Source organism: Micromonospora sonneratiae (genome assembly GCF_042679305.1).
GTDB lineage: Bacteria > Actinomycetota > Actinomycetes > Mycobacteriales > Micromonosporaceae > Micromonospora_H > Micromonospora_H sonneratiae.
Map to the genome: position 1 here is coordinate 1 of NZ_JBHTMP010000014.1, position 54,849 is coordinate 54,849.

General features: G+C 69.0%; 59 protein-coding genes. 28 read left to right on the forward strand and 31 right to left on the reverse strand.

The annotated features are described in order from the left end of the window. Positions 1-469: 469 nt before the first annotated feature. Positions 470-1,183, reverse strand: a complete 714-nt coding sequence (locus ACFQ4H_RS11470) for an SDR family NAD(P)-dependent oxidoreductase (RefSeq protein ID WP_377569944.1) — start codon at positions 1,181-1,183, stop codon at positions 470-472. Between the two features lie 116 nt (positions 1,184-1,299). Between ACFQ4H_RS11470 and ACFQ4H_RS11475 the strand changes: the two genes are divergently transcribed. The 4 genes from ACFQ4H_RS11475 to ACFQ4H_RS11490 all read left to right on the forward strand — a co-directional run bounded on the left by ACFQ4H_RS11475 (position 1,300) and on the right by ACFQ4H_RS11490 (position 6,373). Next, positions 1,300-1,821, forward strand: coding sequence for a SigE family RNA polymerase sigma factor (locus ACFQ4H_RS11475; RefSeq protein WP_377569945.1), 522 nt, complete (start codon positions 1,300-1,302; stop codon positions 1,819-1,821). Further along, positions 1,818-3,245, forward strand: a complete 1,428-nt coding sequence (locus ACFQ4H_RS11480) for a TolB-like translocation protein (protein ID WP_377569947.1) — start codon at positions 1,818-1,820, stop codon at positions 3,243-3,245. The genes ACFQ4H_RS11475 and ACFQ4H_RS11480 overlap by 4 nt, the downstream gene beginning before the upstream one ends. Positions 3,246-3,330: 85 nt before the next feature. Beyond that, positions 3,331-5,124 carry a bifunctional metallophosphatase/5'-nucleotidase gene (locus ACFQ4H_RS11485; RefSeq protein WP_377569949.1) on the forward strand — a complete coding sequence of 598 codons (1,794 nt, stop codon included), beginning with the start codon at positions 3,331-3,333 and terminating at the stop codon, positions 5,122-5,124. Positions 5,125-5,626: 502 nt separating this feature from the next. Next, entirely contained in the window at positions 5,627-6,373 is a 747-nt protein-coding gene (locus tag ACFQ4H_RS11490) for a pentapeptide repeat-containing protein (RefSeq protein ID WP_377569951.1), read from the forward strand. Between the two features lie 303 nt (positions 6,374-6,676). On the opposite strand, the gene ACFQ4H_RS11495 is transcribed toward ACFQ4H_RS11490, so the two are convergent. Then, complete coding sequence (locus tag ACFQ4H_RS11495; protein ID WP_377569953.1) at positions 6,677-6,871, reverse strand: hypothetical protein; 195 nt, start codon at positions 6,869-6,871, stop codon at positions 6,677-6,679. Between the two features lie 111 nt (positions 6,872-6,982). On the opposite strand from ACFQ4H_RS11495, the gene ACFQ4H_RS11500 reads away from it, so the two are divergent. Together ACFQ4H_RS11500 and ACFQ4H_RS11505 are read left to right on the forward strand one after the other, a co-directional pair. Then, positions 6,983-7,594, forward strand: a complete 612-nt coding sequence (locus ACFQ4H_RS11500; RefSeq protein WP_377569954.1) for a histidine phosphatase family protein — start codon at positions 6,983-6,985, stop codon at positions 7,592-7,594. 263 nt (positions 7,595-7,857) lie between these two features. Next, entirely contained in the window at positions 7,858-8,889 is a 1,032-nt protein-coding gene (locus ACFQ4H_RS11505) for an NAD(P)-dependent alcohol dehydrogenase (protein WP_377569956.1), read from the forward strand. A gap of 7 nt (positions 8,890-8,896) precedes the next feature. Here the strand turns inward: ACFQ4H_RS11505 and ACFQ4H_RS11510 are convergent, their stop codons facing one another. Then, positions 8,897-10,012 carry a geranylgeranyl reductase family protein gene (locus tag ACFQ4H_RS11510; RefSeq protein ID WP_377569957.1) on the reverse strand — a complete coding sequence of 372 codons (1,116 nt, stop codon included), beginning with the start codon at positions 10,010-10,012 and terminating at the stop codon, positions 8,897-8,899. A 165-nt stretch (positions 10,013-10,177) separates the two neighbouring features. Here ACFQ4H_RS11510 and ACFQ4H_RS11515 point away from each other — a divergent pair, with 165 nt between their 5' ends. Beyond that, complete coding sequence (locus ACFQ4H_RS11515; RefSeq protein WP_377569958.1) at positions 10,178-10,414, forward strand: hypothetical protein; 237 nt, start codon at positions 10,178-10,180, stop codon at positions 10,412-10,414. Continuing rightward, complete coding sequence (locus ACFQ4H_RS11520; RefSeq protein WP_377570152.1) at positions 10,411-11,889, forward strand: MFS transporter; 1,479 nt, start codon at positions 10,411-10,413, stop codon at positions 11,887-11,889. Before ACFQ4H_RS11515 ends, ACFQ4H_RS11520 begins: the two co-directional genes overlap by 4 nt. A gap of 104 nt (positions 11,890-11,993) precedes the next feature. Here the strand turns inward: ACFQ4H_RS11520 and ACFQ4H_RS11525 are convergent, their stop codons facing one another. The 3 genes from ACFQ4H_RS11525 to ACFQ4H_RS11535 form a co-directional block, all read right to left on the reverse strand. After that, a complete protein-coding gene (locus ACFQ4H_RS11525) occupies positions 11,994-12,677 on the reverse strand; it encodes a tyrosine-protein phosphatase (protein ID WP_377569960.1) in 684 nt (227 codons plus the stop codon). A gap of 79 nt (positions 12,678-12,756) precedes the next feature. Beyond that, a complete protein-coding gene (locus ACFQ4H_RS11530) occupies positions 12,757-13,047 on the reverse strand; it encodes a hypothetical protein (RefSeq protein WP_377569962.1) in 291 nt (96 codons plus the stop codon). A 290-nt stretch (positions 13,048-13,337) separates the two neighbouring features. After that, entirely contained in the window at positions 13,338-14,108 is a 771-nt protein-coding gene (locus ACFQ4H_RS11535) for a hypothetical protein (protein ID WP_377569964.1), read from the reverse strand. Between the two features lie 346 nt (positions 14,109-14,454). On the opposite strand from ACFQ4H_RS11535, the gene gdhA reads away from it, so the two are divergent. After that, a complete protein-coding gene (gene gdhA / locus ACFQ4H_RS11540) occupies positions 14,455-15,795 on the forward strand; it encodes an NADP-specific glutamate dehydrogenase (protein WP_449289019.1) in 1,341 nt (446 codons plus the stop codon). A gap of 151 nt (positions 15,796-15,946) precedes the next feature. On the opposite strand, the gene ACFQ4H_RS11545 is transcribed toward gdhA, so the two are convergent. Beyond that, positions 15,947-16,387 (reverse strand): NUDIX domain-containing protein, encoded by a 441-nt coding sequence (locus ACFQ4H_RS11545; RefSeq protein WP_377569965.1) that lies wholly within the window; start codon positions 16,385-16,387, stop codon positions 15,947-15,949. Between the two features lie 63 nt (positions 16,388-16,450). Further along, a complete protein-coding gene (locus tag ACFQ4H_RS11550) occupies positions 16,451-17,002 on the reverse strand; it encodes a hypothetical protein (RefSeq protein WP_377569966.1) in 552 nt (183 codons plus the stop codon). A 206-nt stretch (positions 17,003-17,208) separates the two neighbouring features. Here ACFQ4H_RS11550 and ACFQ4H_RS11555 point away from each other — a divergent pair, with 206 nt between their 5' ends. From ACFQ4H_RS11555 to ACFQ4H_RS11570, 4 genes are read left to right on the forward strand one after another with little or no spacing between them, the layout of a single operon-like run. Continuing rightward, complete coding sequence (locus tag ACFQ4H_RS11555) at positions 17,209-17,682, forward strand: Asp23/Gls24 family envelope stress response protein (protein ID WP_377569968.1); 474 nt, start codon at positions 17,209-17,211, stop codon at positions 17,680-17,682. Then, positions 17,679-17,993: a hypothetical protein gene (locus tag ACFQ4H_RS11560; protein WP_377569969.1), complete on the forward strand. Its 315-nt coding sequence runs from the start codon at positions 17,679-17,681 to the stop codon at positions 17,991-17,993. Before ACFQ4H_RS11555 ends, ACFQ4H_RS11560 begins: the two co-directional genes overlap by 4 nt. A gap of 2 nt (positions 17,994-17,995) precedes the next feature. After that, positions 17,996-18,517, forward strand: a complete 522-nt coding sequence (locus ACFQ4H_RS11565; RefSeq protein ID WP_377569971.1) for a hypothetical protein — start codon at positions 17,996-17,998, stop codon at positions 18,515-18,517. Further along, the gene (locus ACFQ4H_RS11570) at positions 18,514-19,134 is read left to right on the forward strand and encodes a hypothetical protein (RefSeq protein ID WP_377569973.1); all 621 of its coding nucleotides are present in this window, start codon (positions 18,514-18,516) and stop codon (positions 19,132-19,134) included. Before ACFQ4H_RS11565 ends, ACFQ4H_RS11570 begins: the two co-directional genes overlap by 4 nt. 95 nt (positions 19,135-19,229) lie before the next feature. On the opposite strand, the gene ACFQ4H_RS11575 is transcribed toward ACFQ4H_RS11570, so the two are convergent. Both ACFQ4H_RS11575 and ACFQ4H_RS11580 read right to left on the reverse strand, forming a co-directional pair. Beyond that, positions 19,230-20,549, reverse strand: a complete 1,320-nt coding sequence (locus ACFQ4H_RS11575) for a hypothetical protein (RefSeq protein WP_377569974.1) — start codon at positions 20,547-20,549, stop codon at positions 19,230-19,232. A gap of 93 nt (positions 20,550-20,642) precedes the next feature. Next, a complete protein-coding gene (locus ACFQ4H_RS11580; protein WP_377569975.1) occupies positions 20,643-21,815 on the reverse strand; it encodes a sensor histidine kinase in 1,173 nt (390 codons plus the stop codon). A gap of 131 nt (positions 21,816-21,946) precedes the next feature. On the opposite strand from ACFQ4H_RS11580, the gene ACFQ4H_RS11585 reads away from it, so the two are divergent. The 5 genes from ACFQ4H_RS11585 to ACFQ4H_RS11605 all read left to right on the forward strand — a co-directional run bounded on the left by ACFQ4H_RS11585 (position 21,947) and on the right by ACFQ4H_RS11605 (position 26,199). Then, positions 21,947-22,846 (forward strand): ABC transporter ATP-binding protein, encoded by a 900-nt coding sequence (locus ACFQ4H_RS11585; protein ID WP_377569977.1) that lies wholly within the window; start codon positions 21,947-21,949, stop codon positions 22,844-22,846. Next, positions 22,843-23,628, forward strand: coding sequence for an ABC transporter permease (locus tag ACFQ4H_RS11590; protein WP_377569978.1), 786 nt, complete (start codon positions 22,843-22,845; stop codon positions 23,626-23,628). The genes ACFQ4H_RS11585 and ACFQ4H_RS11590 overlap by 4 nt, the downstream gene beginning before the upstream one ends. After that, positions 23,625-24,974, forward strand: a complete 1,350-nt coding sequence (locus ACFQ4H_RS11595) for a DUF418 domain-containing protein (protein WP_377569980.1) — start codon at positions 23,625-23,627, stop codon at positions 24,972-24,974. Before ACFQ4H_RS11590 ends, ACFQ4H_RS11595 begins: the two co-directional genes overlap by 4 nt. Then, the gene (locus ACFQ4H_RS11600; RefSeq protein WP_377569982.1) at positions 24,971-25,678 is read left to right on the forward strand and encodes a YqeB family protein; all 708 of its coding nucleotides are present in this window, start codon (positions 24,971-24,973) and stop codon (positions 25,676-25,678) included. Before ACFQ4H_RS11595 ends, ACFQ4H_RS11600 begins: the two co-directional genes overlap by 4 nt. Positions 25,679-25,830: 152 nt before the next feature. Then, on the forward strand, positions 25,831-26,199 hold the full coding sequence (locus tag ACFQ4H_RS11605; protein WP_377569984.1) for an FKBP-type peptidyl-prolyl cis-trans isomerase: 369 nt from the start codon (positions 25,831-25,833) through the stop codon (positions 26,197-26,199). Positions 26,200-26,289: 90 nt separating this feature from the next. On the opposite strand, the gene ACFQ4H_RS11610 is transcribed toward ACFQ4H_RS11605, so the two are convergent. The 5 genes from ACFQ4H_RS11610 to ACFQ4H_RS11630 form a co-directional block, all read right to left on the reverse strand. Continuing rightward, positions 26,290-26,730, reverse strand: coding sequence for an STAS domain-containing protein (locus ACFQ4H_RS11610; protein WP_377569986.1), 441 nt, complete (start codon positions 26,728-26,730; stop codon positions 26,290-26,292). A 266-nt stretch (positions 26,731-26,996) separates the two neighbouring features. After that, a complete protein-coding gene (locus ACFQ4H_RS11615) occupies positions 26,997-27,425 on the reverse strand; it encodes a DUF2267 domain-containing protein (RefSeq protein WP_377569987.1) in 429 nt (142 codons plus the stop codon). A 344-nt stretch (positions 27,426-27,769) separates the two neighbouring features. Next, entirely contained in the window at positions 27,770-28,168 is a 399-nt protein-coding gene (locus ACFQ4H_RS11620) for a TraR/DksA family transcriptional regulator (RefSeq protein WP_377569988.1), read from the reverse strand. Positions 28,169-28,343: 175 nt separating this feature from the next. Continuing rightward, complete coding sequence (locus tag ACFQ4H_RS11625; RefSeq protein WP_377569990.1) at positions 28,344-29,009, reverse strand: nucleoside/nucleotide kinase family protein; 666 nt, start codon at positions 29,007-29,009, stop codon at positions 28,344-28,346. Positions 29,010-29,031: 22 nt separating this feature from the next. Further along, complete coding sequence (locus ACFQ4H_RS11630) at positions 29,032-29,634, reverse strand: winged helix-turn-helix domain-containing protein (protein WP_377569992.1); 603 nt, start codon at positions 29,632-29,634, stop codon at positions 29,032-29,034. Between the two features lie 530 nt (positions 29,635-30,164). Here ACFQ4H_RS11630 and ACFQ4H_RS11635 point away from each other — a divergent pair. Continuing rightward, on the forward strand, positions 30,165-30,428 hold the full coding sequence (locus tag ACFQ4H_RS11635) for a YnfA family protein (protein WP_377569994.1): 264 nt from the start codon (positions 30,165-30,167) through the stop codon (positions 30,426-30,428). On the opposite strand, the gene ACFQ4H_RS11640 is transcribed toward ACFQ4H_RS11635, so the two are convergent. From ACFQ4H_RS11640 to ACFQ4H_RS11655, 4 genes are all read right to left on the reverse strand, one after another. After that, entirely contained in the window at positions 30,380-30,979 is a 600-nt protein-coding gene (locus ACFQ4H_RS11640; protein WP_377569996.1) for a winged helix-turn-helix domain-containing protein, read from the reverse strand. The genes ACFQ4H_RS11635 and ACFQ4H_RS11640 overlap by 49 nt on opposite strands. A 58-nt stretch (positions 30,980-31,037) precedes the next feature. Beyond that, positions 31,038-31,544: a rhodanese-like domain-containing protein gene (locus ACFQ4H_RS11645; RefSeq protein WP_377570156.1), complete on the reverse strand. Its 507-nt coding sequence runs from the start codon at positions 31,542-31,544 to the stop codon at positions 31,038-31,040. Between the two features lie 104 nt (positions 31,545-31,648). After that, positions 31,649-32,110, reverse strand: coding sequence for a cysteine dioxygenase (locus ACFQ4H_RS11650; protein WP_377569998.1), 462 nt, complete (start codon positions 32,108-32,110; stop codon positions 31,649-31,651). A 184-nt stretch (positions 32,111-32,294) separates the two neighbouring features. Further along, positions 32,295-32,852 carry a TetR/AcrR family transcriptional regulator gene (locus ACFQ4H_RS11655; RefSeq protein ID WP_377569999.1) on the reverse strand — a complete coding sequence of 186 codons (558 nt, stop codon included), beginning with the start codon at positions 32,850-32,852 and terminating at the stop codon, positions 32,295-32,297. Positions 32,853-32,909: 57 nt separating this feature from the next. On the opposite strand from ACFQ4H_RS11655, the gene ACFQ4H_RS11660 reads away from it, so the two are divergent. Further along, the gene (locus ACFQ4H_RS11660; RefSeq protein ID WP_377570001.1) at positions 32,910-33,881 is read left to right on the forward strand and encodes a DsbA family oxidoreductase; all 972 of its coding nucleotides are present in this window, start codon (positions 32,910-32,912) and stop codon (positions 33,879-33,881) included. 151 nt (positions 33,882-34,032) lie between these two features. Then, positions 34,033-34,575, forward strand: a complete 543-nt coding sequence (locus ACFQ4H_RS11665) for an MOSC domain-containing protein (RefSeq protein WP_377570002.1) — start codon at positions 34,033-34,035, stop codon at positions 34,573-34,575. 80 nt (positions 34,576-34,655) lie between these two features. Here the strand turns inward: ACFQ4H_RS11665 and ACFQ4H_RS11670 are convergent, their stop codons facing one another. Both ACFQ4H_RS11670 and ACFQ4H_RS11675 read right to left on the reverse strand, forming a co-directional pair. Beyond that, on the reverse strand, positions 34,656-35,048 hold the full coding sequence (locus ACFQ4H_RS11670) for a hypothetical protein (RefSeq protein WP_377570003.1): 393 nt from the start codon (positions 35,046-35,048) through the stop codon (positions 34,656-34,658). Positions 35,049-35,280: 232 nt separating this feature from the next. Further along, complete coding sequence (locus ACFQ4H_RS11675) at positions 35,281-35,772, reverse strand: hypothetical protein (RefSeq protein ID WP_377570005.1); 492 nt, start codon at positions 35,770-35,772, stop codon at positions 35,281-35,283. Between the two features lie 294 nt (positions 35,773-36,066). On the opposite strand from ACFQ4H_RS11675, the gene ACFQ4H_RS11680 reads away from it, so the two are divergent. Then, positions 36,067-36,264: a hypothetical protein gene (locus tag ACFQ4H_RS11680; RefSeq protein ID WP_377570007.1), complete on the forward strand. Its 198-nt coding sequence runs from the start codon at positions 36,067-36,069 to the stop codon at positions 36,262-36,264. Positions 36,265-36,410: 146 nt separating this feature from the next. Continuing rightward, positions 36,411-37,337 carry a DUF3500 domain-containing protein gene (locus ACFQ4H_RS11685; protein ID WP_377570158.1) on the forward strand — a complete coding sequence of 309 codons (927 nt, stop codon included), beginning with the start codon at positions 36,411-36,413 and terminating at the stop codon, positions 37,335-37,337. 20 nt (positions 37,338-37,357) lie between these two features. Here the strand turns inward: ACFQ4H_RS11685 and ACFQ4H_RS11690 are convergent, their stop codons facing one another. The 5 genes from ACFQ4H_RS11690 to ACFQ4H_RS11710 form a co-directional block, all read right to left on the reverse strand. After that, positions 37,358-37,864 (reverse strand): DUF2231 domain-containing protein, encoded by a 507-nt coding sequence (locus tag ACFQ4H_RS11690; protein ID WP_377570008.1) that lies wholly within the window; start codon positions 37,862-37,864, stop codon positions 37,358-37,360. A gap of 99 nt (positions 37,865-37,963) precedes the next feature. Then, positions 37,964-38,704: a GAF and ANTAR domain-containing protein gene (locus ACFQ4H_RS11695; RefSeq protein WP_377570010.1), complete on the reverse strand. Its 741-nt coding sequence runs from the start codon at positions 38,702-38,704 to the stop codon at positions 37,964-37,966. Between the two features lie 188 nt (positions 38,705-38,892). Further along, positions 38,893-41,187, reverse strand: coding sequence for an accessory Sec system translocase SecA2 (secA2, locus tag ACFQ4H_RS11700; protein WP_377570011.1), 2,295 nt, complete (start codon positions 41,185-41,187; stop codon positions 38,893-38,895). An 87-nt stretch (positions 41,188-41,274) separates the two neighbouring features. After that, complete coding sequence (locus ACFQ4H_RS11705) at positions 41,275-42,369, reverse strand: zinc-binding dehydrogenase (protein WP_377570013.1); 1,095 nt, start codon at positions 42,367-42,369, stop codon at positions 41,275-41,277. Continuing rightward, positions 42,362-43,396: a Gfo/Idh/MocA family protein gene (locus tag ACFQ4H_RS11710; protein WP_377570015.1), complete on the reverse strand. Its 1,035-nt coding sequence runs from the start codon at positions 43,394-43,396 to the stop codon at positions 42,362-42,364. Before ACFQ4H_RS11710 ends, ACFQ4H_RS11705 begins: the two co-directional genes overlap by 8 nt. Before the next feature lie 359 nt (positions 43,397-43,755). Between ACFQ4H_RS11710 and ACFQ4H_RS11715 the strand changes: the two genes are divergently transcribed. The 4 genes from ACFQ4H_RS11715 to ctaD all read left to right on the forward strand — a co-directional run bounded on the left by ACFQ4H_RS11715 (position 43,756) and on the right by ctaD (position 48,830). Then, positions 43,756-44,739, forward strand: a complete 984-nt coding sequence (locus ACFQ4H_RS11715) for a glucosyl-3-phosphoglycerate synthase (RefSeq protein WP_377570160.1) — start codon at positions 43,756-43,758, stop codon at positions 44,737-44,739. Positions 44,740-44,850: 111 nt separating this feature from the next. Continuing rightward, complete coding sequence (locus tag ACFQ4H_RS11720) at positions 44,851-46,047, forward strand: glycosyltransferase (RefSeq protein ID WP_377570017.1); 1,197 nt, start codon at positions 44,851-44,853, stop codon at positions 46,045-46,047. A gap of 73 nt (positions 46,048-46,120) precedes the next feature. Beyond that, complete coding sequence (locus ACFQ4H_RS11725; protein WP_377570161.1) at positions 46,121-46,558, forward strand: DUF4383 domain-containing protein; 438 nt, start codon at positions 46,121-46,123, stop codon at positions 46,556-46,558. Positions 46,559-46,814: 256 nt separating this feature from the next. Continuing rightward, positions 46,815-48,830, forward strand: coding sequence for an aa3-type cytochrome oxidase subunit I (gene ctaD, locus ACFQ4H_RS11730; RefSeq protein ID WP_377570019.1), 2,016 nt, complete (start codon positions 46,815-46,817; stop codon positions 48,828-48,830). A gap of 131 nt (positions 48,831-48,961) precedes the next feature. Here the strand turns inward: ctaD and ACFQ4H_RS11735 are convergent, their stop codons facing one another. From ACFQ4H_RS11735 to ACFQ4H_RS11745, 3 genes are all read right to left on the reverse strand, one after another. Further along, a complete protein-coding gene (locus ACFQ4H_RS11735) occupies positions 48,962-50,092 on the reverse strand; it encodes a SigB/SigF/SigG family RNA polymerase sigma factor (protein WP_377570021.1) in 1,131 nt (376 codons plus the stop codon). A 242-nt stretch (positions 50,093-50,334) separates the two neighbouring features. Next, positions 50,335-51,741 carry a hypothetical protein gene (locus ACFQ4H_RS11740; protein ID WP_377570162.1) on the reverse strand — a complete coding sequence of 469 codons (1,407 nt, stop codon included), beginning with the start codon at positions 51,739-51,741 and terminating at the stop codon, positions 50,335-50,337. A 338-nt stretch (positions 51,742-52,079) separates the two neighbouring features. After that, on the reverse strand, positions 52,080-53,207 hold the full coding sequence (locus ACFQ4H_RS11745; RefSeq protein WP_377570023.1) for a baeRF2 domain-containing protein: 1,128 nt from the start codon (positions 53,205-53,207) through the stop codon (positions 52,080-52,082). A gap of 265 nt (positions 53,208-53,472) precedes the next feature. Here ACFQ4H_RS11745 and ACFQ4H_RS11750 point away from each other — a divergent pair, with 265 nt between their 5' ends. Next, on the forward strand, positions 53,473-54,021 hold the full coding sequence (locus ACFQ4H_RS11750) for a hypothetical protein (RefSeq protein WP_377570025.1): 549 nt from the start codon (positions 53,473-53,475) through the stop codon (positions 54,019-54,021). Positions 54,022-54,063: 42 nt separating this feature from the next. Here ACFQ4H_RS11750 and ACFQ4H_RS11755 read toward each other — a convergent pair whose 3' ends face one another. Both ACFQ4H_RS11755 and ACFQ4H_RS11760 read right to left on the reverse strand, forming a co-directional pair. Then, positions 54,064-54,405, reverse strand: coding sequence for a DUF3817 domain-containing protein (locus ACFQ4H_RS11755; RefSeq protein ID WP_377570026.1), 342 nt, complete (start codon positions 54,403-54,405; stop codon positions 54,064-54,066). A gap of 83 nt (positions 54,406-54,488) precedes the next feature. Then, positions 54,489-54,809: a hypothetical protein gene (locus ACFQ4H_RS11760; protein WP_377570028.1), complete on the reverse strand. Its 321-nt coding sequence runs from the start codon at positions 54,807-54,809 to the stop codon at positions 54,489-54,491. Between the last annotated feature and the right edge of the window lie 40 nt (positions 54,810-54,849).

A 54,849-nucleotide genomic window follows, 5' to 3' on the forward strand; every position in this document is an offset into this window, starting at 1 on the left:
ACCGGCTTAGCCTCCAGCGACGTCACCGCCTGGTCGGCCAGGGCCGGACCCGCGAACACACCACCGGTGAAAGCCAGACCAGCAGCAGCAAGCACACCCTTACGAAGAATCGTGTTCATGACAAAGCTCCAATACAGGGGGGATAGAACGCCTCCCACAGGGGGAAAGGAGAGACGCGGAAGCAACCCGCACACATCAGCGCGCGCCGCTCACCAGAAGAAAGGGGGGAAAGAAAAGGAACGCCACACGCAACCCCCGGACCAGGGGTGCGGGCGTAGACAAGATGTAACGACCAGCCGGCCGCCAACATTCCAGCCACCCGAAGATCATCACCACCGGGCCAGCCGAAGAGGCCACGCTACTCAGCCGTACGCGATATACAACGCCCCCACCCCCGCCAACATTCCGCCGAGAGCGGCCGAACAGCCAGTCGATCATGCCTCGGAAACCACCCAAACACGACCAGATCTCAGCCCGACTCCCGAAGCCCGGGGGTACGAAGTCCGGGCAGATATCTGAACGCGAATGCGAAACTCGTGTGCTCGTTTCCGAAACGCGTCCGCACGGTGCCGGGATGAAACGACGTGGACATGATCTCCGGCCACTGCTGGGCCGCCGCCACGGAGAACAGCATGATGGCCTGCTTGGCGGTGCAGTAGGCGAACAAGGGCCGATAGGGTTTGCCCACTCCCGACAGATTGTCCGGGTCCAGCCTGCCCTGCGGGTAGCCGTTCGACGCGGTGTTGATGATGCGCCCACCGGCGAGCAGTCCGCGCAGTTCGTGGCTCAACAGGAACGGGGCGAGCAGATTGGTCTGCACCGTCATCTCGTGGCCGTCCACCGAGAGCCGATGCGCCTTCACTGTTCCACCGGCGTTGTTGGCCAGCACGTCGAGACGCGGGTAGGTGCCCCGGATCTTCTCCGCGAGACTTCGGACGTCATCGAGGACACCGAAATCGCACCGGTAGGCGTCCACCGGTGCCGTGGCTACGGCGCGGACACGCTCGGTCGCGGCGGTGAGGCGGGCTTCGTCCCGGCCAACGATGGCGAGGGTCCAGCCACGCCGGGCAAGTCCCTCGGCGGCGGCCAGCCCGATTCCGGAACTGGCGCCGGTCACCAAGGCAATACGTTGATCATTCACGGTCACGCGGGGAAGGCTAAGGGCGTGATCCTGATCCGCCACTCAGCCGACCAGGCATACATCCCACCGGCCGATCGACTCGGATGTGACCCAGGTCTCTGCCGGACACACCCAACCCTCGACCATCGCGTCGGCGTATGAACGGGCGGAGGTGCCAGATGGCGGACGAGCAGTACCCGGGTCTTCGAGAGTTCATAGCAGCTCGAGGCCAGGCACTCTCCCGGGCCGCCTACCTGTTGACCGGGGATCACGGTCTGGCGGAAGACCTGGTCCAGTCGGCAATGATGCGGGTGCTCCGACACTGGAAGAAGATGGGTGACACCGGCCCCGAGGCGTACGTCCGGCGAATCATCTATCACCTGTATCTCTCGCGGCGACGTCGGCGTCGAGTCCCGGAACTGCTGACCGCCCGCGTTCCCGAACTGGCGACGACCGACCCGTACCTGGCCTCGACGCTACGGATCAGCCTCGATCGGGCGCTGACTGCACTCTCACCGAGACAGCGGGCGGTGCTGGTGCTGCGGTACTACGAGGACCTCACCGAAGCCGACGCGGCGGCGGTGCTCAACTGCAGTGTCGGGGCGGTCAAACGGTACGCACACGAAGGGCTCGCCCGCCTGCGTCAGGTCGCACCACACCTGGTGGACTTCGCACCCGTTGTCGAGAAGGTGGGCAGATGACCCGCAGGCTGATGGACGCGATGCAGGAGACCGTGACCGACGTGCCGGCGTACGTCTCCTATGAGGGTCTGCTCTCCAGAACTCGCCAGCAGCGCCGACACAGAACGCGGGCCGCGATCGTGACGGTCCTGGCACTCGTACTCGGAATCGTCCTCATGCCCCAGATTCCCGCCTCGTACAGTGCGCTCGACATGGCAGGGCCGGTCAGTGCGCCACCAGTGTCACTGTCGTTGCCCAACCGGCTGGGCAAGCCGCAGTGGGGCAGTTGGTCCGTGCAACGCCGGCCGATAGCCGCCGCTCCGCTCATCTTCACCTCCGAGGCGTGGTGGTACGAACCGGTAAGCACGGGCTCGGTGGCGGTGGTCGAGGCCGACACCGACGAATACCGCGTGATATCAACCGGCTGGGGTAGCGAAGCCGGAAGGGATGCGGTGATCTCGTCGGACGGCACCCGGCTGGCGTTGCCCAACCAGATCGTGGACCTGCCCACGGGACGTGAGTCGGCGCTGCCGAAGCTCGACGGCATCTCGGTGGTCAATCCGGCCGCCTGGTCCCCACAGGACAACGTCCTGGCGGTCATCCAGCACGACGGCAGATATGTGGACCAACCTGACGGCGGGGAGGTGTATCGGCAGACCCGAGCGCTCCTGGGGCTGGTCGAATTGAGCTCCGGACGCTTCGCCAGCATCGCGGAACTGGAGGCGGACACCCAGGTCAACGGCTGGACGGTCGCCTTCGCTCCCGATGGGCGCACCCTGGCGTATCAGAGCGGAAACCGGATCGTGGTCACGACGTTGGCCGGTGAGGTTCGCAGTGAATTCACCGTTCCCGCCGACACCCGGATCGCGGGCAAGGGCGCGTGGACACTGGACGGCAGTGGCCTGACCCTGGTCACCCAACGCCGTTGCTGCGACGGGGACGAATATCCGTCGCGATGGCGGCTACAGGTGGTCGACCCGGCCACCGGTGCCGAGCGCGACGGGCCGCGCCTGCCGGAGCAGAACGGGCTGGTCGCACTCCGACTGTTGAGCTGGACCCCCGACGGCGCGGCGGTGGTGGCGCGTTACCACCCCTGGCCGGGTAGGAAGGCCGTCGGCCTCGGCACCTACGACGACATCATGGCGGCGGTAGCCCGCCAGACCGACCTCACCGCGCTCAGCCCGGTCGGCGAGCCACGGGTACTGCTCACCGGTGGTGAAGCCGTGGTGCAGGGCATCGACGTCGCCGACCGGGCGATCACCGGTGGCCGTACCCATCCCGGGAGGCTGCCGCCGGGCGGAATCGGGCCGGAGTACCGGATGTACATCAAGCTCACGTTGCAGTGGGCGGCTCCGGTGGTCGCCGGTGCACTGATCCTGGCCGTGTGGTTCGTACGCAGGTCACGTCGCCGCAGGATGGTGCGGACGCAGCGACGCATGTCATGATCGGCTCCGCTGGTCACGGGCACCGGACGCTATCGTGCGTGCGGCGCCCACCAGGCGCATTCCGACCCTTCATGGAAGGCTCGCAATGACCTCTCGTTCCGGCCGGTCGCGGCGCCAACTGCTGACCGCCGCCGCAGCCGCCACTGTGGCGGCACCGCTGGTCACCGCCGCTCCGGCCCAAGCCGCAAGACCGGCGAAGCCAAAGACGTACGACCTCACCATCCTGGGTACGTCCGACACCCACGGCAACGTGTACAACTGGGACTACTACCGGGACGCCGAGTACGACGACAGCGCACACAACGACGTCGGTGTGGCGAAGCTGGCCGCTCTGGTCAACCGGATCCGGGCCGAGCGGCGGGGCAGGGCGACCCTGGTGCTCGACGCCGGGGACACCATCCAGGGCACTCCCCTGGCGACGTACTACGCCAAACAGGAGCCGATCACCGCGACCGGTGAGAAGCATCCGATGGCCCGGGCGATGAACATTCTCCACTACGATGCGATCACCCTCGGAAACCACGAGTTCAACTACGGACTCCCGCTACTGGACCTGTGGATCCGTCAGCTCGGCTTCCCCGCACTCGCCGCCAACGCGGTCAACGAGCGCACCGGCAGGCCCGCCTTCCAGCCGTACGTCATCAAGAAGGTCTCCCTCGGCTTCGCCGCACCGACGCTGCGGGTCGGCATCCTCGGCCTGACCAACCCCGGCGTGGCCATCTGGGACAAGGGCATCGTCGAAGGCAGGCTGCGCTTCGAGGACATGGTGGCGACCGCCGCGAAATGGGTACCGATCATGCGGGCCCGAGGTGCCGACATCGTGCTGATCTCGGCACACGGTGGGGACAGCGGCAGGTCCAGCTACGGCCCGGAACTGCCGAACGAGAACCCGACGGCGCTCATCGCGCAGCAGGTGCCCGGCATCGACGCCATCCTCTTCGGGCACGCCCACAACGAGGTGGTGGAGAAGTTCGTCGTCAACGAGACGACCGGTGAACGGGTGCTGCTGACCGAGCCGTCGAAGTGGGGCCAGCGGCTGAGCCGGATGGACTTCACGCTCAGCCGGGAGCGCGGACGCTGGCGGATCACCGACAAGCGGGCCACGATGCTGAACACCAACACGGTGGTCGAGGACCCCAAGGTGCTGGCTGCCGTACGGGCACAGCACGCCAAGACGATCGCCTACGTCAACCAGGTCGTCGCCACCTCGGCGGTCGAACTGTCGGCGGCGGAGTCACGCTACAGGGACACCCCGATCCTGGACTACATCAACCAGGTGCAGACCGACACGGTCACCGCTGCCCTGGCCGGTACCTCGTACGCGGCTCTCCCGGTGCTGTCGATCGCCGCGCCGTTCAGCCGTACGGCGGTGTTCCCGGCCGGCGACGTGAAGATCCGGGACGTGGCCGGCCTCTACGTCTACGACAACACCCTGGAGGCGGTCGTCCTCAGCGGCGCCGAGGTGCGGGCGTACCTGGAGCACTCCGCGAAGTACTTCCGGACGTTCGGTCCGGGTGCCCCGGTCGACCCGGCATCGATCAACGACCCGAGCGTGCCGGACTACAACTACGACACCTTCTCCGGCCTGGACTACGAGATCGACATCAGCCGCCCGGACGGCCAACGCATCACGAGGCTGACCCACCCGGGTACGGGCAACCCGGTCGCTGACGGCGACCAGTTCGTGGTCGCGGTGAACAACTACCGACGCAGCGGCGGCGGTAACTTCCCCGGCATCGTGAAGCCCCAGATCTACAACGAGCAGAAGGAGATCCGCCAGCTGCTCATCGACTGGGCACAGGCCAAGGGGGTCATCGACCCGGCCGACTTCTATCAGCCCAACTGGCGGCTGGTCCGCGAAGGCGTACCCGTCTTCTAGCACCCGTGCCGCAGCTCGGTGTCGGCATGCGGCGGCATGATCTGACCGGTACGGAATGGGATCGGCCGGCGCTGCTGTCGCCGGCCGATCCGCCGAGCGCCCGACGGTGGCTGGATCACCGCATGGTGATCAGCAGCCGCAGAACAACCGGCATACCCTGCCAAAGCGGCATTTCTCAGCCCAAAGCAGCGATATACCGGCCGGTTTCCGTCGTGAGTGTCGCCGGCCCGGAAGACCCCAGGATCGTCCGACGTCAGCTGTCGGACACAATGGGCCTCATCCCCGAGCACGGTTGCCGCAGTGCTCCGCCACTTCCAGGAGATCACCCACGTTGTCCCGCAAGCGCGAAGTCCCGTCCCGCAGACGCGAAGTTCCGGCCCGCAGGCGGGAGGTTCCGGCCCACAGGCGGGAGGTTCCGACCTCCGAGCGCGAGGTTCCGGTCCGCAACGAGCGCCACCTCGATCTGCGAGCTGACTGCGCCAACTGCTTCGGACTGTGCTGTGTGGCCCTGCCCTTCGCCGCATCGGTCGACTTCGCGATCGACAAGGACGCCGGGAAACCGTGCAGGAACCTCCAGACCGACTTCCGATGCGGCATCCACGCACAACTACGGGAGAAGGGCTTCCCCGGCTGCACCGTGTTCGACTGTATGGGAGCCGGGCAGAAGATCTCCCAGGTCACCTTCGGCGGACAGGACTGGCGGCAGACACCGGACGCCGCCAGGCAGATGTTCGACGTGTTTCCGATCATGCGGCAGCTCCACGAACTGCTCTGGTATCTGACCGAGGCACTGACGTTGCCACCCGCGCGCCCGATCCACCGGGACCTTCGCCGAGCACTCGACGAAACCGAGCGGCTCACGCGTAGCAGTCCCGAGAAGCTGGCGGAGCTGGACATGGTCGGGGTGCGTCACGGCGTCAACGGGCTGCTGGTGCAGACCAGCGACCTGGTTCGGGCCACGGTGCCCGGCCGGAAGAAGAACCACCGGGGAGCCGACCTCGTCGGGGCCAGGCTCACCGGCGCAAACCTACGGGGTGCCAACCTACGTGGGGCGTACCTCATCGCGGCAGACCTGAAGAACGCCGATCTTCGGACGGCGGATCTCATCGGCGCGGACCTCCGCAACGCCGATCTGAGCGGTGCAGACCTCACCGGCAGCTTCTTCCTCACCCAGTCGCAACTGAACTCGGCGCGAGGAGACTCGACCACCAGGCTGTCGGCCGACCTCACCCGTCCCGGGCACTGGTGACCCGACGGGTCACATCTGCGGATCCGACCCTGCATCCGCTCGGATCCGGCCCCTACGAGCGTGCGGATCCGGCCCCTGGGAGGTCAACCCGGGAGTCGTCGTCCCCCGTCCGAACACCACGACGACTCCCGGACCAACAATCGAGGGCCGGCGACAGGATCGACGGACCTGCGTGCAGTACCTGTTCGATACTGCCGGTCGGACCCGGGATGCGCGCTATGGCCAGCACCACAATCGGGGGTGTAGCTAACCCCACCCCGACCGCCTGCCCGGCGGTCGGGGCCACCTGCCGGTCTCGCGGTGTCAGCCACCGGCACCGAGTCGCAGTATCCACTCGTCGTCGTTGCCGGCCGGTTCGGGCCGGTCGCGTGCGGCGTCGGTCTCGGTCAGCTCCAACCGGTCCTCCGGACGCACCCGGCCGGGCAACTCACCGAACCTGGCGTAGCGCAGGAATGCGAGTTCCTCGTCCGAGAATCGCTCCCGGCGCTCTCCGTTCATGACGACCTCCCCGTCCAACTGTTCGTCCTACAGCAATCATCGACCACGAATGCCCGGCTGACAGTTTTCCCGCAACGGACACAACACTCGGGCCACACCTAGGATCGTCAGATGGCGCAACGACTGCTCTATCTCGTACGGCACGGAGAATCGGAGGACGCGCACACCGAGTCGGTCGATGCCGGGCTCTCCGAGATCGGCCGGCAGCAGGCCAGGTGCCTGGGTGGACGGCTGCGCGACGTGCCGTTCACGGCCATCCACCACAGCCCGGTACGACGGGCCGCGCAGACCGCACAGTTGCTGGCCGGGGAGCTTCCCGGCGTACCGGTCCACGAATCGGAACTTGTCGGCGACTACGTTCCGGCGATACCCCAACCAGGTGTACTGCATCCGGCGTATGCCGACTGGTTCGACACCCTGCCCGTGGCCGAGCTCGCCCGGGGTGCCGAACTGGCCGCAGCGGCCATCGACCGTTTCACCGCCGCCCCGGAGACCGACGAGCGCGAGCTGGTCGTCACCCACAACTTCCTGATCGGCTGGTTGGTCCGGCACTGTCTCGACGCGCCCGACTGGCGCTGGATCGGCCTCAACCACTACAACTGCGGGTTGACCGTCATCGCCTACCGCAGCGACCGTCCCAGCTCCCTGCTCAGCTACAACGACGTCGGCCACCTGCCCTCCGCCCTTCGCGGCACCGGCATGCCGGCGCACCTGCGGATCTGACCGCAGCGGCGACGGCTGCCCCGTCCCCCGAGGCGCCCCCACACCGGGAGCCGGCGAGTTCGACGGTAGGGGGACCCGTATGCCGTACGGGAACGCGTATGCCGTCCGTCGGCGACGTACCGGCGACTCGGCGGCGGCACAACGGCATCATCAGGGTCGTCACGGGTAATAGGGGTTCTTCGCGCCGCCCGACATCCGAGGCCAAACGGCGTCCCGGACACCGCGCGGCGGTTACCACGGACGAACCTGCGTTGGAGGATCCGATGCGCGCAGCCCGCCTGACCGCACCTGGAATGCTGGAACTGGTCGACATCCCGGTCCCCACGGCGGGCCCTGGTGAGGTGCTGCTGGCCGTCGGAGCTGTCGGCGCCTGCCACTCCGACCTGCACATCCTCGACGCTCCCGCCGGTGGGTTCCCGATCCCGACGACGCTCGGCCACGAGATCGCCGGCCGGGTCGAGAAGCTCGGCCCGGGGGTCACCGGCTGGGCACCCGGCGAGCCGGCCGCCGTCTACGGCATCATCGGCTGCGGCCACTGCCGAGCCTGTCTCCGGGGCCTGGAGAACCAGTGTCGGACCGTGCCGGTCGGTGGGGTCGGCCTCAGCCGGGACGGCGGACTCGCCGACTACGTCGTGGTACCCGCATCCCGGCTGCTGAAGATCGGAGACCTGGAGGTGACCCAGGCCGCGCCGCTCACCGACGCCGGCCTGACGCCGTACCACGCCATCGAACTCACTCGACCGGCGCTGCGCCCCGGCACCTGCTGCGTCGTCATCGGCATCGGTGGACTCGGCCACATGGCGGTGCAGATCCTCGCCGCCACCACCGCGGTCACCATCATCGCCGTCGACACCAGCGACGAAGCGTTGGCGTTGGCCACCCGGACCGGCGCCCACCACACCGTACGCGCCGATCAGAACGCGGTCGACGAGATCCGTAGGCTCGTCGGCCCGAGGCCGGGCGGGGCGGATGTCGTGCTGGACTTCGTCGGGGTGGACCCGACGTTGGAGATCAGCCGCTCGGTGATCTCCGCAGGGGGCCACCTGATGCTGGTCGGCCTGGGTGGGGGCACGCTGACCATGCAACCGGGTGCGGGGGTCGTCCCGGTTCCGCTGGAGGTCAGCGTGCGGATCCCGTTCTGGGGCACCCGGGCCGAACTCAAGGAGGTCATCGCGCTGGCCCAGCGGGGCCTCATCCAGGCCGAGGTGCAGACCTTCCCGCTGACGGATGTCGTCGAGGCGTACGACAAGCTGCGTCGCGGTGAGATCCACGGCCGGGCGGTACTGGTGCCCTGATCCGCCGTCAGCTCAGCATGGCCAGCGCCGCCTGGACCGGCCGTCGGGCCAGGGCCCGCTCGAACGACGCCTCTCCGGCGCAGAACTTCGCGAACATCCGCCATCCGGGCGGGGTGGCCAGCAGGGTGTGGAAGACCTCGGGACGTCGGGAGAAGGCCGCCAGCAGTTGCCGACCGGCCCGCATCTCCGGGACCAGTTGCGCCTGCACGGCCTGCACGTAGCCGTCGAGATCGCCACTGGCCGCCGCCGCCCCGGCCAGCGCGCCGGACCGTAGCGCGTAGCTGATGCCCTCCCGGGTCCAGGGTTCGAGCAGGCCGGCAGCGTCCCCGGCGACCAGGATCCGCCCCTGCCGCAGCGGTGAGTCGTCACTGCGGCAGCGGGTGAGGTGCCCCGAGTCGTGCGTGGGTGTGAGTTCCGCGAGGCCGAGCCGCTCGACGAAGTCCCGCAGGTAGCGCCGGGTCCGTTCGCCCTCCCCCCGGCCGGCGATGACGCCCACGGTGAGCTGGTCCCCCTTGGGGAACACCCAGGCGTACGACCCCGGGATCGGCCCCCAGTCGATCAACAACCGCCCCCGCCACCGGGCCTGGACCGGCTCCGGGACCGGCAGTTCGACCTCCAGGCCGAGGTCCACCTGGTCGTACTCCACGCCCGCCTGGCGGGCGGTGACACCGGAGGAACCGTCGGCACCGACCGCGACCCGGGCCGTCACGTGGGTGCCGTCGGCCAGCCGGATGCGTACGCCGTCGGCGTCCTGGTCGATGGCGCGCACCGCGGTCCGCTGTCGGATCTCGGCCCCGGCCCGTACGGCTGCCTGCCGCAGCCGATCATCGAACTCGGGCCTACGCACCATGGCCAGCAGTGGCGCGGAACGGTGCCGCCGGGTGAACTCACGTCGGCCGTCCCGGGTGAACGTCACCTGGTCGACCCGGTCGTGGACCGGCACGTCGATCCGGCCGTCCACCGCTGCCAGGGATGTACCGATCAGACCGCCCCCGCACGTCTTGTAACGCGGGTGTTCGGCCTTCTCCAGTACGAGGGTGCGGGCTCCGGCCCCGGCTGCGGCATACGCGGCCGACAACCCGGCTGGCCCGCCTCCAACTACAGCGACGTCCCATTCAGTCACGGGAGCAGCCTAAGCGACCACTCCCATAGTTGATCAGTGAGAGCACGCTGACAACCGACGACCACTCGTTTTGGGACACGACCTACGGCATCATCTCCGTAACAGTGGGTAACCGCCGCCGCGTCGCAGTGTGTCCGACAGCGTTGTCGGTACTAGGAGGTTGTCATGCAACAGATCCAGCTTTCCGAGATCGAGCAGCGGGTGTACGTCGCGGTCACCACGCTGGAGGCACGTGGGCAGGTGCCCTACCCGGCCGCGATCGCCCAGGAGGCGGGCCTGCCGGAGGACGAACTTGTCACCCCACTGCACGAACTCGGTCTGAAGAACCTCGTGCATCGTGAAGACTCACCGCTGGCCGGCTTGGACTTCGGCCCGCGCTGGTGTGCTAGGCAGCCCGCATAGCCGGGCGGGAGCCGCAGAACGGCTCGACGGATCCGAAGGCCGCCCGGCGGCGATGGCAGGCGCTGGCGGTCGGGCTGGTCGCTGCCTTCATGACCCTGCTCGACGTGAGCATCGTCAACGTCGCCGTACCGTCGATGGAAGCGGCGCTGCGGGCGAGCCCCGCCGAGTTGCAGTGGGTGTTGTCCGGCTACGCGCTGACCTTCGGCCTGATGCTGGTACCCGCCGGACGCTTCGGCGACGCCCGGGGACGGCGTACGGTCTTCGTCGTCGGGCTCGCCCTGTTCACCCTGACCAGCGCCGCTGCCGGACTGGCCCGCTCCCCCACCTGGCTGATCATCGCCCGGTTGCTCCAGGGTGCCGCCGCCGGAGTGGTGAACCCGCAGGTGGTCGGCCTGATCCAGCAACTCTTCCACGGGCCTGAGCGAGGTCGTCCGTTCGGCCTCCTCGGTGCCACGATCGGCATCTCCACGGCGATCGGGCCGCTGCTGGGTGGCACCCTGATCCACCTCGAGGGCACCCAGGAGGGGTGGCGCTGGGTCTTCTACGTCAACGTCCCGGTAGGGATCGCCGCCATCTTCTTCGCCTGGCGGCTCATCCCGGCCATGCCACACGGACGACCGCGGCGACAGAGCCTCGATCCAATCGGTGTGGTCCTGCTCGGCACCGGTGTCGTGCTCCTGCTGCTTCCGCTGGTACAGGGTCAGCAGTGGCGCAGTCCGCTGGCCTGGTTGCTGGTCCCCGCCGGGTTGGTGGTGTTGGCCGGCTTCCTGTTCTGGGAACGACGATACAGCCGACACCGCGAACCGCTGTTCGATCTGGCACTGTTCCGCCGACGGTCCTACAGCCTCGGCTCACTCATCGCCCTGCTCTACTTTGCCGGGTTCACCGCCATCTTCTTCATCTTCACCCTCTATCTACAGAACGGCCTGGGCTACAGCGCACTCCTGGCCGGCCTGGCGATCACCCCGTTCGCGCTCGGCTCCGCGGCATCCTCCGCCATCGGCGGCCGGATCGTCGACCGGTTCGGCCGACCGCTGGTCGCCACCGGCCTGGCCATGGTCATCGCCGGGCTCGTGGCCACCGTGATCACCCTGCACTTCGTTCCCGGGCGTGGTGCTCCGCTGGCGCTCGCCGGTCCGCTGCTCCTGGCCGGCCTGGGCAGCGGGCTGGTCATCACCCCGAACCAGGCGCTGGCCCTTTCCGAGGTGCCGGTCGCCCAGGGCGGCAGCGCGGCCGGGATGTTGCAGACCGGGCAGCGTATCGGCTCTGCCGCCGGTATCGCCGGAGTAGGGGCGGTCTTCTTCGCCTCGCTGAACGCCACCGGGAACGGGTGGTCTCGCGCCTTCCGTGACGCGCTGCTGGTCGCCATCGGCTTCGTACTGGCGGCATTCGTCGCCGCGTTGATCGACAGCCGGGCCGGTCGGAAGGACAACCCGCCGGGTGGGAACCTTCCCTCTCGTGCCCCGACCAGCTAGTACTCCGGACACGGGCGCTCACGTTGTCGGGTGACGCGCCGTACGCGCCGGTCGGTCGGCACCGCCCGCCTACCGGATGGCCACTCTCCCATCGGGCTGAGCGGTCAGGACAGCAGGGCTCGCAACGCGGCCAGCTCGGACTCCGTCGCCCCGTGGGCCAGGAGATAGGCGGAGATGGAGCCGTGGTGGCTGCGGATCCACCCAATGGCACCCAGGAGATGCCCGGCGGCGACCGGGCGGGTGCCGTGGGCCGTCGCCGATGCCGCCACCGAAGCGGTCAGCCCCAACTCCGTGTTCGAGCGGAGGAAGTCAGCGGTGATCTCGGCCTCGGAGCCGCCCAGCAGCGACTGGAGGACGGCGACGACGACCCCGGTGCGGTCCTTGCCCGAGGCGCAGTGGACCAGCACCGGCGCACCGTCGGTGGCAAGAAGACGGCGGGCGACCACGACCACCGACCGACCGGCGTACTCGGCCATGAGCGGATACAGCTCATCCTGGTCGTTCGGCCATCGTTGCTCGATGAACACCGGGGCGTGTACGTGCTCGACACCCTCGCCGGGGCGGATGTCCGGCCGGTCGGCCGCTTCCGGAACACTGCGCAGGTCCACGACCGTACGCACACCCAGGCGTCGCAGCGACTGCGCCCCCTCCGGCAGCAGCTCATGCAGGGCACCGGATCGGTACAGCACGCCGTGGCGCAGAGACCCGACACCACCCGCATCCCGAAAGTTCCGTACGCCGGCAACGCCGTCGAGTGCCAGCCCTGCGCCAACCTCGTTCTGGGTCATGCCGGCCAGGCTAGGGATCCGCCCACCCACCACCGGCACACCCCCGGTACCGGTGTCGAGCAGGTCACGCACGGAGCTGTCAGCGCCACGCATCACGGGTCGTCAGCGATCGGCGGAACCGCTGCAGCACCGGGGTGGGATAGGCCGCCCGCAGCTCGGCCAGCACCCAGCACATCCGCTGCACCGCTCCGGCCGGATGATCGCCGTACTCCTGGGCGACCCGAGCCGCGCAGCCGCGCACGCCGTACCGGCGCAGTGTCGCGCCCACGGCCGCCCGTACCTGCGCCGGGGAGGGGACATCGGAACGTTGCAGCATCGAGGCGAACAACGCCTCGGCACGTACGGCATTGGTGTTCTCGGTCCGCACCATCGTGTTCCTCACCTTCGTCCGTCGGGTTGCGACCCGACGCGAAGTGGCCCTGATGTTCTGTGTGACCTGCATGCCTTTGGTACGCAGCGCGCCCCGGGCAGGTTCATCGAGCCGCAGAAACGGCACGTCCCGGTCGGCGGAACGGTGTGGTCGGCACCGGCCTGGACCCGCTGCGGTCGGCACCCCGGGGGGGTAGGGACACGTCGGCCGGGCCACCACGACAGTGGTGGCCCGGCCGGTACGTCGTCGCCACTGCGACCGTGACCGGTCTGCTCGGACAACGGGTCAGGTCACCTGGTCCAGGTGTCCCGGACGATGTCCGCAGCCTGCTCCTCCCACTGGGCGTAGGCGAACGGGTACGCGGACACCTGCACCGTCTGGGCGGCGTCGGTCAGGGCCATGTCCTGCCAACCGGGCACCCGGCGCAGCCCCTCGTAGAACGCGGTGGCCGAGTACTTCGGGTTGGTGATCTGCTCCACCGTGCCCCAACCCGTCGACGGTCGCTGCTGGAACAGCCCCTGCGAGTCGTGGTCGTTGAGCGCTCCCAGGTGTCCGTAGTTGTTCAGCTTGGACTCCTGGAGCGAGGTCGCCACTCCGATCACCGCCGCCCGTTCCGGCAGGCCCATCTCCCTGGCGGTGGTCACGATCGTCTTCGCGTTGTCCAACTGCTCCTGGGACAGCGGCGTACGCGACTGCATGCCCTGGGTGCCGTGTGGGATCAGTTCTTCCCTGCTCGGCGTCTCCGTCGCCTGGTCGGCTCGGGCAGCCTCGCTGTCCGCCCCGGCCGCTTCGCTGCTCGGGGTGCCCGCGCCGGGGTCAGCGCCGGCGGGACGGTCCTCGGACCGGTCGACGCCGGCACGTTGATCGTTACCGACGGCGAGGTTCAGCGCGGAGGCTGCGTCCTGGTTGACGCCGGATGGGACCGGGTTGATCGGCGACGGGTCGAGGAGTGGGCTGGCGGCGAGGCCGCCGAGCAGCGCCACGCCAGCGACGGCCAGCACGGCCCTGCGGGACTTCGTCTGCGTTATGGCCGGGAGCATACGGCTGAAGGTGTCCTTCACTGTGGTCTGCCTTCCGGTCGGGGAGATCGGTGGTCCTCGGGGGGTGAGGGCCTCCGGTGATGCCCGGCAGGAGCGAGCCACCGACTGGATGCCGGTAACGCGCCAGGCATTCAGAAAATGGAACGGGCCGGGCTCTTCCGACATTCCAGATTTGCTGGGTTGCCTGGTTCACCTCCCGAGGCGGCACACGACGGGCGACCATGGTCCGTGAAGCCGGCACAGGCCGCGAAACCGGCCAGTGAACCAGCCGCCGCACCTATCGACGTACCACCCTCGGATACGGATGCCCAGGTCGGATAGGGCAGGATGGCTGACTCACGCCTCAGAGCGGCCTGAAGGAGCAGCCATGATGAACGAGACCCTGGAGACGGTGTTTGCCCATGTGATCGGGCGCAACCCGGGCGAACAGGAGTTCCATCAGGCGGTGCGTGAGGTGCTGGACAGCATCGGACCGGCGCTGGTCCGACACCCGGAGTACGCCGAGGCGAAGATCATCGAGCGGATCTGCGAGCCGGAACGGCAGATCATCTTCCGGGTGCCGTGGGAGGACGATCGCGGCGAGGTCCAGATCAACCGGGGCTTCCGGGTGGAGTTCAACAGCGCGCTCGGCCCGTACAAGGGCGGCCTACGCTTCCACCCCTCGGTCTACCTGGGCATCGTCAAGTTCCTCGGCTTCGAGCAGATCTTCAAGAACGCACTCACCGGAATGCCGATCGGCGGCGGCAAGGGCGGGTCGGACTTCGACCCGAAGGGCCGTAGCGATCGGGAGGTGATGCGCTTCTGCCAGAGCTTCATGATCGAGCTGTACCGGCACATCGGCGAGTACACCGACGTGCCGGCCGGCGACATCGGCGTGGGCGGACGGGAGATCGGCTACCTGTTCGGGCAGTACAAGCGAATCACCAACCGGTACGAGTCCGGCGTCCTGACCGGCAAGGGCCTGGGCTACGGCGGCGCCCAGGTGCGCCGCGAGGCCACCGGCTACGGCACCGTCTTCTTCGCGGAGGAGATGCTGCGGGTCGACGGGGACAGCCTGGACGGCAAGCGGGTGGTCGTCTCCGGCTCCGGCAACGTCGCGATCTACGCCATCGAGAAGGCCCAGCAGTTGGGCGGCAACGTGGTGGCCTGCTCCGACTCCTCCGGCTACCTGGTGGACGAGAAGGGCATCGATCTCGAACTGCTCAAGCAGCTGAAAGAGGTACGGCGCAGCCGGATCAGCGACTACGCACAGGTCCGACCGCATGCCCGGTTCGTGCTCGGCCGTAACGTCTGGGAGGTCCCCGGCCAGATCGCCCTGCCGTGCGCCACCCAGAACGAGATCTCCGCCGAGGACGCCACGGCGATGGTGGCGAACGGTTGCACCGTGGTGGTGGAGGGCGCGAACATGCCGACCACCCCGGACGCCGTACGGATCTTCACACAGGCCGGTGTGCGTTTCGCCCCGGGAAAGGCGGCCAACGCCGGCGGTGTCGCGGCCAGTGCGCTGGAGATGCAGCAGAACGCCACCCGCGACTCCTGGACGTTCGACTACTCGGAGCAGCGCCTGCAACAGATCATGCAGGACATCCACGCCCGGTGCTTCGCCACCGCCGAGGAGTACGGCATGCCGGGCAACTACGTGGCCGGCGCCAACATCGACGGCTTCCGCCGGGTCGCCGACGCGATGCTGGCCCACGGCCTCATCTAGTACGGCGTCCTCCTACCTTCACAGGTTGCCGGTGGGGTCGGGGATCCCCGTCCGGCGGAACGGGTCCGTCTCACCATCGTGTGGTGGGGCGGGCCACCGCCGGCCATCAGGTCCGCGACTGCGCCGGTGGCGCGGTGGCCCCGGAGCACCCCTACTGGCCGGTCCGCTCCCGCGCGATCATCCCGAGGCTGTCGACCGCCACGGGGGAAAGTTCCGATTGCACCAGGTCCGACAGGGGCATCCAGGCGACGGCACGGGTGGAGTCGTCGGTCCCGGTAACCACGAGCGGGCCGGGCCTGAGATCTACGACGTAGAAGAGTCCCGTCAGGTGCCAGTCCACTCCGAGTCGGTGAGCGGTATACGTCCGCGCGTCCACCAGCCGGGCCGCAAGAAGTCCACTGCCGGTCTCCTCGTACAGCTCACGTGCCAGCGCCGCCGGTGGCTGCTCGCCCGGATCGATTCCTCCGCCGGGCAGATGCCACAGCCCCGGCGCGAACACCGGTGAGGCATCCGAGAGCTGAGTCAGTAGCAACTGCTCCTCCACGACTGCGATCGCGTACGCAGAGACGCGTGACCGCACCTGGCGTCCCACTTGCCACCCTCCGGAACTCGATTTCCACGGCTCCCACGGAGCTCGTGCGGAACACCGTATCGATCATGCGCCACCAGGGTCCGGGTCGACGAACGGTATCGGCAGCACGACTCGGGACGCGACGCCGGCCCCCTCGACGGAGTGCGCTGGCGGCGGCCGGTCGTTGACCGGCATCCGGCTGTGGAGACGCCCGCCCGCCCCGCCACCACGTCGGGTCACCGTGATCGTCACCAGGTGGACCGGTGGTGGCGGGGTGGCGAAACGTCCCGTACCCCAACGCACCCAGATCGGGACCCGGCCGGCACCCGCCTCCGCCACCAGCTTGTCCACGGTACGACGCCGATCGGTGTGGTCGATCTCAACGACGACGGGCGGGCCAACCGGCCTCGCACAGGCAACGTCGAGCACCGAGTACTGCCCCGAGAGCGGCGGCGGCAGCGGCACCACGCTGGCGGCCCGCCGATAGACCCGCCAGCCTTCGCCACCCGCCCACTCGACGACCGACTCGATGATCCGCGCTGTCACCTCATCGGTAGTGAGGTCCACGAAGTGCAGCCGGTCGAGCCAACGAGCGAGTGACGCGGCTAACCGCTCGCCGTCTTCCGCGACGTCCATGGGGCGCAGGGTAGCGCCTCCGTCCGGACACCCGTACGCCTCCGTCCGGACACCAGTGCAGCGTGCAGCCCTGGATGCCCCTACCCGAGCGACCCTCGGATCAGATGTGACCCAGATCACATGCTCGGGCAGGATGGGCAGGTTCAAGAGCGGGCTTCCCGGTGTAAGCACCTCCGGCCAGGCAGCGATCCGCGAGGAGCACGTAGTTGACCGACACGACGATCCGTTACGACGGCCGGGCCGGGCTGCGACCGCAGCTCGAAGCGCCCCCCGCCGGCTCGCCCCCATACCGTGCCCAACTGACCAGCGACGTGGGCAGGACCCGGATCTCCGAAGCCGTGGTCTCCAAGATCGCAGGACTGGCCGCCCGGGAGATCCCCGGCGTGTACGCCATGGGTGCCGCAGCCATGCGCGGAACGCAGACCCACGGCCCGGTGACCGGCGATGCCCACGGGGCCCGGCGGGGCGTCTCGGTCGAGGTGGGCGAGCGTGAGGCCGCCATCGACCTGGACATCGTGACCTGGTACGGCCAGAGCGTGGTGGACGTGTGCGACGCGGTACGACGCAACGTCATCGACCGGATCGAGGCGACGACCGGGCTCAAGGTCGTCGAGGTCAACATCACCGTCGACGACGTCCACGTCGAGGGCGACGACGAACTGGAGCTACAGGGGCCATGACCGGACACGAATCGATCGCGCGGGCCGTACGCGATGCGGTTCTCGCCGTACCCGGCGTGGTCCGGCTGACGCCTGGCGCCCCGATGGAGGTCTCCACCCAGTTCCCCGGCGGAAAGGTCGTCGGCGTCCGCCTCGGTGACCCGGTAGAGGTACACGTCGCGGTGGACCGGGCACCGGTCGTGCCGGTCGCCGAACGCATCCGGACGGCGGTACGCGAGGTGCTCGACCGGGCGGGTGAGAACCGGCCGGTCGAGGTCGTCGTCGACGACATCGAGCCGGTGGCGCTCACCACCATCACGCGACGGAGGTGACCATGCGGTTGGCCAATCGACTGGCGTCGCTACTGTTGGCCGTCGTACTGCTGGCCGGTGGCCTGCTGATCGTGGTGGAGACCGGTCTCGCGGCGTTCGGCCTGCCCGCCCTGCTGATCGATCGGGACGGCTGGTACGCCGCGCTGTCCACCACCCGGCTCGATGATCCCGTCACCCGGACCGTCGCGGGTACGGTGACCCTGCTCGGCGTGCTGATCCTGCTGGCCGAGCTACGTCGGTGGACCCCCGAGCGGCTGGGCGTCCAACTCGCCAACTGTCATCTCCACCGCCGCTCGATGGAGCGGAGGCTGGCCGGTGCCGCTGGTGCGGTGGCGGGCGTGGCATCCGCCACGGCCCGGATCCGGCGACGGGGCCGGGTCTGGCGGCCCCGGATCCGGGTGGTGGCCGACCCGTCCGTGCGGCCCGCCGTCGAGCGGGCCGTCCGCCGCGAACTCGACCGGCTGGCCGTACCGCCGGCTCAACCACTCGGCGTGCGCGTGGTCCGGAATCGGCGGGCCCGGTGACCCACGCCGACCTACGGGTGCTGTGGACCGTCATCGGACTGCTGCTGGTCGCCGTCGGGGCCTTCGGCGTCGTCGCCGGTCTCGGTCACGTCGGCGGCGTCGACCCCGAGGCTCCGCTGCTCTGGTCCGGCCTTCTCGGCCTCTGGCACGACACCGCGCCGACCGGCCTCGTCGTGCTCCTCGCCCTCGGGCTGCTGCTGGCCCTGCTCGGCCTCCGGCTGCTCAACCGACAACTGCGCCCCCGGCCCGAACCACTCATGGGCGAACTGCCCCTGCCCGACTCGATGGCTGTGGTCTCGGGCACCGACGGTGCGGCGCTGGACGCGATGGACCTGCCCGGTCGCACGACCGTACGGGGAGCGGTGCTGACCCGCGGTCTCGAACGTGATCTCACCCGCGATCCGGCGGTACGGGAGGCATCCGTCGTACTCGCCGGTGAGGTGACACGGCCCGAACTCCTGATCCGGCTGTACCTCGGGCCGCATGCCCGCCTGGACACCGTGCACGAGCATGTCGGATCGGCGGTGGCCCGGTTCTCGGCCACCACCGGGCTGTGCCCGCGCTACCTGGACGTCACCGCCCGGGTAGCGCCGACAGGTTTCAGCCGGGTGCGGTAGGACGGTCCCGGTCGACCCCGTGCCGGGCGTACACGTTGATCCTCGACGCCCGGCATCCACCCGGCGGTCGGCCGGAGCGAGGTGACAGGACCCTGTCAGTCCCAGTCGGCCTGCGGCACCGCCACCACGACCCGGTTCCCGAGATACTCGGTCTGGGTCCACAGGTAGTCGGCCACCCCCTCGGTGGGGTCGTGCCAGTAGGACAGGTCCTCCGGCCCGAAGGCCCAGGTGTACGCGGCGGTACGTCCGGTCTTGCTGTTCCAGTGCCGCAGCGTGCCGTAGTGGTCCGCCACCGTGCCGCCCCGGCAGCCGTTGCTGCTGGCGAACCAGTAGATCCCGTCGTACGCGGCGACCCCCTGCATCTGCTGGTAGCCGGTGTTGTACGCGGCCACCGCAGTGACGGTGCGCCCGTCCGCGCCGGTCTGCAACCGCGAATCGGCCCCGAACGGGAACCGCACCAGCCGGGACTTGGTGGCGGCGGTGGTCGAGTCGGCCGCGTACTCCGCGACGACCAGCGCCTTGGCCGCAGCGGCCGGGCCGCGATCGACCGTACCGAAGGAGAACCGCAGACCGCCGGTCTTCGAGGAGACCCTGCCCACCTGCGGCATCACGTAGGCGTAGTTGAACGCCTGGTAGGTACCGTTGGCCTGCCGGCCCACGGCGGTGGCCGAGTCGGTCGCCACCGAGTAGATCCGGGAGAAGTCGAAGACCCGTAGCCCACCACTGGTGTCCATGACGTAGAGGTACTGGCCGTACCAGGCGATGCCTCCGGCGTGCAGGGATTCCCCGCCGCCGGTCAGCAACGGCCGGTAGTTGGCCTTCCCGGCACTGTCGACGTACGGCTCGACCAGCAGCAGGTGCCGGTAGGTGTTGGCGAAGTCGGCATCCCAGTCGACCAGCGAGATCCGTACGCCCTTGACCGGTAGCCGGGACGACAGCGGGACCTCCGGATCGCGGGGGCAGCGGCCGTCCGGGGAGGTCACTCCGACGCCCTTGTGGTACCAGGCGGACGCGACCAGTTGGTGGCCGTCGAAGTGCCCGTTGGCGGCTGACTCACGACTGGTGGCGAGTCCCTGCGGATACCACTCCGGGGTGTCGTCGTCGCCGGTCTGCCAGCAGAACCCGATCGTGTCGGCACCGGAACGGTTCTTGAGCGGTTGCCAGACGGGCTGGTTGCACAGTGCGCCACGGGTCCGGTTCGCGGCCGCCATCACCTGGGAGACGCTGCGCTTCTGCCCGGTCAACGCGGTGTCCAACTGGGCCAGGGCGTTGTTGTAGAGACTGAAGTCCTGATCGAGGGTGAAGTTCGCCGGGTTGAGCGTCGCCGGCGCGGCCGACGCAGGTGTCGAGACCAGAGCGGTGGACGCCGCCACCGTCAGCGCGGTGAGGCACGCCAATGTAAATCTCTTTCTCATCAGCGCAGATTAATGCAGGAAAGCTTCACAGTGAAGTCCTTGAATGTCGATGAACGTGAACCTTGCCGCTGCCGGGCCGGCGTGGCTTCCCGCTCAGGCCGGCCAGGGCAGCCAGGCCCGGAGCCGGAAGTCCCCGACGGCGGTACGGCCATGTTCGAGCCGGCCGCCGACGAGAGTGGCCCGCTCGGTGAGACCCACCAGCCCGAAACCGGCACCGGGGATCGCCCCGGTGGCGCGGATCGGCCAGGGGTTGCGCACCTCCACGGTCAATCCGACACCAACGGCACCGGTCACCGTCACCACCACCGCCGCACCCCGCGCATGCTTCCGAACGTTGGTGAGCCCCTCCTGCACGATCCGGTAGGCGGTACGGCCCACCGCCGCCGGAACCGCGACCAGATCGGTCCCACCGGCATCGAGCCGTACCCGCATCCCCGCTCTACGGGACTCGGCGACCAACTCGGGAACGTCCGCCAGGGTGGGCTGCGACCGGTCCGGCGGCCCCTCGGCCGGCTCCTCCCGTAGCACACCGATGACCTCGTGCAGCTCCCGCAGCGCCTGGTCCGCGCTGTCGCGAATGACCACGGCAGCCCGGTCGATCTCCGCCGACGGGATACCCGGTCGCAGCTGCAACGCCCTGGCCTGCCGGCCGAGCAACGAGATCCGGTGGGTCAGGACGTCGTGCATCTCCCGGGCGATGCGGGTACGTTCCATCCGGCGTGCCTGCGCGACCCGCAGCCGCTGCTCGGACTCGGCCCGCTGTGCCCGGTCCCGCAGCGAGACCACCAACTGGCGTCGGGTACGCACGAACAGCCCCCAGGCCAGCACCGCCACGGTGAACAACGCACTGACCAGCATCTCGACCCAGAAGAAGTCCTCCTGCCATTCGGGACGCACGACCGGGAACAGCAAGCCGGTCGCCCACTGCACCACAGCCACCGGCACCGCCACCGCCAGCCGCCCCCGTACGGTGACCGTGAACAACGAGATGACCAACGGGCCGAAACAGGTCACCGAGAAGACGGCGAGAGGGGACAGTGCCAGTGCCACCGCGTTCGGCCAGCGCCGCCGTAGCCACAGCGCCAGACAGCTCAGCCCGCCGAGGGCCACGTCCGCGATGAGCACCGGACCGGGCACCGGCCGCTCGATGCTCAACCAGGTCAGCCACCCGGCGACGAGCAGCGCCAGGCCGAAGCAGGCGAAGTCGACGAACCAGTCGACGCGGGTACGGCGGGCCACGGCCGATTGCACAGAGGTCGTACCCACCACCGGATCGTACGTTCCGGTCCGCTACGGGGACATCCGACCAAAGTCGATGCCCGAGGGTGACCTTGGTCAGGCCCGCCTCGACCTCGGACCGTCGCGCCCGCTCCCCCGTGCCCGGCAGGCTGAGTTGCATGATCAGTGTGGAACACCTGACCAAGCGGTACGGCCGGCACAACGCCGTCGACGACGTATCGTTCCGCTGCGAGCCCGGAACGGTGACCGGCTTCCTCGGCCCCAACGGCGCCGGCAAGTCGACGACGATGCGGATGATCTGTGGGCTCACCCCGCCCACGGCCGGTACGGCCACCGTCGACGACCGGCCCTACCGACAGTTGGCCAATCCGGGCCGGGAGGTCGGAGTGCTGCTCGACGCCTCAGCGCAGCACCCCGGCCGTACCGGGCGGGAGACGTTGACCCTGTCGGCCCGGTTGATGGGCGTCTCTCCGACCCGGGTCGACGAACTGCTCGACCTGGTCGGTCTCGACGCCGCCGCGACCCGACGACGGTTCGGCGGCTACTCGCTAGGTATGCGTCAGCGCCTGGGGCTGGCCCACGCGCTGCTCGGTGACCCGCACGTCCTCATCCTCGACGAGCCGGCCAACGGCCTCGACCCCGAGGGCATCTTCTGGATGCGCGGGGTCCTGCGTGACTTCGCCGACCGGGGCGGTACCGTGCTGCTCTCCTCCCACCTGCTGCGCGAGGTGGAGGCGGTGGCCGACCACTTCGTGGTGATCGGCGGTGGCCGGATCGTCGGGGCGGGTCCCAGGGAGGACCTGCTCGGTAGCAGTGGAACCCGGGTACGCACCCTCGATCCGCAGCGGCTGACGGCCGCGCTACTGGCCGCCGATGTCGCCGTCAGCCGTACCACCGACGGGGCACTGACCGTACCGGCCGACGCCGAGACGGTGGGCAGGGTCGCCGCGGCGGCCGGCATCGTCCTGCTCGAACTGCGCCCGGTGACCGACGGCGGCCTCGAACGGCTCTTCCTCAGCCTCACCGCCAGCGGATCCGGGCAGGAGACCAGCAGATGACGACCGCCATCGGGTACGCCCCGACCACATCGACCGCTGCCGCCACCGGCCCGTCACTCGGCCGGCTGACCGGTGTCGAGTTACGCAAGATGGCCGACACCCGGTCCGGGCGCTGGCTGCTGGCGGTGACCGCCCTGATCTCCGCCGCACTGGTGACGATCATGCTGTTCGTCGCCGAGCCTCGGGACCTGACCCTTGCCGGACTGTTCGAGCCGACGTTGCTACCGTCCGGCGTACTGCTACCGGTGCTGGGCATCCTGGCGGTGACCAGCGAGTGGACCCAGCGCACCGCACTGACGACGTTCGTGCTCGTGCCGGATCGGCGGCGGATCGCGGCCGCCAAACTGGTCGCCGCCGTGCTGCTGGCCGCCGGCTCGATCGGTGCGGGCCTCGGGTTCGCCGCACTGGGCAACATCGTCGGCATGGTGGCGGCCGACGGGGCCGGAAACTGGCGGCTCAACTGGGCCATGCTCGGCGCTGCCCTGCTCGTGCAGACCATCAACGTGGTGATGGGCGTCGCCTTCGGCATGCTGCTGATGAACTCGGCCACGGCCATCGTGCTCTACTTCCTGCTGCCCACGGTGTGGGGCGTGCTCGGCGAGATGATCCGCGCGTTGGCGACCCCGGCCGGCTGGCTGGACCTCACCGTCACCACCACTGCCCTGATCGAGAACGAGATGACCAGCGAGGGTTGGGCGAAACTCGGCGTATCGGTGGCGGTGTGGGTGCTGCTGCCATTGACCGCCGGCCTGGTCCGGCTGCTGCGCCGGGAGGTCGTGTGACCAGCCGCCCCGAACCCGACGTTGCCCGGACCGGGCGGCTGGCCCGGGGTGGCGTACGACCCGACGAGCGGGCCCTCGCCCCGGATCTCGCCCGTGGCTGCATGCTGCTGTTGATCGTGCTGTCCAACACCGCCTTCCACCTCTGGGCCGCTCGACACGGCGCGTCCGGGTGGCATCCGGTCGACGGGTCGCCGCTGGACCGCGCCGTGCAGTTCCTGATGATCACCATGCTCGACCTTCGCGTCTATCCGCTGTTCGCGTTCCTCTTCGGCTACGGGATGATGCAGCTCTTCCTACGTCAGACCGCGGCCGGGACCACCGACCGGACGGCCGCCCGGCTGGTGCGTCGACGCGGCCTGTGGCTGATCGTCTTCGGGTTCGCCCACGCCGCGCTGCTGATGGCCGGTGACATCATCGGCTCCTACGGGCTGATGAGCCTGGTCCTGGGGTGGCTGTTCATCCGACGCGGCAACCGGACGTTGCTGGTCTGGGCTTCGATCGCGGTGGCGGTGCTGGTCGTTGCGACCGTTCCCGCGATTCACGCACTGCTCACCGGCGGCCTCGGCGAACTCGGCGAGGCCGGCACCGAGCCGTCCACGGTGTTCTACGCAGCCGGCGAAGCGGACCTGTTCGCCGCCGTCGGCACGCGGCTGGCGACCTGGTCGTTCGTAACCCTCGGCGGTGGTCTGCTCTCGGCCCCCGGGTACGCCATGATGCTGCTGGCGTTCCTGGCCGCACGACGGCGGGTCCTGGAGGAACCCGGCAAGCACCTGCGGCTGCTGAGGTGGACCGCGGTCATCGGCGTGACAGTCGGCTGGCTCGGCGGGCTGCCGGCGGCACTGGCCCACATCGGCGTGTGGCAGGTCCCCCCGGCCGCCGTCTCGGAGACCGGGGCGCTGCGACTGATCCAGGATGGCACCGGGATCGGCGGCGGACTCGGCTACGTGGCGCTGTTCGCCCTGATCGCGTACCGGCTGTCCGGACGGACCCGCCAGGCACGCGCGGTGGTCGCGGTAGCCGCCGTGGGTAGGCGTTCGCTCTCCAGCTACCTGACCCATTCACTGATCTTCTCGCCGTTGCTGGCGGCCTGGGGCCTCGGCCTGGGCGCAAGCCTGGGAAGTACGACGATGGCCATGTTCGGGGTGGCTGTCTGGTTGGTGACCGTCGTCGGTGCCTACGTTCTCGACCGGACCGGGCGGTCCGGGCCGGCAGAAGCGCTCCTACGCCGGCTGGTGTATGGCCGGGTCGGGCGCGGACCAGCCGATCCGCCTTCGCTCACCCCGGTGGGCAGCCGACCGGGGGTCCCCCGTACCGGAGTTCTCACAGAGGAGAAAAGCAACTCATGAGATCGGACACGACAGCGGGCAGCAGCGAAACCACGGTTACCGATCCGCTCTGGGTACACGGTCTCATGTGGCTCGGCTTCCCACTACTGGGCGCACTGGCCGGGTGGTTGCTCAAGATCTCGGCGCACTGGATCGTGTCGCTGCCATGGGCACCGCTACAGGGCCCCTTCAAGCTCATCGCCTCGATCCCTGAACCGCAGGCAGCCATCGGAGCAGTCGTCGTCGGAGCCCTCGCCGGCCTGGTCTTCGCCTTCCTCGGCGCTGCCGAGAGCCTCACCGTCACCGTCGCCACCAGCCGGGTGATCCTCAAGCGGGGTAGCGGTGCTCCCCGGCAGATCGCCCGTGGACAGGTCGACGGCGTCTTTCTCGACGGCAGGCAACTCGTCCTACTCGGCCGAGGCGGGCAGGAACTGGCCCGGGAGAAATCAGACCTGGCCGGTACCCGGCTCACCGACGCCTTCCGACGACACAGCTATCCCTGGCTGACCGACGGCGACCCGTACCGGGACGAGTACCGACGCTGGGTGCCGGACATCCCGGACCTTCCCACGGGTGCCGACGCGCTGTTCAAGGCCCGGGAGCGTGCGTTACGCAAGGGCGACCACACCGACCAGGCGGAGCTACGCGACGAGCTGGCCAAGCTCGGAATCGTGGTACGGGACGAGGACAAGCGCCAGTACTGGCGGCGCAGCGGTCAGCGCTGACCGACCGACGGGCTGTCCGCCCCGAGGGCGTGCCGACCGCCCGATCGTCCCGGCTGCCCGACCCGGAGGCCTGCCCGGCATCAGCGAACGACGATGCGAAAGGATGAACCAGGCATCGATCGCCCAATTCACTGCGTAACGAGGACATGGTCATGGAAAAGCCCACAGTAGAGCTGGTCGAAGGGCCACCACCGGCAGAACTCGTCATCGAGGACATCGTCGTCGGCGACGGTCCCGAGGCCGAGGCCGGCCAGCTTGTCACCGTGCACTACGTCGGGGTGTCCTTCCACACCGGCAAGGAGTTCGACTCCTCGTGGAACCGGGGCGAGCCGTTCAACTTCGGGCTCGGCGGCGGGCAGGTGATCGAGGGCTGGGATCGCGGCGTGGCCGGGATGCGGGTCGGTGGTCGGCGCAAGCTCACCATCCCACCGCAGCTGGCGTACGGAAACCGGGGTGCCGGCAACCTGATCAAGCCAGGAGAGACTCTCGTGTTCGTCGTCGACCTGCTCGGCGTGCGGTAGGTGGTTCCCCGGTGGGGTCGGTGAGGGCCCGAACCGCCCGTTCCCCGGCCCCACCGTCCACGGCTCCGGAATCCACAGACCCGGGTGTGGTCAGAGCGTCGACCTGACCCGCAACCGACTGTCCAGGATCACCGAGGCCGACGTACGCGCCATCGGCACGGCGAACGGCCAGGACGGTCGGGTCGATTCGTCGAGCGATGCCATGTCGGTCCCGACGATCGGAATCACCCGGTTCACACGGGTTGCCCGCAGGGTGCGACGGACGATCGCGTTCGGATTGCACAGGACAAGTTGACCGCCCGCCGCTCGACGGCGCAGATGGACCGCGACGAGCGCGCGAACCCCGGCAGCGGAGAGAAGTTCCACCTCCGCCAGGTCCACCCGCAGCGTCACCGGAGAGGCCGGCTGCGCCCAGAGCACAGCGCGGAACTCGTCCGCGTTGGCGATGTCGATCTCCCCGGCCACTCGGACATCGATCGACTGGTCGCTGACCCGGACCTCCATGCGAAAGTCGTCGCTGCTTTCCCCCACACCACGAGCCTAGGCTCGACCACCCACCGCCACGACCTGCCAGCGGCTGAGATTCCCCCACACCAATGGTCGACCTCGGCTCGACCGGGCTCCACCCAGAGGATGAGAGTTACCTAGGGGAAGTCACCCCGAGAGACCCCGAGGCATCACCGGTACGGCGGTCCCGAACACACGGCTGGCGGGAAGGGATGACCGTTCGACACGGGCGCCCCTCCCCGCCGACTGCCGCCCGGTCCGCCTGCCGGGCATCGCTTCTCCGGCAGGGGTCACGGGATGATCGTACTCAGGTCCTTCGGCACGTTGGATCTGATGTCGTCCCACTCGCCCTCGGTGATGTGCCGGCGCAACGCATTCAACACGGTGCGCACCAGGTTCTCCACACCGCCCTCCACCTCCAGCGGGAACCCCTGTCGGACCTCGAAGAGGAACTCTTCCCGATTGAGCTTGATGGGCACCAGGCTGGGATCCCAACCCTCGAAGTAGATCCCCCGGATCAGGACCGGCAGTTGGGCGGCGAACTCCACGCTCTCCTGCACCGGCAGGCGGTCCCGCAGCAGATGCAGCACCGTACGCATCGCCGCGTACGACTGGTGCCGGCGGTCCTTCGACCACCCGTACGCCTGCTCGATGTCCTTGAGGATGAGGTTGGTCTTGTCCAGCGACGTCTCGAAGACGCTAGCCGGGGTACTAGCCATGGTCACACCCCCGTCCGGACGTCTCCACCCTTCGATCGTCACGAGCCGGCGGCCCCTCGGCACCCCGGTTCGGCATGACCTGTGCTGGGCTGACCGCCCTCGTTCGGACGATGCAGGTGCGTGGGCGGGACCGGTGCCCCCGCTCGGCGGCGGCCACCATGCCCTGCCCGCTCCGCTCTCGTACGTCCGGAAATGGCATTTCGGATTCCCCCCGTCCCCGGTGTCGCTGTTGATCCTGGCCGCGACTCCACGACCACATGTGATGTTCGCCGGGGTCAGGGTGACCCGCCCTCACCCGACGAAGGTGAAATCAGCTGTCGCCCGTAGCCACACAGGCCGGGCGGTCACGCGGCACGACGCTCACGGGACTGCTGGCACGACACACACGAGGTGGCCGACGGGAAGATCTGCAGTCGCTCGACCGGGATCGGATCGCCACATCCCTCGCACCATCCGTAGCTGCCCTCGGCCAGCCGGGTCAGGGCATGCTCGAACTGTGCCCGCCGTTCGAGGATCGTACGCAGCAGAGACTGCGCGGTGTCGCGCTCCGCGGTCTTGGTGCCGCTGTCGGCCTGGTCGTCGCCTGCGGTATCGCCCACCTCGACCAAGCGCAGCACCTGACTCTGCGCCACCGCTTCGTCGTACTCCACGGTCAGCTCGTCATAGCGCAACTGCAGGGAGAGGCGGATCTGGGCGGTCTCCACGTGCGAACGCCCAGTGCTGATCACGTCGTTGCCGAGCATGCGCTTCCTGCCTTCCGGGATGACCGATGGACGATTGCCGAAGGGAAACGTCCATCGGAGGTTCGCCTACGCCCGGGCGTCTGCCCGAGTCCGCTTGTGACCCGGGCGACTACCCACGCGAGCCCCCGGCCAAACGTCGGACGAGCGGGGACGAACACGTACCACCCTCACCGGCTCAGGCATCCCGGTCATGGAAGTCGTCGCCCGCTCCGGCTCGATCCTCGACGAGTGCGGGGCGTCGGGGGTCGTCCACCCGGATCACCACGTCGGCGAAGGACGCCGGCACGACCTCCCGGGCATAGCGGGCGAACGCCGGCAGGGTCCACTGTTCGTCCGCTGCGGTACGCCGGGCCAGCGCCGCGGCCGACAGCACGAGGTGGATCGTCAGGTCGAAGGGAAGACCGCCGCCGAGCAGCAGCGGCCCACTGACGAGAACCACCCCGCCGGGTGGCAGGGGTACGTACTCGGCCCGGCTGGCCCGGTCGATTCGGGCGTTCCACAGCGAGGGAAGGATTCGCCCTGTTCCGTTGGGGCTCGCTGGATCGAGCACCTCCCGGCGGAGCCCGTTCTCGTCCAGCCAGCCGGCGTAGAAGGCCTCGGGGTTGGTACGCCCGTGCTCCAGGCGCAGCGATGCCGGGCGGAGGAAGTCCGCCGAGCGCACCCGCAACGTCGGACGGCCACGTACCCGTAACGGATCTACGAGGGCATCGGCCAGTTGGTCGGGTGCTGCCGCTGCGGCTCCGTCGACCGCCACCCGCAACCGACGACCGGCGCCCTCGGCGGCTATCCGGTCGGCAAGTTCGGCCAGGAGCAGTTCCGGGGTGATCGGACGGATCTTCACTCGTCCATGGTGCACCCGGTGGTCAGCCAGCGCGGTCGACGGTGACCCTGGCCTCGTCGGAGAGCCGGTAGCCCACTCCGTAGACGGTGGTCACCAGCGGAACGCCGGCACCGACCTTGCCTCTCAGGCGGCGTACGTGGACGTCCACGGTTCGTACGCCGGCATGGTCGTAGCCCCACACGGCAGTGAGTAGTTGGAGCCGGGTGAAGACCCGGCGTGGATGCACGACCAGATGCAGTAGGAGATCGAACTCCAGTCGGGTCAACGGCAGCGGTTCACCACCGCGTAGCACCGTCCGGGATGCGGCCAGGATGTGCAGCCGGGGAGCGATGGCCGGGACGGTTGGCTGAGCCGGTTGTCCAACCGGTTCGAGAGGCCGGTCGAGAGGGCACGATCCGCTGCTGACCGCACCCTCGCCGCGCTCGAGCAACTCCCTGGCCGCGTCGAGCAGTCGCCGCTCCGGGGGCGTGAGGTTCTCCTCACCGGCCAGTGGTATGGACAGGGTCACCGTCAACGACGGTGCGGTAGGACTACTCGAACGTCGCAGCAGGCCCGACGGCCGACTGGGTGCCGCGGGCTGGGTCGGGTGCCATCCGGCGCGCGACGAGGCGGGGCTGACCGACATGGTCCTCCTTGGACTTGCTGGCTTGACCTACTGGTCCGACTCTTTTCGCCCGACCATGGCAGACATCGCGTAATTGATGTTTCCGCGCTATCCCGCAAGGGTCAAGGGGAAAATGCTTGCGTAAATGTGACATTTGACAAACACATTGGAAGCAAACTCTGGCACTAAGCAGATGTTCATTCGGCCGACAACCGCCGTTGCCAACAGCGCCAACAGCCAACTCCCTCCCTCGCAGGGATCAAAGTCAACTCGGGCCGTACATTTGATCAACACTCACCGTAAGAGGCTGACCGACACTTAATTGGTCAATCTCAACAATTGGGCCAAATAGGACAGAGCTTCGTGGGCGATCCCGGCGCACCGACTCGAGGGCATTATTCGTGGCGAATCAGCATCCGATCGGGACATCGATTCGTCGCAATAAACTCTACTCCCGCACCAGCCACACTCGCATTCCGGGGCCATCGACACGGCATCCGGCCGGCCGTGGATAGGCCGGTAACGCGATATCTCGCAAAGACCACAGCAGATTGCATCCGCCGAACATCGGCCGCATCCTGGCGGCCCACGGCGACATCTTCGTCGTCGGGTCGCTGCTGTGGGACGCAGTCGTCCCATTCCGCCCCGACCGCTGGGGTCTCATCGGCGCCGGCATCTGCCTGACCGGGGCCGGAATCATCAAGTACGCCCCACGCAGCGGGCGACCACTGCATGGGGCGCAGAGGGGGGCAGGGCCGGCGGGCGGCTACCCGTGCCGGTCGATGGTCACCGGCGCGTCGTCGGCCAGCCGGTAGCCGACCCCGTAGACGGTGGTGACCAGCGCGACGTCCTCCCCCATCTTGGCCCGCAGTCGGCGGATGTGGACGTCCACCGTACGGGCGACGGCGTGCTCGTAGCCCCACACGTTGCTCAGCAGTTGCAGCCGGGTGAAGACCCGGCGCGGATGCCCGGCCAGGAAGTGCAGCAGGTCGAACTCCAGCCGGGTCAACGGCACCGGCTGGCCACCGCGAAGCACCACCCGCGACGCGGACAGGATCTGGATGCTGTCCGCATCGTCCGCTGTGGAATCGTCGGTGGGGACCGTCACCACCGGCTGCCCAACCAGCGTCGGTTGGCTGGGGACGCCCGACCCAACGACCGTTCCGTCACCATGATCGGCCAACTCCTGGAGCAACTCGAACAGGCGGGACGTCAGTTGGTTCGGAGTGTCCGCCCCCAGCGCCACGTCGAAGGTGACGGTCAGGACAGGAGGCGAGTCGGGCAGCGTCGCACGACCACGGATCCGGGCCGACCGGGCTACTCCACTCAGTGGGTGTTTGCGCGGGTAGATGGCACTGACCGACATTGGGGGACCTCCTCGTGGATAGGTTTGGCTGCCGTCCCACGCGAGGGTGGGCGCGGGATCAGGGAATTGGTTGCCTGAGCGACGTCGACGGCGGGACAGTCAGGTGCGCGTAGATGTCGGTCGGCCCGAAGGCCGGCAGCCCGGCGGCCCGCCAGGCAACGAAGCCGCCGACGATGTCGGTGGCCAGGTGCAGGCCCAGGTCCTGTAGGGCCGCTGCGGCCAGCGACGACGTGTAGCCTTCCTGGCAGAAGACGATGACCGGCAGGTCGTACCGATCGGCGACCGGCAGCCGTGCTTCGCAACGGGGATCGAAACGCCACTCCAGGACGTTCCGTTCGATCAACAGGGCGCCGGGGATCGAACCGCTGGCGGCACGTTGCGCGGCCGGACGGATGTCGACCAGCAGCGCTCCGCGACGATGAGCCAGGTGGCCCGCTTCAGGATCAAGGCGGTGCAGGCGACGCCGGGCATCGGCGAGGATCTCGTCGATACTCCGGGCACCGGTGGGCGGTTGCTGGCTCCGACAGCCCTGCGTGGGCGACGACTCGTTCTCTGACTTCACCATCTCGTCCTTCCGTTTCCTGGCCGCCTGACTGGACAGATGCCGGTGGGGCCGCTGCTGGTGGGCCAGGCCCGTCGGTACGGGTTCCTGGGCGACGCCGCAGTAGTTCACCAGGCGACGCCTGCCTCAGCCACCTCGACGGCCCGCAGCGTCCCATCAACGAGGTGGTAGTTGGTCATCCGGGTCAGCTTGGGCCGGTAGACGTGCACGCTGGTCGCGGCCCGGTCGCCACGGTTGCTCACCCGGTGCACGTAGTTGGCACCGAACCGACGTCCACCGCCGATGTCCAGCCGGGCCGGACGCAGGCGGCCACCGGAGACCGTCTCCTCGGTGAGCGTCCCGGCGACCACCACGAACGCTCCGGATGAACCACCGTGGTCATGCAGGTCGGTCCCCTGCCCGGGCAGCCAGGTCAACAGCCAAACCTCGTGCTCGACGGAGGCGGCGAGGCGGGCGTACCACCGGTCGACCGGGTCGAACCGGGCCGACACGGGCCAGGTCTCGGGGTGCGTCGCCCAGTGGCGGGCCACAGCCAGAAGATCCGCATTCCCCGACAACTGAGAGATCATCGTCTATCCTCGCAAATCCACCGGTTCCCTCGCGCCGCCAGCGTAGCCTATAAATCCTATCGGCTTGATAGGTTATCCCGGATGGCGAGATGCCCATGGCCTCTGCGCATCACACCCCGCATCGCACGTCGTATCGCGCCCCGCAGGAGGTCGCACGGGCACCGGGCACGGGCGCCGATGCGACTCAGCGTCGGAACAGTCGCCAGGTCGCGCCGGCCAGCTCCGCGACCGACGGACCATCGGGCCGGGCGATCCAGCCCGCGATGACTCCGACCAGGGCACCGGCGAGGTAGCAGGCATGCAGGTCCGGCGGCACGTCCCCGTACCCGGACGGTCGGTTGCCGGCGGCAAAGCGTGCTTCGAGCTCCTCGGCCAGCCGGCTCCTCATCCGAGCGGCGAACCGGGCGCTGCCCTGGGGACCCAGCATCCTGCGGTAGAGCGTCGCGTTCACCGCCACGTGTTCAAAGAGGTCGACCAACTGTTCCGGCGCCCGATCCGGCGGGGCATCCAGCGGACAGAGGCCAGCCGCCCTGGCCACCTGGGCCACCGCCTCCTCCATCGCATCGGTCACCAGTTCGTCCTGGTCCCGGTAGTGGGCATAGATGGTGGCCCGGTTGACCGACGCCCGCCGGGCGACCGCCGCCATCGTGATGTCGTTGAGGTCGTGGTCGGCCGCCAGCTCAAGCACCGCCGAACGGAGACTGGCCCGGGTACGGCGGGCACGCGGATCTTCGGGGTTCACCGGTGAACTATACAACAGCTGTCGCTTAAACAACGGATGTCGTGTAGCGTCGTCCTCATGCAACTCGAAATCTGGGCAGACGTCGTCTGCGGTTGGGCCTACATCGGCAAGCGCCGTCTGGAGAAGGCACTCACCGAACGAGGTGGCGAGCCGGTCGAGGTGATCTGGCGTCCTTACCGGATCGACCCGACCGCGCCCGCCGCGGCCGTACCGCTCGAGGAAATGCTGCGTGACCCGATCGCCGACGCGTCGCTCCGGCAGTGCGCCCCGGGCCTGTCGCCCAGCGAGAACCTGACCCGGATCTCCCAGATCGCGGCCGACGAAGGGCTCGGTCCCCGCTGGGGTGCGGCGTGGCGGGCGAACAGCCACGACGCCCACCGGCTGCTGGCCCTGGCCCACGAATCAGGTGGGGCGGTGCTGCAGGACGCGGTCGCGGAGCAGGTGATGAAGGCCCACTTCATCGAGGCGCTGGACATCAGCGACCGCACGGTCCTGGCCCGGGTGGCGGAGGCGGCCGGCTTCCCCGCCGGACCCGCGTTGTTGGCCGGATCCGCAGGTGACAGCCAGGTCCGCGAGCTCATGTTGATCGGCCGGGCGAGCGGGGTGCGAACCTCTCCGACGTTCGCCGTCGGCGGCCGGCTGCTGGCCGGCGCGCAATCGCCAGAGGTCATCCGGGAGTTCCTCGACGCCGGGGACGCCGAGCCCACCCTGCCCGAGGAGGTACGGCGGCTCCGGCAAGCCGACGCGCTCCTCGACCTCGGCGATCCGCTCGGCACCCTCACCCTGCTGGAACCGCTGCTGGCTACCTACGGCGACGACCCCAACGTTCAACTGGTGGCCGCCCGCGCGTACTTTGCCTCGGCGCAACTCGGTCGAGCGGAACGGCTGCTACGGCTCCTCGTCGACCGGGCACCCGGTGACGCCTATGCAAGGCATCTACTGGGCCGCACCCTGCAACGTCAGGGCCGGGGCACGGAGGCCGTACCTCACCTGCGACTCACGGCCGCGATGGCACCCGATCACGGCTGAGCCGGGTCGGCCCGGCGCCCCGCCCCGGCCCGACCCGACCGGTTTCCCACCGGCTTCGTCACCTCCCCCCATCGGATCTGCGTCACCGCTGCCGTCCAACTGGCCTGACTAGACTGCGCGGGCGGCAACTCCGACGAGAGGATCGTGATTGATGAAGCCGGTGGTGACGGCAGTGAGCCGGAGTGCGTCCCACACCTTCAGCAAGCCCAACCAGGATGGCATCCGACTACTCGCCGGGCTCGGGGTCGAGGGCGACGCCCACCTCGGCAAGACCGTCAAGCATCGGTCCCGGGTCGCCCGGGACCCCAGCCAGCCCAACCTCCGGCAGGTACACCTGATCCACAGCGAGCTACACGACGAACTCCGTACGGCCGGCTTCCCGGTCTCCCCCGGCGATCTCGGCGAGAACATCACCACCAGGGGTGTCGACCTGCTGGCTCTGCCCACGGGCAGCCGGCTGCACGTCGGCGACACGGCAGTGGTCGAGGTGACCGGGCTACGCAACCCGTGTCTGCAGATCGACCGTTTCCAGTCCGGGCTGATGGCTGCGGTGCTCGACCGTGACGACGACGGTCACCTGGTCCGCAAGGCCGGGGTGATGGGGGTGGTCCTGGTCGACGGCGAGGTGCGCCCGGGCGACCCGATCCGGGTCGAGTTGCCACCGCCCCCGCATCACCGACTCGCCCCGGTCTGAGCCACCGGTACGGCCGGCTCGGCGGTGCGACGATCGGGTTCGCCGGTCGCAGTTGATCGGACATGGCCGGTCGCGACTGGTCAGGTGCGCCTGTCGCGCCGCTGCCTGATGGCAACGAGAAGGACGCCGCCGGCAAGGAGGAGCATCAGACCGAGCGCCGGCAGCCAGCCCGGCAGCGGCTCGCTTCCCGTGACAGGTAGGTTGCCGCCGGACGGGCTCGGGTCACCGGTCGACGCGGTCGGACTGGGTGGAGGGTCGGTCGTCGGCACCGGCAGCACCTCGAATGTGACATTGGCCGGTGGTATCGATGGCCGTACGGTGGCCTGGAGCAACGTGGGTGCATCCGGCCGGGCCGCTGATGCGGGCAACGGGCCGCCCACCGACAGAGCCGCGCCCAGGACCAGGCTCAGCACGATCGTCCGGTGGCCGCCCCGGCGACCACCCACCCGTCCCCTTCTGCCCTGCATGATCATCGAAGCCTCCATCTCGGGCAACACGCACGACCGCTCCGGCGGATCTGCCTGGCGTACCGAATTCAGCGCGGATCTTCGCGCGACATCCCTCGTCCGGGCCGGCGTCGCAACGGAAACGTGAAAGTCACTTTAGGCGACTTTCACTACTAAACCCGGTACTCCGCTCAAATCCCTTCTGCGAACTACATGTGGCCCCGGCTCACGACGAGCCGGGGCCACGGAAGCGCTCCGGTCAGCGGGCCCAGGTACGGAACGTGTAGGTGTTGTCGTTCCAGGTGTCCCCGACGTAGCTCGAGTCACCGGCCGTCCCGTAGCGGGTGGTTCCCCAGTACGTCGAGATCGTCGACCAGAAGCAGGTCGGGAAGACCCGGTACGAGCTGAGGTTGTGGGACCAGTAGTCACCGGTACTGAAGGTGTAGCCCTCCTTGTCGCAGGTCCCGTAGTAGCCGTACACGTCCTGGTTGTACCCGCCGAAGTCGGCGTCCGTGTAGTACCGGGCGAGAGCGACGGCGCCACTGGCCCGGATCTCGGTGGCGTCGCAGACCTGCTTGACCGGAATGGTCCGGGTCAGATCGTCCGGCTGCTGCATCATCAGCACGCAGCCGGCTGCGGGGCGGGCGGTGCCGGGCGTGACGGGTGCCGCGCCCGCCGGAACCGCGGTGGCCGCAGTGATGAGGACCCCACCGAGAAGGGCCAACGTGGCGCGGCCAATGCGCTTGAACATGGTCATGTGTTCCCCCCGAGGGAATTCTCGTACCGGTGTGCGGAGTGCCGCCGCCATGCACCACAACCGACGGTGATGGTGACTGCTCAGCGGAAGGCTCGGGTACCGACGCTAGGGTGAGCCGCTGCCACATCGCTGTCATTGTGCTGTCACCACAACCCGGCCGGGTCACCACGACGGTTGTCTGCCTGGTCGAGCCGGTCGGGCGTCCGGCGGGGCAGTCGACAGCGCCCCGCGCAGAACGGCCCACCACGGATCCGTTTGACCGTCGGTAGGGTGGGTAGCCCGCCGGCCATGACGACGTCGAAGGCACCTGACGCCATGCTTCTCGGCGGTCCCCGGGACGGCGATCTGTTCACCGCCGAGGACGCCGCGATCATACAGCTGGAGATCGATGGACTGATCCAGCGCTACCTGCGGACCACCCGACACGAGGATCATGACGGCCAGTCCATGGTCATCTTCGTGTACGACGGCGCCAGTGCCCCGTGACCGCTGCGGGCCCTCCGGGCATGACGCCCCCTCCCCTGTCGCGATGCTGCCGGGAATCCAGGAACATCCACGTTCATGCCGTTCAGAGGGTGTCTGATCGCCTTCGATAGCCTGGGTGGGTGAACGACTCCTCCGTACCGGCGCTCATGCGAACCGCGGCCACAGCGCTGCTGGACTCGCTGGACGGCCCAGCGCTCGCGTTGGCCGCGCATCCCTTCTCCGACGACGCCGGACGTCGATGGATCGAGTACCGTCCCCGCCCCCGACCCGGCGTCTGCATCGCGGACCTCGACCGCACCGCCCGCAAGGCCGCTCATCGGCTGCTGGCCACCGCACTGAGCCCACACGCCTACGCCCAGGCCATGGCAGTCATCGCCCTGGAGGAGGTGCTGGACCGGAAGGAGGGCTGGCGACGGGGGCGGCACAGCGACGACTACTGGATCGCGGTCTACGGCGATCCCCGACGCGACGACTGCTGGTCCTGGCGGTTCGAGGGACATCATCTTTCGGTCACCATGACGTTGGTCGACGACCAGGTCCTTCCGACACCGGTGTTCCTCGGCGCCAATCCGGCGCGGGTGAGCTACGCCGGCCGTACGGTTTCCCGGCCACTCGCGCCGGAGGAGGACCTCGCCCGGGCACTGCTGAACTCGCTGGAACCGAGCGGACGCGGCGCCGCGATCGTGTCGGACCAGGCGCCTGCCGACATCCGCAGTGCCACCGCGCCCTGCTTCAGTGACCGGATCGAGCCGGCCGGGGTCCGCAGGGCGAACCTCGGTCTGACCGCCCGCTCTCTGCTCGATCAACTCGTCGTGCTCTACCTCGACCGGCTACCCGAGGAACTGGCCGCTCGGGAGGCGACCCGGATCGCCACGGGCGACCTGTACTTCGCATGGGAGGGGCCGACCGGGCCGGCGCAGCGCCACTACTACCGGATCCAGGGTGACGACCTCCTGATCGAGTACGACAACACCAGCGATGACGGCAACCACGCACACACCGTGTTGCGTCGCCCGTACAGCGACTTCGGCGACGACGTACTCGCCACGCATCGAGCCCAGTCACATCCCTGACGCGAGGCTCCGCACCGGAGTCAACGGCGGGGCGGTCGCCCGAAGCCCTCGGGCACGGTGCCGGAGGCCGACTCGAGGGCGTCGAAGGTCGCCGCCTCACCCGGGTTCCGGTCGAACTGTCGCACCAGGGTGACCCCCAACCAGACACCGACCGCGCCGATCAGCAGGCCGATCATCTCAGCCACCAGGAGACCACCGGTGACACCCGGCTCGGAACCACCGGTGCGGGCCAGGCAGACGAACACGAACAGCACCGCCATCACGGCGTTGAGCAGGTTGAACGCTATGACGGTCCGCCGGGTCCGGTTGGCCGGCACGTCCCACAGGTCGACCATTCCGGCGGTCACCGTCAACACCGAGGAAATCAGGGCGGCGACCACCGTCCAGTAGCCGACCTCCCCCAGGATGCCCGGACCACCGAGCACGTCGGTCAGGTCGAACACCGTGGCACAGACGTACAGGCCGAAGGGACAGGTCACCAGGATCGGCTGAATGGGGTGCCCCTGGACCCGAAGACGGCTTTCCATGGCAGCGACCTCCCCAGTACACCCATCGACCATTGTCCAGGTTCGGGCCTACCAGGGAAAGCGTCACGACGACGGTGAACGGTCTCGCCGAGGCGCTGCTCAGGGGTTGCGGGGCCGGGCAACCGACGCCACGAGGCGCTCGGCCACCTCGCGCAGCGGGATCGACAGGGCCGCCGAGGCGGTCCGCAGTACCTGCAACGCCTCCGGTGCCGGGCAGCCACGCTGGGTCATGATCACCCCGATCGCCTGGCCGATCAGCTCTCCGTTGACGAGCGTGCCGTCGAGCTCACCGACCAGGGCAGCCTGTCGGGCCCGGTCCCGTACCGCCGCCAGCAGCAGCCCAGCGTGCTCGGCCAGCAGCATCGCGGTAAGCTGCCGGTCCCCGACCAGGGTGTCCGGATCCCGGGCGTACAGGTTGATCGACCCGATGACATGGTCGTCGATGTCGACCGGCGCGGAGAGCACCCCGTGCACGCCGAGCGCCAGGGCCCGCCGGGTCCATGGCTGCCACCGGGCCTCGGTACGCAGATCCGTGGAGAGGATCAACTCCCGGCGGCGGATCGCGGCCATCGGCGGGCCGTCCACGCCGTGCTGAAGCCCATCCAGCTCACTCAGCCGGTGATCCGAGGCGGCCACCGATGCCGGCTCACCGGCCCGGAGCATCGTCACCCCGCACCAGGTCACGCCCGGTATCGCGTCACGGCTGGTCCGTGCCAGATGGGCCAGGGCGTCATCGAAGTCGTCGCTGGTGATGAGGCCGGCGGTCAGCTCGCGTAGCAACGCGGCGGTTTCCAGCACTCCCAGGGTCTCGACACTGGTCTCCTGCGTCTCCAGCTTCACCGCGCCGGAGCCCCCGCCACCACCGCGTGCGACGCGGTACGCCCAGTTCGTGCGATCGCCTGTGTCATGCTCACTTCTCCCCCGCGTCTCTCGGACCCGGCCTACTACCCCTCCGGGCCACGGCCAAACCAAGGTGGGAACGCCCCTTCTTGTCCCGAAAACGATAAGAAGGGGCGCTTCCCTACTTTTCAGCGGGGGGTCGAACTGAGCCGTCGGCCGACCGCGGCGATCAGCCGGTCCAGCTCCGAACCGAACGGGTTGTCGTGCACCAGGTAGGTCCAGGTGGCGCTCGGACGAACCAGTTCCGCCTGGTCCGGCTGCCAGTCGTCGTCGAACTCGGTCTCCTCGAAGGTGGCCACCGTGCGTGCTTCGATCTCGGGGATCAGCGCGTTGAATGCCGGCACCGCCGCCCGGTGGAACTCGTCCAGCGGGTCCAGCCGGCCCAGCGCCCGCAGGTGCACACCCTCACGGACCTCGGAGAGCTCAGCCAGGTGCTCGGCCCAGAGCCGGTCGAGATGGTAGAGCGCGATCGACCGGGCGGCCCGGGACAGGATGTCCTCGTCCATCTCCTCGGTCCGCTCCGGGAACCGCTCGATCAACATGATCGCCGCAACCTCGGAGGTGAGCAGCCGCTCGCGGCGCTCGGCCAACGCCTTGCGCTGCTGCTCGATCACCACGCTGTAGCGCCAGGTGTTGCGGTGGATCTCGTAGTTGACCCCTTCGGCGATCCGCTGGGCATGCTCGACGGCGAAGTCGACCTGCTCGTCCGTGACCAGACCATCGGCGTTCATCCGGGGCGAGGACGGGATCGCGTCCGGCGCGTGCCGTACGACCAGGTCGTCCTCCAGACTGACGAAGAAGACCGAGCCACCGGGGTCGCCCTGCCGACCGGCCCGGCCACGCAGCTGGTTGTCGACCCGACGGCTGTCGTGCCGGCCGCTACCGATCACGTACAGGCCGCCCAGCTCGGCGACCCGCTCCCGGTCGCTCTGGTCGCTGCCACCGAGCCGGATGTCCACACCCCGGCCGGCCATCTGGGTGGAGACGGTCACCGCGCCGTACGCCCCCGCCTCGGCGATGATCGCCGCTTCCTCGTCGTCGTTCTTCGCGTTGAGCACCACGCACGGCACACCGGCGGCGTTCAGACCGGCGGCGAGCCCCTCGGACTCCTTCACGTCCAGGGTGCCGACCAGCACCGGACGGCCCACCTCGTGGCACCGCTTGATCTCGTCGATCAGCGCTTCTTCCTTCTCCGCCCGGGTGGCGTAGATCCGGTCCGGATCGTCCACCCGCACACACGGGGTGTTCGACGGGATGACCGCCACCTCCAGGGAGAAGAACTCCCGCAACTGGTCACCGACCAGCACGGCGGTCGCCGTCATCCCGCACACCGTCCGGTAGAGGGCGACGAACGCCTGCACCGTGATCGTGCCGAGCACCTCGCCCTCGGCGGTGGCGGAAAGTCCCTCCTTGGCCTCCACCGCCGCCTGGAGCCCATCGGGCCAGCGACGACGCTGGGCGACCCGGCCACGCATCTCGTCGATCAGCTCGACCGCGCCGTCCCGGACGATGTAGTCCACGTCGCGGTGCAGCAGCGCGTGCGCGTGCAGGGCCACGTTGACGGCGGAGAGCTGCTCGATGTTCTCGTCGGCGAACAGGTTGATGCCGCCCAGCTTGTCCTCGACGGCGGCCAGGCCCGCCGCCGTGAAGGCCACCGAACGCCCGTCGTCGGCCACCTCGTAGTCCCGGCCCGCCCGCAACCCACGGACCAGTGTGGCGGCGGTGTTCAGCGGATCCTGCTCGCCCGGCACGGCACCGGCCAGCACCATCGGCACCCGGGCCTCGTCGATCAGGATCGAGTCGGCCTCGTCGACGATCGCGGTGGCCAATCCGGGTTGGACCCGGTCCTCCAGGTCGGTGACGAGTTGATCGCGTAGGAAGTCGAAGCCCGCCTCACTGACCGAGACATAGGTGACGTCCTTCGCGTACGCCTCGCGTCGCTCCTCGGCGCTGGACGCCTCGGTCACCCAGCCGACGGACAGGCCGAGCAGTTGGTAGACCGGCTCCATCCACTGCGCGTCACGCCGGGCCAGATAGTCGTTGACGGTCAGCACGTGCACCGGACCGTTACCCCGCCGGACGTGCCCGTACGCGGCGATCGTGGCGGTGAGTGTCTTTCCCTCACCGGTGGCCATCTCCGCAACCTTGCCGGAGAGCAGGGCCATGGCGCCGAGCAGTTGAACGTCGTACGGACGCTGGTCGAGGCCACGTCGGGCGGCCTCCCGGCCGATCGCGCAGATGTCGACGTAGTCGTCGGCCTTACCGGCCGCCTCGGTCAACTCGGCGTCGTCCAGCGCCGCCAACTCCTCCTCGCGCGCTTCGATGGCCGGCAGCCGCTTCTCCAGCGGCCCCAGATCGACGGTGCTGCCCGGCCGCTGGAGGAAACGCCGGAACTTGCTCTTCAACCGTTGCGACACACCCATGACGCGCAACGGTACGCGACCGCGAGCAAAACCGTGCGTCCGCAGCCGCCGGATCCGGACTCCCGTCGCAGACCGGCCCGACCGACCTCAACCGGGGCCGGCGAGAACGGCCTGTACCTCGTGCCGTCGACCGGCGGCGAGAGCGGTCAGCAGGGCCGGCGCGGCGTCGAACGGCACGACGGTCGACACGAGACTGCTCCGCATCAGGTCGCCGTACGCCCGTAGCAGTTCGATGGTCTCCGCCGAGAGCCGTTCCCGGTCCCAGGTCGGGGCGAGCCCTCTGGGGACCCGGCCGATCTGCGCGCATTTCACGGTCAACGCGTTGTGGTGGAACTCCTCACCGAGGCGGACCTCGTCCGCGCCCTGCTGGTAGAAGGCGAGGTCGATCACCGTGCCCTGGGGGCGGAGCAGCCGCAGCGACAGGTGCAGCGCGGAGGCCTGTCCCCGGCACTGGAAGACGAGGTCGGCCCCCCGGTCCCCGGGTCCGTGCGACCACCGGGTCTTGAGCACCTCGGCGGGGTCGACTGCCTGCGGGTCCAGGGTCTCCAGCCCGAGCGCGGCAGCGACCGCCCGCCGCTGCGGCGTCGGGTCGAGCACCACCACCGAGGCCGCCGCGTGGTGCCGGGCCCACAGGGCGGTCAGCAGCGCGACCACGCCGGCACCGGTGACCGCCACCCGACGGCCCCGTACGCCGTCGCCGAGGCTGCGCACGTCGGTGCCGTACAGATCCGCGGCGGCGTGCAGAAGTCCGTTGGCGCAGATCGGCCCCATGTGGGCGACGTAGACGCCGAGCAGCGGGTCCAGTTCCTCCGGCAGCGGCACGAACCGGTCCACCAGTGGGTCGGCCAGATATCCGGTCCGATGGCCGTAGCACATCGCGCCGACCGTACCCACCTCGACAGCTGCGGTACGGCTCTCGACCACCTGCCCCACCTCCATGTAACCCAGTCGGGTCACCGGGTAGCCCGCCGACGGTTCGCCGGGCTGGAACAGGCCCAGGTCCGGGTTCCAGTTGACGGAGAGGTAGGGATTCGTGCCCTTGACGTAACTGAGTTCAGTGCCGGTCGACACCCCGCTGTACAGGGTCCGTACCCGGAAGGTCCCGTCCCGCAGCGGCGCCGGTTCCTCCTCCCGGATCTCGACCCGGCCCGGCGCCGACACCACCACGACCCGGTCAGACATGGGCGCCGGCGCTCGCCCGTGAGGTCAGCCCCACGCCGACCCGTTCCGGCTGCCCTATCCAGCCGGCCGGGTCGAGCCGCACCTCCCGGCCGGTCGCCGCAGACCGGGCCACTGCGCAGGCCAGCCGGTGGGTACGCAACGCCTCCAGGTAGGGCACCCGGATGTCGTCGCCGACGCCCCGTACCGCGTCGACGAACGCCCGGTCCACGGCGATCCGGGCCGCCTCCGGGTCACCCGGGAAACGTTCCTCCCGGTCCCCCTCACGGACCACCAGCTCATCCTCGGTGATGCGCAGCGCCAGCCCGTCGGCCAGCACCTCTATCCCGGCGCGGTGCTTCCAGTCCAGTACGCAGGCCGAGGTCAGGGTGCCGACCGCGCCGCTGGCGAACCGCAGGACGGCAGTGGTGACCCCGTCCACGTCCGCGTCGTCACACGGTGGTGACCCGTCGCCGTACGCCGTCACCTGGACCACCTCGCCGGACAGCAGCCGGGCCAGATCCAGTACGTGGGCGGCCTGCTCCACGACCGGTCCACCCGAGCGGTCGAGTTGGGCCCACCAGGGCACCGGCGGGACCTTGTCCAGCCAGGATCCGCTGACCATCCGTACCGGGCGGTCCATCAGCACCCGCCGGGCCTGCTCCACCACCGACAGGTAGCGCCAGTGGTGCCCGACCGCGGTGAGTACGTCCCGTCCGGCGATCAGCGCGGCGATCCGGTACGCGGTATGCAGGTCACCGGCGATCGGCTTCTCCACGAAGATCGGCAGCCCGGTGGCCAGCACCTCCTCCTCCACCGTTCCGTGCGCGAACGGCGGTATGCAGATGTAGACGGCGTCCAGGTCGGCTTCGAGCAGGGCGGCGAAATCCGCGAAGGCCGGTACGGTGTGCTGCTCGGACAGCCGCCGCGCCGCCTCCGGAACGACATCGGTGACGCCCGCCAGTTCGACGTCGGCGAACTGGGAGAGCACCCGAGCGTGCCGCTGCGCCACGTTGCCCGCCCCGACCAGTCCCACCCGGCACCCGCGCATCCGTACTCTCCCTCCGCCGATCCGAGCCAGCCATGATCGGCGCGAACGGCCATGATCGACGCGAATCGGCCGGCCTTCCCGGGCCGGCTCCCCGATGCCCGGCCGATCAAACACGCAGCCCGGTAGGCGGCCCAGACCGACCGGCGGCGGCCCAGACCGACCGGCGGCGGCCCAGACCGACCGGCGGCGGTCAGTGATCCGGGCCGGGTGAAACGGACCCCGGCCGAACCTGGCCGACCGTCGAGATCAGGATGGTCGGTGGAGCGTGGTTAGCGTTCCCCCGACAACGGGAACCCGCACTAGTCGGATCATCTGGGGGTGTGCCTGTGCGGCACTCGGGAGCGACCGTCTCACCCGTCGTGGAAGCGTGGTCGGTGTATCGCACCGCCTCGGCCAGCCAATGGACGGCTGATCAGCTCATGGCAGCCAAGGGCGACAACCGGATCAGCCTGGTCATCCCCGCCCGAGACGAGGAGGCGACGGTCGGCCCGATCGTGGCCGCCATCCGCCGGCACCTGATCGAGCGGCTGCCGCTCGTCGACGAACTGGTCGTGGTCGACTCACGGTCCACGGACCGGACCGCCGCCGTCGCTGCGGCAGCCGGTGCCCGGATCGTCGATCAGGACGAACTCACCCAGGATCTGCCCCCGCTGGAAGGCAAGGGTGGCGCGTTGTGGGCCGGGCTGGCCGGCACCAGTGGTGACGTGATCGCCTTCGTCGACGCGGACCTGCGGGAGTTCCGGACGCACTTCGTGGTCGGCCTGCTCGGCCCGCTGCTGCTCGACCCGTCGGTCGCCTTCGTCAAGGGCTTCTACCACCGCCCGCTGATCGGGGCCACGAATGTCGAACCGGACGGCGGTGGTCGGGTCACCGAACTGGCCGCACGACCGCTACTGAATCTCTTCTGGCCTGAGTTGTCGGGATTCGTCCAACCACTGGCGGGTGAGTACGCCGGTCGGCGGACGGCACTGGAACGAATCCCGATCGTCTCCGGTTATGGCGTCGACATCGCCATGCTCATCGACCTGTTCGAGTTGGTCGGACTCGACGCGCTCGCCCAGGTCGATCTCGGTGAGCGGCTGCACCGTCACCAGAGCACCGAAGCCCTCGGCCGGATGTCCGCACAGATCATCCTCACCGTTTGGTCACGGCTGTACCGGCAGGGCCGGGTAACCACCGCCGCCCCGCCGGCCAGCGCGCTGACCCAGTTCCGGCGGGGCGGCGCGGCAGCGCTGCCCAACCTCGACCGCGAGATCGTGGTCAGCGACGTGTCGGTGCACGAACGGCCGCCGCTGGTCGAGTTGCGGGACCCGCTGGCCGGCCAGGGCAGGGTGCCGGTGTAGGGCCCTCGAACGACCTCGTCCGGGTCGGCGCACCGTTCGGTCGCCCCGGTACGCAAAGTGCGGCGATCGGATACGGGAAGAGGCCGCCCCGTTCCGGGAGGGGTGTGGCAGATGGGTCCTACCGTTCTGGTCAACGCCGGTCCATGGCTGTCCGTACCGCCGCCGGGCTACGGCGGGATAGAGAACGTGATCGCCACCCTGGTGCCCGAGTTGCGACAACTCGGGGTACGGGTGGTGCTGGCCTCGGTCGCCAGCAGCACCCTGCCGGTCGACGATCGGCTGTCGGTCTTCCCGGACGGCCAGTTCCACTCCCTGCAACGGCCGTACAACCAGGTGTGCGGCGTCGCCCAGGCACATCTCAACGCGGTGGTACGCGCGTTACGCGAGCGCGACGACATCGACCTCGTACACGACCACGTCGAGGCGGTCGGCCTGGCCACCCTCTCCGCCATGGGGCCGGACGCGCCTCCGGTACTGCACACCCTGCACTGGGATCTCGGCAAGCATCCCGATCTCTACGGGCACTTCGACGGTGCCGACCGGGTCCGGGTCAACGGTGTGTCGGCCGCCCAGTTGGCCCGTGCCCCGCAGGCGCTGCGTGCACACTCGGTCGGCCACGTCCACCTCGCCACGCCACTGGCCGTCGCCGCGAACCGGCCGACGCGGGTCGACCGGGGTGAACATGTGGTGGTGCTCGGCCGCATCACCCCTGGCAAGGGGCAGCACATCGCAGTCCGGCTGGCTCACGGGGCGAACTTCCAACTGGTTCTGGCCGGGCCGGTCGGCCCGTACCACCGGCCGGTCGATCTGGCCGCCGCCGGGGACGAGGCTCGACACAATCCGGACGTGCGCTACTGGCAGGACCAGGTCGCCCCCTTCGTCGACGGGGTACGGGTGCGCTGGATCGGTACGGTGGCCGGCCGGGATCGTGACGAACTCGTCGGCACGGCCCGGGCCACCCTGTTTCCGCTGTGCTGGGAGGAACCGGGCGGTACGGCGGTGGTGGAGTCCCTGGCCCTCGGCACGCCGGTGGTGGCGACTGCCCGGGGTTGCCTGCCGGAGCTGATCGAGCACGGTCGGACCGGCCTGCTCACCGACGAGCAGGAGGAACTGGCCGATCTGGTCCGGTCCGCCGCCGGGATCAGTGGTGACGAGTGCCGCCAGGAAGCCGCGAGGCGGTTCACCCCCCGGGTGATGGCCGAACGCTACCTGGAGCTGTACGAGCAGCTACGCCGGCTGCCCCAGCCCGCACAACAGCCGACGTTTGTCCAGGTAGGGCTCGGGAACGCGCTCACCGAAGCTCCCTGACGGAGGTGAGGACATGGTTACCAGCAAGTCACGACCTTCGGCCCAGACGCGAACTTCGGCACAGAACCGGCCGATGCCGACGAGGGGTGGTGGTCGCCGGGCACCGGTGAGCGTGGTGGCCGCCGTGGTGGGTGCGGTGTTCCTGCTGATCGGGATTCTCGGTTTCATTCCGGGCATCACGACCGACTACGGCAGCATGCAGTTCCTCGGACACCATTCCAACGCCAAGCTGTTCGGGGTCTTCCAGGTCTCGGTGTTGCACAACATCGTTCACCTGCTCTTCGGGGTCGTCGGTCTGGCCCTGGCCCGTACCGTCGCCGGTGCCCGGACGTTCCTGGTCGGCGGTGGGGTGATCTACCTGGTCCTCTGGCTGTACGGCCTGGCGGTCGGTCAGGAGAGCCGGGCCAACTTCATTCCGTTGAACAGCGCGGACAACTGGCTGCACCTGTTCCTCGGTATCGGCATGATCGTGCTGGGCCTGGTGACGACCCGTGGCCGGGCCCCAAGATGACCGGGTGCCGGCAGGCTGGCGTCAGCCACGCCTGAACGAGGCGTACGTGTTCGCCGCCCTTTCCCGACGGGAAGGGCGGCGAACGTCTGTTGGGCCTCGTTTCCGCCCGTGTGCGGACCCATGAGGTATGCCCCTCGTTGCCCCACCCGGTACGGTCGCGACGCAGCAGAGTGAAATTTCCTGACTGCCCTGGTTTCGACCAGCAGAGACCGGGTAGCCACCGCCGTCCTTTAAGCGGTCGTACGGGGTGAGAGCGATGCCTAAGCGGGTTACGACGGAGCCGGAACCCGGCCAGAAACGGACGATCCTGGTCCCAGCCCGGTTCGGCGGCTATCCCGGCCCGGTTCGCGAGGCCATTCCCGGCAATACGCTGAGCTGGCTGCTGCGTACCACTGACGCGAAGCAGATCGGGCTGATGTACCTGGTCACCTCGTTCGGGTTCTTCCTGGTCGGCGGGGTGATGGCCCTGCTGATGCGGGCCGAACTGGCCCGGCCCGAATTCCAGTTCCTCTCCCCCGAGCAGTACAACCAGATGTTCACCATGCACGGCACGATCATGTTGCTGCTGTTCGCCACCCCGCTCGCGCTGGCGTTCGGCAACTACATCGTGCCGTTGCACGTCGGTGCGCCGGACGTGGCCTTTCCCCGGCTCAACGCCTTCGGCTACTGGCTCTACCTACTCGGCGGCTCGATGGTCCTGAGCAGCGTCTTCACCCCCGGGGGCTCGCCGGACTTCGGTTGGACGGCCTACACCCCGTTGAGCGGCGCCGAGCACAGTCCGGGTATAGGCGCCGATCTGTGGATCATGGGCTTGGCCCTCTCCGGTGTCGGCACCATTCTCGCTGCGGTCAACCTGATCACCACGATCATCACCCAGCGGGCTCCAGGAATGACCATGTTCCGAATGCCGATCTTCACGTGGAACATCCTGCTGACCGGGATCCTGATCCTCTTCATCTTCCCGCTGCTGGCGGCAGCGCTGCTGGCGCTCTATGCCGACCGAAGACTCGGTGCCCACGTCTACGATCCGGCCACCGGCGGCCCGATGCTGTACCAACACCTCTTCTGGTTCTTCGGTCATCCCGAGGTGTACGTCATCGCGTTGCCGTTCTTCGGCATCATCACCGAGATCATCCCGGTGTTCGCCCGTAAGCCGATCTTCGGTTACAAGGGCCTCGTCGCCGCGACGATCGCGATCACCGTACTGTCGATGACCGTCTGGGCGCACCACATGTTCGCCACCGGGCAGGTACTGCTGCCGTTCTTCAGTTTCCTCAGTTTCCTGATCGCGGTCCCCACCGGGGTGAAGTTCTTCAACTGGATCGGCACGATGTGGAAGGGACAGATCAGCTTCGAGACCCCGATGCTGTTCGCGGTCGGGTTCCTGGTGACCTTCCTGCTCGGCGGCCTCTCCGGGGTGCTGCTGGCCAGCCCGCCGGTCGACTTCCACACCACGGACACCTACTTCGTGGTGGCCCACTTCCACTACGTCATGTTCGGCACGATCGTCTTCGCCGCCTTCGGCGGCATCTACTTCTGGTTCCCGAAGATGACCGGTCGGCTACTCGACGAGCGGCTCGGCCGGGCCCACTTCTGGACGATGTTCATCGGGTTCCACGCCACCTTCCTGGTCCAACACTGGCTCGGCAACGAGGGAATGCCCCGCCGCTACGCCAACTACCAGCCCCAGGACGGCTTCACCGGACTGAACACGATCTCCACGGTCGGATCGTTCATCCTCGGCATCTCCACGCTGTTCTTCATCTGGAACGTGTGGAAGTCGTACCGGTTCGGTCGGCTGGTGAACGTCGACGATCCCTGGGGATTCGGCAACTCGCTGGAATGGGCCACCACTTGCCCGCCCCCGCTGCGGAACTTCGACAAGATGCCGCGGATCCGCTCCGAGCGTCCCGCGTTCGACCTCAAGTACGGGCCGCTGGTCGCCGACCTCGGCCGTGACCTGCCACAACGGTCCACCAAGCCGCCACAGACGTTCGCCGAGGAGTTCGAGCACGAGGCCGGTCCACCCGAGGTGCCGACGCCCGAGGGCGCACGTGGCGCACGCGAGGCGCTCACCCACCACCCGGCACCGGAATCCGGCGCACGGCCGATCGAGGTACCCGAGCCGGACGAGGTACGCCGCCCGGGCTTCGAGCCGAGCCGGCCCGACGAGAGCCTGACCACCGAGGAACGGGGTGGAAAGGTCGACGAGCGCTGGCGTACCGGACGACCGACGAACCCCGACGAGGACGAAGAGGGGCAGTCCCGATGAACGACCTTCGGTCGGAGGTGACCGTCGGACGGGGCCCGCGCCCCGGCGTAGAGCGGGGCCAACCCGGTGGTGGTTCAGGCGTAGTAGAGCGGGGCCAACCCGGCCCGGGCGTAGAACGGAACCAGCCCGGCTCAGGCGTAGAGCGGGGCCAACCCGGCCGCGGTCAGCGACTGCCGTACGCCGGGTTGCGCCCGCGCCAGCCGCAACGGGGTGCCGCTACGCAGCGCCGCATCCCGACCGGCGATCAGCGCGTCGATACCACCCGGGTCCACCATGGCCAACTCCATGAGATCGACCACCACCTCGGCCGGATGGCCGACGGTCACGGCGTCCACCACCGCGCACCGCAACTGGTCGGCAGAGTCCCGGTCGAGTTCGCCGCCCACCTCGACCACCACCCGGTCACCGGACCGCCGTACCGAGACCCGCATCCGGTTCCCGTCCGGCTCGGCGCCGTTCTGCCAGGAGGTGGGGGCATCGGCCAGCATCGCCTGCCGAAGCCAGGTGAGCGCCCGGGACAGCAGTCGGGACACATGCATCTGCGAGATGCCGAACCGGGCGGCGATCTCCGCCTGCGTCTGGTTGCCGTAGAACCGCATCGCGAGGATGCGACGCTCCCGCCACGGCAGACGGCAGAGCAGACCGCTGATCGTCACTCGGTCGTCGACCGATTCCAGGTCGCTGTCCGATTCGCCGACCAGATCGCCGAACTCCGCCGAACTCTCGCCACCCACCGGGGCGTTGAGCGAGGCCGGGCTGTAACCGGCAGCCGACTCCAGCGCCGCGAGGATCTCCTCCTCCGGGGTCTCCAGCCGATCAGCCAACTCCGCAACCGTCGGCGACCTGGACAGTTCGCTGGTCAGCGCTGCCGTCGCCTGACCGACCTCCAGGATCAGGTCACGCAGCCGCCGCGGCACGTGCACACCCCAGGTACGGTCCCGGAAATGCCGCTTGATCTCCCCGACGATGGTGATGGCCGCGTACGCCGTGAACGATCCGCGTTCCGGGTCGTACCGGTCCACGGCATTGACCAGACCGAGGCGGGCGACCTGTTCGAGGTCCTCGAGCGGCTCGCCGCGCCCACGGTAGCGCCGGGCGAGTCGGCCGGCGAACGGCAGTGCGAACCGCACCAGATCGTCGCGAGCTTCCTGCCGGCGTTCGGGCGGCAGGCCGGCGATACGAGCTGCGTACGCTGTGGCCGCAGCGTCAAGATCCTCCAGTCCACGCTCTGTTGGTGCTGTTGTCGTGGTCTGTCCGAACATCCGCGCCTCCCTCAGGAAGGTCCCCCACCCGGATTGCGGAACCGGTCAACGGCGTGCAACGGACCATGATTGGCACGACGGCCCGACCGGCCCGGAAGCGAATTTGTGACCGGAATGCCGACGACCGCAGGCCGCCGCCATGACACAGCGCACTCACCCCGTTGCCGCCAGCCATGTTCCCGCTCTCTAGGTACTCAATCACGGGAACGGGTCATCCGGCGGTGGTTTCGGCCGCTGCCTGGTCAGCAGACGAGCAACCCCTGCGGGCTGCCGCTGTCCCGCAGCGCAGCGAGGGCGTCCACCACCCTCAACGGCGGCGGTGTCGGAAGATCGTACGGTTGCCCACGTAGCACCTCGGTCGCGTGACGGGTGGGCACCGGGGTGATCGGATAGCCCCGCGCCGCCGTCCGGTCGACAGCTCGACGCCGCCGGCCGAAGGAGGCCACCGCCAGCCACTGCGGCAGGCTCGCCACCCCCGGCGAGTGCATGCCGGGCGGCTCCGGCAGAACGTCCACCGAGCTGAACGGAGCGCTGCCGGCCAGCCACCACTCCGCACCGACGACGCTGCCCTCGGCGGCGTTCTCACACCAGTACGGCACCAGACCGGCCCGGACCACCTGCCACGGATCGATCAGCCGCCCACACTCCACCACACATCGGTTACCGCTCTTACCGGCCTCCCGCAACCAGCCGCGGTACACGTCGGCGGTGGCCGCACTCAGTGCGCCCGGCCGGGGAAAGAGGATCCGGTGTATCGGGCTTCCGGTTCCCTGGACCCAGTCACGCAGGCTCGCCTCGAACCCCGGCTCGACCCCGTGTTCGGCGTACCCCTGGGGCGAGGAGACACCGGGCGGGTCCCACTGGGCACAGTTTCCGCCGGTGTGCCGCAGCACCTGGCCGAGCAGCTCGCTGCCGGGTCGGAAGTCGGCTGGTTGCAGCGCACCGGCCGCCGCGCCGAGCTGGAACGTATGACCGGCACCGGAGTCGAGCACGGGCCAGGTACGGGCATCGCGAAGCAGCAGCACGGGTGCCCCCGGGGCGAGCCGGCTACCGAGGAACCGCCGGTACGCCTCAGGCAACTGCTGCCAGCGCACCATCAGCGAGACGGTCGATCCAGCCAGTACCCCTCGGCTGGCCGGATCGTGCACCTGCCGTACGGCGACCTCGGGATTGCCGGCGATCAGCCGGGCGGCTATCCGGGCACCGTGCGCCAACGCGCCGAGCGGGTTGTCCACCGAGCCACCCGGCCAGTGCACCGAAACCTCGAAGGCGCTCGGTAGCCACGGCACCCCGAGAGCGATGGCGAGGTGGACCGCGCCGCCGTGTGGCGAGCCGAGCACCATGCCCGGATACCACCGAGGTGGGTAGTGGTCCACCACCCAGCGCGCAATCCGTTCAGCGTCGATCTCGCCGGCGTGGGGTACGGGCACCGCTGCCCGGCCGCCCGCGCGGGCCACGGCCGCCCGCCGCACGGCTTCCGGAGCACCACGGAACCGCGCCAGCATCGGCTGGTAGCCCAGATCGGCGCAGTCCTCCCCGCGAAGCGCCCGGGAGGCTACCGAGAGCAGCACCCGCCCGAGGCTGTCCGGTGACACGATCCGGTCCGGTCCCGGGATGCCGGAACCACTGGCGGCCAGCCACTCCTGCATCTCCCGCACCGGGCCCACCTTCTCTCGTTCGCATCACGCGAGCCCCGGCTTCCCGCCCGGATCGGGTTCAAACGAGTCGTGAGCAACGTGACGCGAGCAATCCGAGGACGTAGCCGCTGTGTGTCCCGGCGCACCGGACTCCGGTCCGTGCCGGTGCCGGCCCGGGTCGTTCGGTGCGCCGGCTATATCCGGAAACCGGCCGGCCCGGCCGGTCCGCTGGATCGCGGGACCGGAACACGGAACGGGTGGGCAGGCACAGGAAACGATCCTGTGCCTGCCCACCCGTCGATGACGAAAGGCCCCGTCGACGACGAAAGGCCGGGGTGCCCGGCTACCGGTCAGGGATGGCCCCGGCCGGGCGTGCCGGCGTCGACGTAACGCAGCACCGCGCCGACGCCGTCATCCAGTTCCGGTGCTTCCTCCGGGGCCAGTACGGTGAGCCCGGCGTCGGTGCCGACCAGTGCGCGGAGCAGGGCTGCATCGGCGCGTACGGACTGCGGGGCGGTCACCGACATCTCGGAGAGTTGCTCCGCCGAGGTCGCGATCTCGGTCGGCTCCGGACCAACCCACAGCTGCTGTGTCGAGGACGGGTCGTCGACGATCAGCATCGTGTCCACCTGCCCCCGTTGCAGCGCCGTGACCACGGCATCGAGCCCACCGCCGACGTCCTCCTGCACCCCGTAGCGGTCGAGCGTGCTCCTGGTGTGCTGGACCGCGACCTCGGCGACGGCCTGGGCGGTCACGTCGTCCAGGGCCTGGGGATCGGAACCACTCACGGCACGCGACCCGGCATCGGTCTGTACGATCCGGTCCTGCCACCGTTCGGGCAACTGCCCGGCCAGCATCGATCTGGCGTGGCCGTCCCCGGCCACCACCACGACCTCCGCACCGACCCGGTCGGCCAGGTCCGCGGTGGCCGCCGCAGCATCGCCGGCATTGCGTTTCCAGGCGGTCAGGGCCTCCCGCTGGAACCGGGACTGTGACCAGCCGCCGGGCTGTACCCGACGGATCGGGAACTGGTGGCCGCCCCTGACCTGGACGTGCCGGGCGAACCCGCCGAGGCTCACTCCGTCGACGTCGGCGCCGGTACGACTGGCGAGAACCCGTACCCAGGCCACCTGCGCGCCCCGTTGAGCCAGCAGCGGCATCGCGTGCGCGAGTGGCGCGTAGACCGCGAGGTCCCGCACCGGTGGTGCGGACATGTACTCGGTCAGGGCCACCCTGCCCCGGGCCGCGAACGCGGCCAGGCCGTAGTCGCCCGGTAGTGGATCGTGTCCGCGTACCACCGCGTCCAGGGCCCCGACCGTACGCTCATCCGCTCCCTGCTGCACCAGTCGCTCGCAAAGCGCCCGCCAGCGCAGATTCAACGCCGGACGAGAGTCCTGGGTATCCCGGGAGGCATCCAGGTAGACCGAAGCCCACGGCCCAGGACTGGCGTAGATCGGACGCAGGAAGGACAGGTCCATGTCGCCCCCTCTCCATTCACCCCGGGCATACCCGCGTCGATCCGGTTGTCACCTGGACCTCCGTGCCCGAACGCCGCGCCGCCGGGGCGGAGGCGGATGCGCGGGCACGGCTGCTGCGGACGCACTGCCACGGCTGCCCTGGACGCGCCGCTACGGTTCGTGCCGTAGCCCGAACCCAGCGGACATGAATGACTTTCATTCATCTTTTTCATCCCCGCCGACCTATACAATCCGTGCGTACAGACAGACAGTCGGTGGTGGGGGCATGGATAGGGACCTGTATCCGGAACGGATCGCATATCCGCCCGGACCGATCGTCACCGGCCGCGTGGTCCGGCTGCTGGGGGGCTACTCCCGGGAGATGAAGGTGCAGCAGCCCGCCCTCGTGGCGGTCCTCACCGCCGCCACCGTGGCCCGACTGATCGGCACGCTGGTGCTCTCGGTCCTGCGCGCCGGTACGGGCAGCGGCAGCCGACGCAAGTTCAAGGAACTGCGTAAGGGCCCGGAGTTCCTGGTCACTCCGCTACGGATCCGGGACACCGCCGGCGTGCTGTGTGAGATGGAGATCCACGGACATCTGCCCCAGAGCGCCCTGGAACCGGCCGATCACATCCAGGTGACCGTACGCCCCCAGAAGGACGCCGAACTCGCACCCCGGGTCGAACGGATCGTCAACATCACCACCGGCCAACTCCTGACCCCCCGCATACCGACCCTCTGGTCGCACCTGGGGCCGGCCCTGGTTCTACAGGCCATGCTCGGCCTGCTGGCAGTCGCGGTCGTCGTGGCCATCCTCCTCGGCTCGGTAGGGTGACCCGAGGGCAGGGGTGACCCGACCGGGCCGAACCGGGACGGGTCAGCCGATCGTGACCCGGTCCGGCTCCGGCGCCGCCTCGGTTACCGAGAGCAGACCCCGACGCTGGGCCCAACGCTCGAAGACCAGGGTGGTGAACGGGGGGATCGAGCACAGCAACGCGACGGCGGTCACCGGCAGGCTCCACCGGGCCTGGCGGGAGACCAGCAGGACCAGCACGCCGTAGGCAACGAACAGCCCACCGTGGATCGGACCGAAGATCTTCACGCCGATCTCGTTCTCCATCGGCCCGTACTTGACAATCATGGAGATCAGCAGCGCCAGCCAGGAAATGGCCTCCGCAATCGCCGCCACCACGAACAGCCGCACCGCCGTACGACGCATGGATCCCTCCCAGATTCGTCGAATCGTGATGGTATGCGAACGCCGCGCCGCAACCGTCGAGGGGAGGGCGGCAGGGAGCTGGATCACTCCTCGAACCGGTCACCCACCCGAAGGCTGTCGAAGCGCTGCTGTGAAACGCAGACGCCCTTACGCCGACCGTCGCCCGTGAGGTAGTCGATCCGGGGGCAACGCCGCTCCTTGCAGTTCTGCACCGAATCATACCTACTGCCGGATTGATGGCATGCCACGTACTCTGTCGTTTTCTCCACGACGATGCCGGCGGATGCGCCCCCGAGTCGGGATGCCGCCAGCCACCCCCCGATCACCAGCCCGACCAGCGCGATCACCCAGACGAGGCCGATCCGACGGTCGCTGGTGCTCGGGTCATCCTCGCTGCGGTCCACGAAGCCAAGGTAGGAACGCAGGTCCAGCCGGCGTGCCAAC

What these genes read in the sequence shown, in the direction of transcription:
- ACFQ4H_RS11475 (WP_377569945.1), top strand. Translation starts at nt 1,300, where the DNA reads ATGGCGGACGAGCAGTACCCGGGTCTTCGAGAGTTCATAGCAGCTCGA.
- ACFQ4H_RS11480 (WP_377569947.1), top strand. Translation starts at nt 1,818, where the DNA reads ATGACCCGCAGGCTGATGGACGCGATGCAGGAGACCGTGACCGACGTG.
- ACFQ4H_RS11485 (WP_377569949.1), top strand. Translation starts at nt 3,331, where the DNA reads ATGACCTCTCGTTCCGGCCGGTCGCGGCGCCAACTGCTGACCGCCGCC.
- ACFQ4H_RS11495 (WP_377569953.1), bottom strand. Translation starts at nt 6,871, where the DNA reads ATGAACGGAGAGCGCCGGGAGCGATTCTCGGACGAGGAACTCGCATTC.
- ACFQ4H_RS11500 (WP_377569954.1), top strand. Translation starts at nt 6,983, where the DNA reads ATGGCGCAACGACTGCTCTATCTCGTACGGCACGGAGAATCGGAGGAC.
- ACFQ4H_RS11505 (WP_377569956.1), top strand. Translation starts at nt 7,858, where the DNA reads ATGCGCGCAGCCCGCCTGACCGCACCTGGAATGCTGGAACTGGTCGAC.
- ACFQ4H_RS11515 (WP_377569958.1), top strand. Translation starts at nt 10,178, where the DNA reads ATGCAACAGATCCAGCTTTCCGAGATCGAGCAGCGGGTGTACGTCGCG.
- ACFQ4H_RS11525 (WP_377569960.1), bottom strand. Translation starts at nt 12,677, where the DNA reads ATGACCCAGAACGAGGTTGGCGCAGGGCTGGCACTCGACGGCGTTGCC.
- ACFQ4H_RS11530 (WP_377569962.1), bottom strand. Translation starts at nt 13,047, where the DNA reads ATGGTGCGGACCGAGAACACCAATGCCGTACGTGCCGAGGCGTTGTTC.
- gdhA (WP_449289019.1), top strand. Translation starts at nt 14,455, where the DNA reads ATGATGAACGAGACCCTGGAGACGGTGTTTGCCCATGTGATCGGGCGC.
- ACFQ4H_RS11550 (WP_377569966.1), bottom strand. Translation starts at nt 17,002, where the DNA reads ATGGACGTCGCGGAAGACGGCGAGCGGTTAGCCGCGTCACTCGCTCGT.
- ACFQ4H_RS11560 (WP_377569969.1), top strand. Translation starts at nt 17,679, where the DNA reads ATGACCGGACACGAATCGATCGCGCGGGCCGTACGCGATGCGGTTCTC.
- ACFQ4H_RS11565 (WP_377569971.1), top strand. Translation starts at nt 17,996, where the DNA reads ATGCGGTTGGCCAATCGACTGGCGTCGCTACTGTTGGCCGTCGTACTG.
- ACFQ4H_RS11575 (WP_377569974.1), bottom strand. Translation starts at nt 20,549, where the DNA reads ATGAGAAAGAGATTTACATTGGCGTGCCTCACCGCGCTGACGGTGGCG.
- ACFQ4H_RS11585 (WP_377569977.1), top strand. Translation starts at nt 21,947, where the DNA reads ATGATCAGTGTGGAACACCTGACCAAGCGGTACGGCCGGCACAACGCC.
- ACFQ4H_RS11590 (WP_377569978.1), top strand. Translation starts at nt 22,843, where the DNA reads ATGACGACCGCCATCGGGTACGCCCCGACCACATCGACCGCTGCCGCC.
- ACFQ4H_RS11600 (WP_377569982.1), top strand. Translation starts at nt 24,971, where the DNA reads ATGAGATCGGACACGACAGCGGGCAGCAGCGAAACCACGGTTACCGAT.
- ACFQ4H_RS11605 (WP_377569984.1), top strand. Translation starts at nt 25,831, where the DNA reads ATGGAAAAGCCCACAGTAGAGCTGGTCGAAGGGCCACCACCGGCAGAA.
- ACFQ4H_RS11615 (WP_377569987.1), bottom strand. Translation starts at nt 27,425, where the DNA reads ATGGCTAGTACCCCGGCTAGCGTCTTCGAGACGTCGCTGGACAAGACC.
- ACFQ4H_RS11620 (WP_377569988.1), bottom strand. Translation starts at nt 28,168, where the DNA reads ATGCTCGGCAACGACGTGATCAGCACTGGGCGTTCGCACGTGGAGACC.
- ACFQ4H_RS11630 (WP_377569992.1), bottom strand. Translation starts at nt 29,634, where the DNA reads ATGTCGGTCAGCCCCGCCTCGTCGCGCGCCGGATGGCACCCGACCCAG.
- ACFQ4H_RS11640 (WP_377569996.1), bottom strand. Translation starts at nt 30,979, where the DNA reads ATGTCGGTCAGTGCCATCTACCCGCGCAAACACCCACTGAGTGGAGTA.
- ACFQ4H_RS11645 (WP_377570156.1), bottom strand. Translation starts at nt 31,544, where the DNA reads ATGGTGAAGTCAGAGAACGAGTCGTCGCCCACGCAGGGCTGTCGGAGC.
- ACFQ4H_RS11650 (WP_377569998.1), bottom strand. Translation starts at nt 32,110, where the DNA reads ATGATCTCTCAGTTGTCGGGGAATGCGGATCTTCTGGCTGTGGCCCGC.
- ACFQ4H_RS11660 (WP_377570001.1), top strand. Translation starts at nt 32,910, where the DNA reads ATGCAACTCGAAATCTGGGCAGACGTCGTCTGCGGTTGGGCCTACATC.
- ACFQ4H_RS11665 (WP_377570002.1), top strand. Translation starts at nt 34,033, where the DNA reads ATGAAGCCGGTGGTGACGGCAGTGAGCCGGAGTGCGTCCCACACCTTC.
- ACFQ4H_RS11670 (WP_377570003.1), bottom strand. Translation starts at nt 35,048, where the DNA reads ATGATCATGCAGGGCAGAAGGGGACGGGTGGGTGGTCGCCGGGGCGGC.
- ACFQ4H_RS11675 (WP_377570005.1), bottom strand. Translation starts at nt 35,772, where the DNA reads ATGTTCAAGCGCATTGGCCGCGCCACGTTGGCCCTTCTCGGTGGGGTC.
- ACFQ4H_RS11680 (WP_377570007.1), top strand. Translation starts at nt 36,067, where the DNA reads ATGACGACGTCGAAGGCACCTGACGCCATGCTTCTCGGCGGTCCCCGG.
- ACFQ4H_RS11685 (WP_377570158.1), top strand. Translation starts at nt 36,411, where the DNA reads ATGCGAACCGCGGCCACAGCGCTGCTGGACTCGCTGGACGGCCCAGCG.
- ACFQ4H_RS11690 (WP_377570008.1), bottom strand. Translation starts at nt 37,864, where the DNA reads ATGGAAAGCCGTCTTCGGGTCCAGGGGCACCCCATTCAGCCGATCCTG.
- secA2 (WP_377570011.1), bottom strand. Translation starts at nt 41,187, where the DNA reads ATGGGTGTGTCGCAACGGTTGAAGAGCAAGTTCCGGCGTTTCCTCCAG.
- ACFQ4H_RS11705 (WP_377570013.1), bottom strand. Translation starts at nt 42,369, where the DNA reads ATGTCTGACCGGGTCGTGGTGGTGTCGGCGCCGGGCCGGGTCGAGATC.
- ACFQ4H_RS11710 (WP_377570015.1), bottom strand. Translation starts at nt 43,396, where the DNA reads ATGCGCGGGTGCCGGGTGGGACTGGTCGGGGCGGGCAACGTGGCGCAG.
- ACFQ4H_RS11720 (WP_377570017.1), top strand. Translation starts at nt 44,851, where the DNA reads ATGGGTCCTACCGTTCTGGTCAACGCCGGTCCATGGCTGTCCGTACCG.
- ACFQ4H_RS11725 (WP_377570161.1), top strand. Translation starts at nt 46,121, where the DNA reads ATGCCGACGAGGGGTGGTGGTCGCCGGGCACCGGTGAGCGTGGTGGCC.
- ctaD (WP_377570019.1), top strand. Translation starts at nt 46,815, where the DNA reads ATGCCTAAGCGGGTTACGACGGAGCCGGAACCCGGCCAGAAACGGACG.
- ACFQ4H_RS11735 (WP_377570021.1), bottom strand. Translation starts at nt 50,092, where the DNA reads ATGTTCGGACAGACCACGACAACAGCACCAACAGAGCGTGGACTGGAG.
- ACFQ4H_RS11740 (WP_377570162.1), bottom strand. Translation starts at nt 51,741, where the DNA reads ATGCAGGAGTGGCTGGCCGCCAGTGGTTCCGGCATCCCGGGACCGGAC.
- ACFQ4H_RS11745 (WP_377570023.1), bottom strand. Translation starts at nt 53,207, where the DNA reads ATGGACCTGTCCTTCCTGCGTCCGATCTACGCCAGTCCTGGGCCGTGG.
- ACFQ4H_RS11750 (WP_377570025.1), top strand. Translation starts at nt 53,473, where the DNA reads ATGGATAGGGACCTGTATCCGGAACGGATCGCATATCCGCCCGGACCG.
- ACFQ4H_RS11755 (WP_377570026.1), bottom strand. Translation starts at nt 54,405, where the DNA reads ATGCGTCGTACGGCGGTGCGGCTGTTCGTGGTGGCGGCGATTGCGGAG.